Source organism: Rhodococcus sp. NPDC056516, assembly GCF_042794655.1.
Taxonomy (GTDB): Bacteria; Actinomycetota; Actinomycetes; order Mycobacteriales; family Mycobacteriaceae; genus Rhodococcus_F.
On the sequence record NZ_JBHTTG010000006.1, the window covers coordinates 1 to 57,346 of the forward strand.

The 57,346-nt window shown below is 63.9% G+C and carries 50 protein-coding genes, 2 tRNA genes and 1 pseudogene (1 of these 53 cut by a window edge); 16 read left to right on the forward strand and 37 right to left on the reverse strand.

Features of this window, described 5'->3' with window-relative positions; translation table 11 throughout:
• The 3 genes from ACFQ6Y_RS18630 to leuC form a co-directional block, all read right to left on the reverse strand.
• Positions 1-743, reverse strand: a 743-nt coding sequence (locus ACFQ6Y_RS18630) for an HU family DNA-binding protein (RefSeq protein WP_378635739.1), incomplete at its 3' end; no start/stop codon positions are given.
• A 157-nt stretch (positions 744-900) separates the two neighbouring features.
• Positions 901-1,509, reverse strand: a complete 609-nt coding sequence (gene leuD / locus ACFQ6Y_RS18635; RefSeq protein WP_378533839.1) for a 3-isopropylmalate dehydratase small subunit — start codon at positions 1,507-1,509, stop codon at positions 901-903.
• A gap of 28 nt (positions 1,510-1,537) precedes the next feature.
• Positions 1,538-2,959 (reverse strand): 3-isopropylmalate dehydratase large subunit, encoded by a 1,422-nt coding sequence (leuC, locus tag ACFQ6Y_RS18640; protein ID WP_317555338.1) that lies wholly within the window; start codon positions 2,957-2,959, stop codon positions 1,538-1,540.
• A 198-nt stretch (positions 2,960-3,157) separates the two neighbouring features.
• Here leuC and ACFQ6Y_RS18645 point away from each other — a divergent pair, with 198 nt between their 5' ends.
• From ACFQ6Y_RS18645 to ACFQ6Y_RS18655, 3 genes are all read left to right on the forward strand, one after another.
• Positions 3,158-3,859: an IclR family transcriptional regulator gene (locus ACFQ6Y_RS18645; protein WP_007729342.1), complete on the forward strand. Its 702-nt coding sequence runs from the start codon at positions 3,158-3,160 to the stop codon at positions 3,857-3,859.
• Between the two features lie 55 nt (positions 3,860-3,914).
• Positions 3,915-4,427, forward strand: coding sequence for a pyridoxamine 5'-phosphate oxidase family protein (locus ACFQ6Y_RS18650; protein WP_378635742.1), 513 nt, complete (start codon positions 3,915-3,917; stop codon positions 4,425-4,427).
• A 74-nt stretch (positions 4,428-4,501) separates the two neighbouring features.
• Positions 4,502-4,699 carry a DUF5302 domain-containing protein gene (locus ACFQ6Y_RS18655; RefSeq protein WP_378635747.1) on the forward strand — a complete coding sequence of 66 codons (198 nt, stop codon included), beginning with the start codon at positions 4,502-4,504 and terminating at the stop codon, positions 4,697-4,699.
• A 134-nt stretch (positions 4,700-4,833) separates the two neighbouring features.
• Here the strand turns inward: ACFQ6Y_RS18655 and ACFQ6Y_RS18660 are convergent.
• The 10 genes from ACFQ6Y_RS18660 to ACFQ6Y_RS18705 form a co-directional block, all read right to left on the reverse strand.
• Positions 4,834-4,906: transfer RNA gene (locus ACFQ6Y_RS18660), tRNA-Glu, on the reverse strand.
• Between the two features lie 96 nt (positions 4,907-5,002).
• Positions 5,003-5,074: transfer RNA gene (locus tag ACFQ6Y_RS18665), tRNA-Gln, on the reverse strand.
• Positions 5,075-5,230: 156 nt separating this feature from the next.
• Positions 5,231-6,706 (reverse strand): glutamate--tRNA ligase, encoded by a 1,476-nt coding sequence (gene gltX / locus ACFQ6Y_RS18670; RefSeq protein WP_378635751.1) that lies wholly within the window; start codon positions 6,704-6,706, stop codon positions 5,231-5,233.
• A gap of 73 nt (positions 6,707-6,779) precedes the next feature.
• The gene (locus ACFQ6Y_RS18675; RefSeq protein ID WP_378635754.1) at positions 6,780-7,940 is read right to left on the reverse strand and encodes an alkane 1-monooxygenase; all 1,161 of its coding nucleotides are present in this window, start codon (positions 7,938-7,940) and stop codon (positions 6,780-6,782) included.
• Positions 7,941-8,330: 390 nt separating this feature from the next.
• On the reverse strand, positions 8,331-9,104 hold the full coding sequence (locus tag ACFQ6Y_RS18680; RefSeq protein ID WP_230812824.1) for a fumarylacetoacetate hydrolase family protein: 774 nt from the start codon (positions 9,102-9,104) through the stop codon (positions 8,331-8,333).
• Between the two features lie 84 nt (positions 9,105-9,188).
• Positions 9,189-10,202 carry a 3-isopropylmalate dehydrogenase gene (locus tag ACFQ6Y_RS18685; RefSeq protein ID WP_003944691.1) on the reverse strand — a complete coding sequence of 338 codons (1,014 nt, stop codon included), beginning with the start codon at positions 10,200-10,202 and terminating at the stop codon, positions 9,189-9,191.
• Between the two features lie 75 nt (positions 10,203-10,277).
• Positions 10,278-11,870, reverse strand: coding sequence for a phosphoglycerate dehydrogenase (serA, locus tag ACFQ6Y_RS18690; RefSeq protein WP_378450047.1), 1,593 nt, complete (start codon positions 11,868-11,870; stop codon positions 10,278-10,280).
• A gap of 250 nt (positions 11,871-12,120) precedes the next feature.
• Positions 12,121-13,122, reverse strand: a complete 1,002-nt coding sequence (ilvC, locus tag ACFQ6Y_RS18695; RefSeq protein WP_030535412.1) for a ketol-acid reductoisomerase — start codon at positions 13,120-13,122, stop codon at positions 12,121-12,123.
• A gap of 53 nt (positions 13,123-13,175) precedes the next feature.
• The gene (gene ilvN / locus ACFQ6Y_RS18700) at positions 13,176-13,679 is read right to left on the reverse strand and encodes an acetolactate synthase small subunit (protein WP_003944718.1); all 504 of its coding nucleotides are present in this window, start codon (positions 13,677-13,679) and stop codon (positions 13,176-13,178) included.
• Positions 13,676-15,616: an acetolactate synthase large subunit gene (locus ACFQ6Y_RS18705; protein WP_378450048.1), complete on the reverse strand. Its 1,941-nt coding sequence runs from the start codon at positions 15,614-15,616 to the stop codon at positions 13,676-13,678. The genes ilvN and ACFQ6Y_RS18705 overlap by 4 nt, the downstream gene beginning before the upstream one ends.
• Positions 15,617-15,881: 265 nt before the next feature.
• On the opposite strand from ACFQ6Y_RS18705, the gene ACFQ6Y_RS18710 reads away from it, so the two are divergent.
• From ACFQ6Y_RS18710 to ACFQ6Y_RS18720, 3 genes are all read left to right on the forward strand, one after another.
• Positions 15,882-16,415, forward strand: a complete 534-nt coding sequence (locus ACFQ6Y_RS18710; protein WP_378534547.1) for a PH domain-containing protein — start codon at positions 15,882-15,884, stop codon at positions 16,413-16,415.
• A 72-nt stretch (positions 16,416-16,487) separates the two neighbouring features.
• Complete coding sequence (gene ilvD, locus ACFQ6Y_RS18715) at positions 16,488-18,329, forward strand: dihydroxy-acid dehydratase (protein ID WP_378533848.1); 1,842 nt, start codon at positions 16,488-16,490, stop codon at positions 18,327-18,329.
• Between the two features lie 666 nt (positions 18,330-18,995).
• Positions 18,996-20,531, forward strand: a complete 1,536-nt coding sequence (locus tag ACFQ6Y_RS18720; protein ID WP_378533850.1) for an amino acid permease — start codon at positions 18,996-18,998, stop codon at positions 20,529-20,531.
• A gap of 65 nt (positions 20,532-20,596) precedes the next feature.
• Here the strand turns inward: ACFQ6Y_RS18720 and ACFQ6Y_RS18725 are convergent, their stop codons facing one another.
• Positions 20,597-21,424, reverse strand: coding sequence for a DoxX family protein (locus ACFQ6Y_RS18725; RefSeq protein WP_378544650.1), 828 nt, complete (start codon positions 21,422-21,424; stop codon positions 20,597-20,599).
• A 90-nt stretch (positions 21,425-21,514) separates the two neighbouring features.
• Here ACFQ6Y_RS18725 and ACFQ6Y_RS18730 point away from each other — a divergent pair, with 90 nt between their 5' ends.
• Together ACFQ6Y_RS18730 and ACFQ6Y_RS18735 are read left to right on the forward strand one after the other, a co-directional pair.
• Positions 21,515-22,645 (forward strand): PQQ-dependent sugar dehydrogenase, encoded by a 1,131-nt coding sequence (locus ACFQ6Y_RS18730; RefSeq protein ID WP_378450055.1) that lies wholly within the window; start codon positions 21,515-21,517, stop codon positions 22,643-22,645.
• A gap of 60 nt (positions 22,646-22,705) precedes the next feature.
• Positions 22,706-23,752, forward strand: coding sequence for an NAD(P)-dependent alcohol dehydrogenase (locus tag ACFQ6Y_RS18735; RefSeq protein ID WP_378635757.1), 1,047 nt, complete (start codon positions 22,706-22,708; stop codon positions 23,750-23,752).
• A gap of 86 nt (positions 23,753-23,838) precedes the next feature.
• On the opposite strand, the gene gatB is transcribed toward ACFQ6Y_RS18735, so the two are convergent.
• From gatB to ACFQ6Y_RS18755, 4 genes are all read right to left on the reverse strand, one after another.
• Complete coding sequence (gene gatB, locus ACFQ6Y_RS18740; protein ID WP_019747920.1) at positions 23,839-25,350, reverse strand: Asp-tRNA(Asn)/Glu-tRNA(Gln) amidotransferase subunit GatB; 1,512 nt, start codon at positions 25,348-25,350, stop codon at positions 23,839-23,841.
• 25 nt (positions 25,351-25,375) lie between these two features.
• Positions 25,376-26,407 (reverse strand): ATP-dependent 6-phosphofructokinase, encoded by a 1,032-nt coding sequence (locus ACFQ6Y_RS18745; RefSeq protein ID WP_283303701.1) that lies wholly within the window; start codon positions 26,405-26,407, stop codon positions 25,376-25,378.
• A 115-nt stretch (positions 26,408-26,522) separates the two neighbouring features.
• Entirely contained in the window at positions 26,523-27,185 is a 663-nt protein-coding gene (locus tag ACFQ6Y_RS18750) for a response regulator transcription factor (RefSeq protein WP_007729374.1), read from the reverse strand.
• 9 nt (positions 27,186-27,194) lie between these two features.
• Complete coding sequence (locus ACFQ6Y_RS18755) at positions 27,195-28,469, reverse strand: sensor histidine kinase (RefSeq protein WP_378635762.1); 1,275 nt, start codon at positions 28,467-28,469, stop codon at positions 27,195-27,197.
• A gap of 164 nt (positions 28,470-28,633) precedes the next feature.
• Between ACFQ6Y_RS18755 and ACFQ6Y_RS18760 the strand changes: the two genes are divergently transcribed.
• Positions 28,634-29,308, forward strand: a complete 675-nt coding sequence (locus ACFQ6Y_RS18760) for a hypothetical protein (protein ID WP_378635765.1) — start codon at positions 28,634-28,636, stop codon at positions 29,306-29,308.
• Positions 29,305-30,693, forward strand: a complete 1,389-nt coding sequence (locus tag ACFQ6Y_RS18765; RefSeq protein ID WP_378635769.1) for an alpha/beta-hydrolase family protein — start codon at positions 29,305-29,307, stop codon at positions 30,691-30,693. The genes ACFQ6Y_RS18760 and ACFQ6Y_RS18765 overlap by 4 nt, the downstream gene beginning before the upstream one ends.
• Positions 30,694-30,750: 57 nt before the next feature.
• Here the strand turns inward: ACFQ6Y_RS18765 and gatA are convergent, their stop codons facing one another.
• Positions 30,751-32,229, reverse strand: coding sequence for an Asp-tRNA(Asn)/Glu-tRNA(Gln) amidotransferase subunit GatA (gene gatA / locus ACFQ6Y_RS18770; RefSeq protein WP_378449122.1), 1,479 nt, complete (start codon positions 32,227-32,229; stop codon positions 30,751-30,753).
• The gene (gatC, locus tag ACFQ6Y_RS18775; RefSeq protein ID WP_003944747.1) at positions 32,226-32,525 is read right to left on the reverse strand and encodes an Asp-tRNA(Asn)/Glu-tRNA(Gln) amidotransferase subunit GatC; all 300 of its coding nucleotides are present in this window, start codon (positions 32,523-32,525) and stop codon (positions 32,226-32,228) included. Before gatC ends, gatA begins: the two co-directional genes overlap by 4 nt.
• 278 nt (positions 32,526-32,803) lie before the next feature.
• On the opposite strand from gatC, the gene ACFQ6Y_RS18780 reads away from it, so the two are divergent.
• Positions 32,804-33,454, forward strand: coding sequence for an amino acid-binding protein (locus tag ACFQ6Y_RS18780; RefSeq protein WP_378533863.1), 651 nt, complete (start codon positions 32,804-32,806; stop codon positions 33,452-33,454).
• A 13-nt stretch (positions 33,455-33,467) separates the two neighbouring features.
• Here the strand turns inward: ACFQ6Y_RS18780 and ACFQ6Y_RS18785 are convergent, their stop codons facing one another.
• From ACFQ6Y_RS18785 to ACFQ6Y_RS18825, 9 genes are all read right to left on the reverse strand, one after another.
• Positions 33,468-33,956, reverse strand: coding sequence for a GNAT family N-acetyltransferase (locus ACFQ6Y_RS18785; RefSeq protein WP_230812805.1), 489 nt, complete (start codon positions 33,954-33,956; stop codon positions 33,468-33,470).
• A gap of 47 nt (positions 33,957-34,003) precedes the next feature.
• Positions 34,004-36,085 carry an NAD-dependent DNA ligase LigA gene (gene ligA / locus ACFQ6Y_RS18790; RefSeq protein WP_378534551.1) on the reverse strand — a complete coding sequence of 694 codons (2,082 nt, stop codon included), beginning with the start codon at positions 36,083-36,085 and terminating at the stop codon, positions 34,004-34,006.
• Positions 36,086-36,154: 69 nt separating this feature from the next.
• Complete coding sequence (locus tag ACFQ6Y_RS18795) at positions 36,155-37,177, reverse strand: methionine synthase (protein ID WP_378635773.1); 1,023 nt, start codon at positions 37,175-37,177, stop codon at positions 36,155-36,157.
• Positions 37,174-38,286 (reverse strand): tRNA 2-thiouridine(34) synthase MnmA, encoded by a 1,113-nt coding sequence (gene mnmA, locus ACFQ6Y_RS18800; protein WP_378635778.1) that lies wholly within the window; start codon positions 38,284-38,286, stop codon positions 37,174-37,176. Before mnmA ends, ACFQ6Y_RS18795 begins: the two co-directional genes overlap by 4 nt.
• Entirely contained in the window at positions 38,286-39,515 is a 1,230-nt protein-coding gene (locus tag ACFQ6Y_RS18805; protein ID WP_378449126.1) for a cysteine desulfurase family protein, read from the reverse strand. The genes mnmA and ACFQ6Y_RS18805 overlap by 1 nt, the downstream gene beginning before the upstream one ends.
• Before the next feature lie 52 nt (positions 39,516-39,567).
• Positions 39,568-40,467, reverse strand: a complete 900-nt coding sequence (locus ACFQ6Y_RS18810) for a lysophospholipid acyltransferase family protein (RefSeq protein WP_378635781.1) — start codon at positions 40,465-40,467, stop codon at positions 39,568-39,570.
• Positions 40,467-41,303 carry a GNAT family N-acetyltransferase gene (locus ACFQ6Y_RS18815; RefSeq protein WP_378635784.1) on the reverse strand — a complete coding sequence of 279 codons (837 nt, stop codon included), beginning with the start codon at positions 41,301-41,303 and terminating at the stop codon, positions 40,467-40,469. Before ACFQ6Y_RS18815 ends, ACFQ6Y_RS18810 begins: the two co-directional genes overlap by 1 nt.
• Positions 41,304-41,438: 135 nt before the next feature.
• Entirely contained in the window at positions 41,439-42,395 is a 957-nt protein-coding gene (locus ACFQ6Y_RS18820) for an electron transfer flavoprotein subunit alpha/FixB family protein (RefSeq protein WP_003944698.1), read from the reverse strand.
• A 48-nt stretch (positions 42,396-42,443) separates the two neighbouring features.
• Positions 42,444-43,244 (reverse strand): electron transfer flavoprotein subunit beta/FixA family protein, encoded by an 801-nt coding sequence (locus ACFQ6Y_RS18825; protein ID WP_019747906.1) that lies wholly within the window; start codon positions 43,242-43,244, stop codon positions 42,444-42,446.
• A gap of 271 nt (positions 43,245-43,515) precedes the next feature.
• Between ACFQ6Y_RS18825 and ACFQ6Y_RS18830 the strand changes: the two genes are divergently transcribed.
• From ACFQ6Y_RS18830 to ACFQ6Y_RS18840, 3 genes are read left to right on the forward strand one after another with little or no spacing between them, the layout of a single operon-like run.
• Positions 43,516-44,295, forward strand: a complete 780-nt coding sequence (locus ACFQ6Y_RS18830) for a methyltransferase domain-containing protein (protein ID WP_378635787.1) — start codon at positions 43,516-43,518, stop codon at positions 44,293-44,295.
• A 29-nt stretch (positions 44,296-44,324) separates the two neighbouring features.
• Positions 44,325-45,851: a 1,4-alpha-glucan branching protein domain-containing protein gene (locus tag ACFQ6Y_RS18835; protein WP_378636738.1), complete on the forward strand. Its 1,527-nt coding sequence runs from the start codon at positions 44,325-44,327 to the stop codon at positions 45,849-45,851.
• Positions 45,848-47,092: a glycosyltransferase family 4 protein gene (locus tag ACFQ6Y_RS18840; protein WP_283303686.1), complete on the forward strand. Its 1,245-nt coding sequence runs from the start codon at positions 45,848-45,850 to the stop codon at positions 47,090-47,092. Before ACFQ6Y_RS18835 ends, ACFQ6Y_RS18840 begins: the two co-directional genes overlap by 4 nt.
• 2 nt (positions 47,093-47,094) lie before the next feature.
• Here ACFQ6Y_RS18840 and ACFQ6Y_RS18845 read toward each other — a convergent pair whose 3' ends face one another.
• The gene (locus tag ACFQ6Y_RS18845; protein WP_378635790.1) at positions 47,095-47,730 is read right to left on the reverse strand and encodes a maleylpyruvate isomerase family mycothiol-dependent enzyme; all 636 of its coding nucleotides are present in this window, start codon (positions 47,728-47,730) and stop codon (positions 47,095-47,097) included.
• 97 nt (positions 47,731-47,827) lie between these two features.
• Complete coding sequence (locus ACFQ6Y_RS18850; protein WP_283303684.1) at positions 47,828-48,592, reverse strand: acyltransferase; 765 nt, start codon at positions 48,590-48,592, stop codon at positions 47,828-47,830.
• 137 nt (positions 48,593-48,729) lie between these two features.
• On the opposite strand from ACFQ6Y_RS18850, the gene ACFQ6Y_RS18855 reads away from it, so the two are divergent.
• Entirely contained in the window at positions 48,730-50,037 is a 1,308-nt protein-coding gene (locus ACFQ6Y_RS18855) for a PQQ-binding-like beta-propeller repeat protein (RefSeq protein ID WP_378635795.1), read from the forward strand.
• Position 50,038: 1 nt separating this feature from the next.
• Here the strand turns inward: ACFQ6Y_RS18855 and ACFQ6Y_RS18860 are convergent, their stop codons facing one another.
• The 5 genes from ACFQ6Y_RS18860 to ACFQ6Y_RS18880 are packed head-to-tail and all read right to left on the reverse strand — an operon-like array spanning position 50,039 to position 54,754.
• Entirely contained in the window at positions 50,039-51,196 is a 1,158-nt protein-coding gene (locus ACFQ6Y_RS18860; protein WP_378635800.1) for a class I SAM-dependent methyltransferase, read from the reverse strand.
• A 1-nt stretch (position 51,197) separates the two neighbouring features.
• Entirely contained in the window at positions 51,198-52,214 is a 1,017-nt protein-coding gene (locus tag ACFQ6Y_RS18865; RefSeq protein WP_003944733.1) for a class I SAM-dependent methyltransferase, read from the reverse strand.
• Positions 52,215-52,267: 53 nt separating this feature from the next.
• Entirely contained in the window at positions 52,268-53,047 is a 780-nt protein-coding gene (locus ACFQ6Y_RS18870; protein WP_230812784.1) for an enoyl-CoA hydratase/isomerase family protein, read from the reverse strand.
• Positions 53,048-53,057: 10 nt separating this feature from the next.
• Complete coding sequence (locus ACFQ6Y_RS18875; RefSeq protein WP_378635803.1) at positions 53,058-53,876, reverse strand: NUDIX hydrolase; 819 nt, start codon at positions 53,874-53,876, stop codon at positions 53,058-53,060.
• A gap of 56 nt (positions 53,877-53,932) precedes the next feature.
• Complete coding sequence (locus tag ACFQ6Y_RS18880) at positions 53,933-54,754, reverse strand: ABC transporter ATP-binding protein (protein ID WP_003944728.1); 822 nt, start codon at positions 54,752-54,754, stop codon at positions 53,933-53,935.
• Between the two features lie 51 nt (positions 54,755-54,805).
• On the opposite strand from ACFQ6Y_RS18880, the pseudogene glgX reads away from it, so the two are divergent.
• Positions 54,806-56,848: pseudogene (glgX, locus tag ACFQ6Y_RS18885) on the forward strand (glycogen debranching protein GlgX); the annotation flags it as partial.
• On the opposite strand, the gene ACFQ6Y_RS18890 reads toward glgX, so the two are convergent.
• On the reverse strand, positions 56,761-57,346 hold the 3' portion of the coding sequence (locus ACFQ6Y_RS18890) for a YitT family protein (protein WP_378635808.1). 209 nt of this gene lie beyond the right edge of the window; the window shows 586 of its 795 coding nt (coding positions 210-795); its start codon lies beyond the right edge, outside the window; it ends in the stop codon at positions 56,761-56,763. The pseudogene glgX and the gene ACFQ6Y_RS18890 overlap by 88 nt on opposite strands.

Here is a 57,346-nt window from a genome sequence, read left to right on the forward strand (position 1 = left end):
TGCGGTCTTGGCCGGAGCCTTCTTGGCGGGAGCCTTGGCGGCAACCGTCTTCTTGGCTGCGGTCTTGGCCGGAGCCTTCTTGGCCGGAGCGCCTTCTTGGCTGCGGTCTTGGCCGGAGCCTTCTTGGCGGGAGCCTTGGCGGCAACCGTCTTCTTGGCTGCGGTCTTGGCCGGAGCCTTCTTGGCGGGAGCCTTGGTGGCAACCGTCTTCTTGGCTGCGGTCTTGGCCGGAGCCTTCTTGGCGGGAGCCTTGGCGGCAACCGTCTTCTTGGCTGCGGTCTTGGCCGGAGCCTTCTTGGCGGGAGCCTTGGCGGCAACCGTCTTCTTGGCTGCGGTCTTGACCGGAGCCTTCTTTGCCGGAGCCTTCTTGGCTGCGGTCTTCTTGGCAGCAGCCTTCTTGGCTGCAGCCTTGGTGGCCGGTGCTGCTACGCCACGCTTGACTGCCGGGCCGGTGGCCGGAAGCTTCTGTCCACCAGCGATAACAGCCTTGAACTGCGCACCCGGACGGAAAGCCGGAACCGACGTCGGCTTGACCTTGACGGTCTCGCCCGTACGCGGGTTGCGTGCAACACGTGCTGCACGACGACGCTGCTCGAAGACTCCGAAGCCGGTGATGGTCACGCTCTCGCCACGGTGGACGGCGCGGACGATGGTGTCCACGACGTGCTCCACTGCGTCGGTCGCTGTGCGCCTGTCCGAACCCAGCTTTTCAGTCAGAACATCGATGAGCTCTGCCTTGTTCATTGAAATTCCTCCGCTAATTGTGGTCCACCGTCGGACCGACTGAGAACCACGGTAAACCTGATAACGGCAAGAGTCTATGTGCCACGCCAATTCTCATTCAACGTGACTGCGAAATGGTGACCTATTTCTCTTCCCGCGCGGAGTTGCGGATTTCGGTTCAGCCCTGCGAAATTCGAGCCGGAAGGGTAGTCGGTTTCCATGAAGGCCTTGACTTTTCGAACTCGGAAATCGCTTCTACCTGCCGCAATGTCAGTCCGATGTCGTCCAGACCCTCCAGCAGACGCCACCGTGTGTAGTCGTCAATATTGAACGGCACCACCGTAGTTCCGGCACTCACAGTCCGATTCTCGAGATCTACTGTCAATTCGAGTCCGGGCTGCTCTTCGAGCAACTTCCACAGCAATTCGACGTCGCCCTGCTCGACCTGTGCCGCTACGAGACCGGCTTTTCCGGCGTTCCCACGGAAGATGTCGGCGAACCGCGAAGCGATCACAACCCGAAATCCGAAGTCGGAGAGAGCCCACACGGCATGCTCACGCGAAGAGCCTGTGCCGAAATCGGGACCGGCAACGAGAACGCTTCCCTTGTCGTACGGAGCCAGATTGAGAATGAAGTTGGGGTCGGCACGCCAGCCTGCAAACAGCCCGTCCTCGAATCCCGTGCGCGTCACCCGTTTCAGGTACACGGCAGGGATGATCTGATCGGTATCGACATTCGAGCGTCGCAGCGGGACGCCGATACCCTTGTGCGTGGTAAAGGATTCCATCGAATTTCTCCTCGAGAAGGTAAGTGAGTCAGACCAGATCGGCCGGTGCCGAGAGCGTTCCGCGGACCGCCGTGGCCGCCGCGACGAGCGGGGAAACCAGATGGGTCCGACCGCCTTTACCCTGTCGGCCTTCGAAATTCCGGTTGGACGTCGATGCCGAGCGCTCGCCGGGAGCAAGCTGGTCAGGGTTCATTCCCAAGCACATCGAACAACCGGCCTGGCGCCATTCCGCCCCTGCCGCTGTGAAGATTTCACCGAGACCTTCACTTTCGGCTTGAGCACGCACCCGCATCGAGCCGGGAACGATGAGCATCCGAACACCCTCTGCCACATGGCGACCTTCGAGCACCTCGGCCACCGCGCGCAGATCTTCGATCCGTCCGTTGGTGCACGAACCGACGAACACGGTGTCGACAGCAACATCCCGAAGCGGCATCCCGGCGTCGAGACCCATGTAGGTGAGCGCCTTCTCAGCTGCCTGACGCTCGCTCTCGTCGACGATCAGCTCTGGATCGGGCACACGGTCACCGAGTGGCGCACCCTGTCCCGGATTGGTTCCCCAGGTGACGAAAGGCGTCAATGCGCTTGCGTCGATGTGGACCTCGTTGTCGAATTCCGCGCCCTCGTCGGTCTTGAGCAGCTCCCACGCGGCGACCGCTTCGTCCCACTCTGCGCCGGACGGTGCGTGCGGACGACCCTTGATGAACTCGTAAGTGGTCTCGTCCGGTGCGATCATGCCGGCGCGCGCTCCGGCTTCGATCGACATGTTGCAAATGGTCATACGAGCTTCCATCGACAGTTTGCGAATGGCCTCGCCGCGGTACTCCAGTACGTAGCCCTGGCCGCCGCCGGTGCCGATCTTGGCGATGACGGCGAGGATCAAGTCCTTGCTCGTGACACCGGGAGGCAACTCGCCGTCGACCGTGATCGCCATGGTCTTGAAGGGGCGCAACGACAATGTCTGCGTCGCCATCACGTGCTCGACCTCGCTGGTGCCGATTCCCATTGCGAGCGCACCGAATGCGCCGTGCGTCGACGTATGACTGTCGCCGCAAACCACGGTGGTTCCGGGCTGAGTCAGGCCCAGCTGCGGTCCGACCACATGCACGATGCCCTGATCGAGATCGCCCATGCGGTGCAAGCGAACTCCGAACTCCTCACAATTTCGGCGCAAGGTGTCGACCTGAGTCTTGGACACGGGATCGGCAATCGGCTTGTCGATGTCGATCGTCGGGACGTTGTGATCCTCGGTGGCGATCGTCAGGTCAGGACGGCGCAACGGGCGTCCAGCCAAGCGAAGTCCGTCGAATGCCTGCGGGCTCGTCACTTCGTGAACGAGGTGGAGATCGATGTAGATGAGGTCGGGATCCTGCCCCTCCCCTTTCACGACAACGTGGTCGTCCCACACCTTCTCGGCGAGAGTGCGTGCTTTCTGTGCCATGTCTTCCACCTCTGTACGTAGCCTCGCGTCGGCGGACTACGGGCTGGCCCGCCGCGCGTGAAGTAGGTCCCCAGCTTCTACAGGAGATGCAGGCTGCCCCTGGGAACTGCACTAGCCCTTCAAGAACTGCACTAGCCCTTCAAGAAATGCGCTAGCTCACCAGGAAATGCGCTATCATCCCACTATGCGAGAAACTGGTATCGACCTATGAGACAGCATAGCGGCATCGGCGTCCTGGACAAAGCAATGGGCGTGCTTCATGCAGTAGCTGAGGAACCATGCAGCCTCACCGAACTCTGTGCACGAACCGGTTTGCCGCGCGCAACCGCCCATAGGCTCGCCGTCGGCCTCGAAGTCCATCGACTCCTCACCCGCGACTCGGACGGTCAGTGGTGCCCAGGGCCCGGACTCGCCGAACTCGCTGCCACCGCTAATGATCCACTCATTGCGGCGGCCGGACTCATCCTCCCCCGCCTTCGCGAAATCACCGGCGAAAGCGTCCAGCTGTACCGCCGGGAAGGCACACAACGCATCTGCGTCGCATCGATGGAGCCGCCGACAGGTTTGCGCGACACGGTTCTCGTCGGGGCTCGGCTGCCGATGAATGCCGGATCCGGCGCCAAGGTCCTTCTCGCATGGGCAGATCCACAAACCCAACGGACCGTTCTCGCCGATGCGTCGTTCGGCGAACGAGTGCTCCTCGAGGTGCGTCGGCGCGGCTGGGCGCAGAGTGCTGCCGAACGTGAGCCGGGTGTCGCCAGCGTCGCGGCTCCGGTCCGCGACTCCGCAGGTGCTGTCATTGCCGCGATTTCGGTCTCCGGCCCCATCGACCGGATGGGTCGGCGACCGGGAGCGCGCTGGGCGGCCGACCTTCTCGCAGCTGCCGAAGCGCTCCACAAGCGTCTGTAATTCGTGACACAGTAAGGTCTTCAGATCCTCGAGCACGCAGGAGTACGACGCGACCATGGCAGGAAAGCAGCGTAGTCAGATCACGATGACCGAGGCCGAAATTTCGAGCTTCGTCGAAAAGAGCCGCACGGCAACGATGGCGACGTTGAGCGCTGACGGAATGCCTCACCTGATCGCGATGTGGTTCGCGATAGTCGACGGCGAAATCTGGTTCGAGACCAAAGCCAAGTCGCAGAAGGCCGTCAATCTTCGCCGGGACGCCCGTATGTCCGTGCTGATCGAAGACGGCCTGACGTACGACACGCTCCGAGGGGTCTCGATGGAAGGCACCGGAGTGATCGTCGAGGATCCGGAAGCCCTCTTCGCCGTGGGAATCAGCGTCTGGGAGCGATACACCGGCCCGTACACCGACGATCTCCGCCCCGCCGTCGACGCGATGCTCCACAAACGCGTCGCGGTACGGTTCGTTCCCGATCGCACTCGTTCGTGGGACCACGGCAAGCTCGGGATGCCTGCGATGCCTCTTTCCGGCTCTACCGCACCGCCGCCGCAGCCCCGAGATTCGTGAGCCGATAAATCACGAGCATTCGAATTCGGGCCGGCGTAGTTTCACCAACAGGCCCAACAACAAGGAGTGAGCATATGAGCGATCTCGACAGCAACACCCCGCCCGAACCCGAATCCCAATCGGAGGAGACCAAACGAAAGTTCCGTGAGGCCCTCGAACGGAAGAATCATCAGAACGCCAAATCGACCGACCATCGCGACGGACAGTCCAAGGTCCACAACACGCACGGCCCAGCCGATCACAAGCGAGAGTTCCGTCGTAAGAGCGGATAGTCCGGACAACAGAGTGAGATAACGATCACCCCCAGTCGAATTCGATTGGGGGTGATTGCTTTTCGCGACCCGATGAAGGTTTCCCGGACATACGAAAAGACCCTCCGATCAATGATCGGAGGGTCTTTCCTTTGTAGCCCCGACGGGATTCGAACCCGCGCTACCGCCTTGAGAGGGCGGCGTCCTAGGCCGCTAGACGACGGGGCCAGGACACGCTTTTAAACGTGGTATTTCAGTCTTGCTCTTGGATGCTCAGCAAGCTTAGCTTGTCTGAGTCCGGCCACAAAATCGACCGGATTTCCGCTGGGGTACCAGGACTCGAACCTAGAATGGCGGTACCAGAAACCGCTGTGTTGCCAATTACACCATACCCCAAGGTCTTGCTCACCAGCCTTGCCCGATCCGCTTCGCTGTTGTGCTCGGCGGCTCGTCTCCGGCCGAAAAGAAGATTACCAGTACCCCTGCCCCAAATACCAAATCGTATGGTCACGGGAGGTTTTTGCTTCATTTTCGGCCGGAAGACCGCCCGATCTAGGCCGTTACGGCTGCCCTACCTGCACGCAACCGCGCGAGAGAGACGTCGCGACCGAGCAATTCCATCGACTCGTAGAGCGGAGGGCTGATGTGAGAGCCCGTGATCGCCACTCGCACCGGGGCGAAGGCCTTACGCGGCTTGAGCTCCAGATCCTCGATGAGGGCTTTCTTGAGAGCTTCCTCGATGCTTGCCGCCGTCCACTCGGAGACACCGTCGAGCGCAGCAAGCGATGCGTCCAGAACCGGCCCCGCATCTTCCTTCAGGTTCTTGGCCGCTGCAGCCGGATCGAGGGCAAACGACGCCTCGTCGACGAACAGGAACTTCAGCAGATCCCACGCGTCGGACAGAACGACGATGCGCGTCTGCACGAGGTCCGCAGCAACAGTGAACGTCGCTTCGTCGACGTCGGCACTGATGTGGCCGTGCTCCACCAGGAACGACTTCAGTCGGGCCGCGAAGTCGGCCGGCTCGAGCAAGCGAATGTGCTCGGCGTTGATCGCGTCGGCCTTCTTCTGGTCGAAGCGCGCGGGGTTGGAGTTGACCTTGGAGACGTCGAAGGCCGCCACCATCTCGTCGAGCGAGAAGACGTCGTGATCGTCGGCGATGCTCCACCCGAGCAGAGCCAGATAATTCAGCAGTCCCTCGGGGATGAAGCCCCGATCACGGTGAATGAAGAGGTTGGACTCGGGATCGCGCTTGGAAAGCTTCTTGTTGCCCTGACCCATCACGAAAGGCAGGTGCCCGAACGACGGTGTGAAATCGGCAACACCGATGCGGATCATTGCCTCGTACAACGCGAGCTGACGCGGAGTCGAGGACAGCAGGTCCTCGCCGCGCAATACGTGGGTGATCTTCATCAACGCGTCGTCGACCGGGTTGACCAGCGTGTACAGCGGAATACCGTTGCCGCGAGTCAATGCGAAGTCCGGGACGGTGCCTGCTTTGAACGTGGTCTCGCCGCGAACCAGGTCGTTCCACGTCAGGTCGTGATCGGGCATCCGGAGTCGGACGACGGGCTTGCGACCCTCGGCAATGTAGGCGGCGCGCTGCTCTTCGCTGAGGTCGCGATCGAAATTGTCGTATCCGAGCTTCGGATCGCGGCCGGCAGCCTTGTGCCGCGCTTCCACTTCTTCGTTGGTCGAGTACGACTCGTAGGCCTCCCCCGCGGCAAGCAGCTTGGCTACGACGTCGAGATGCAGGTCACGACGCTCGGACTGGCGATACGGCGCGTGCGGCCCGCCGACCTCCGGGCCCTCGTCCCAGTTGAGCCCCAACCAGCGGAGGGCGTCGAGGATGGCCTGGTAGGACTCTTCACTGTCGCGCTGCGCATCGGTGTCTTCGATACGGAACACGAACGTGCCGCCGTGGTGACGTGCGAATGCCCAGTTGAACAAGGCTGTGCGCACCAAACCTACGTGCGGGGTTCCGGTGGGTGACGGGCAGAAACGGACGCGTACTTCGCTGTTGGTCATGGCTCACTTGGCTCGGCGATGGTGGATGGTCGTACTACAGGTTAGTCCGGTAGCCCTTCCTCCATCCCCCCGATCACCTACCCGGCAGGACGTTGATTCTCGTCATGTCACCGTCGTAGTAGGCGAGTAGTCGCTTGTCCATGACCTTTCGCCACAGCGGTGGCACCCACGCGCACACGATCATGACCGCGTAACCCGCAGGAAGTTGCGGCGCTTCGGCCGCACTGCGCAGGCTCTGGTACCGCAGACGCGGATTCGCGTGATGGTCGCTGTGGCGTTGAAGCTGATAGAGAAACAGGTTGCTGACCACGTGGTCACTGTTCCAGCTGTCCTCTGGTGAGCAGCGGACATACGAGCCGTCAGGCCTCTTTGCGCGAAGCAATCCGTAATGCTCGAGATAGTTGGCGGTCTCGAGGAACGTGAATCCCGCAATCGCCTGAACGGCCAGCCACGGTGCGATTTCCCACCCGAACACCGCGATCAGGCTGCCGAACAGAACAACGCTCATCGCCCAGGCGTTCAGGATGTTGTTTCGCCAACTGCAGGTCCGTCTGCCTTGACGCTTCAGTCGAGCGCTTTCGATCCGCCATCCCGACCGCAGACCGCCGATGACACTGCGTGGCAGGAAGAACCAGAAGTTCTCCTTGTAACGCGAACTGGCCGGATCCTCCGGCGTCGCGACGCGGACGTGATGACCATGGTTGTGTTCGACGTAGAAATGGCCGTAGAAGGACTGCGCCAGCGCTACTTTCGCGAGCCACTTCTCGAGCTTCTCACTCTTGTGCCCTAGTTCATGTGCCGCATTGATTCCCACCCCGGCAACAACGCCGGCAGTCATCGCGAGAGCGAACTTCTCCCCCGCAGCCATCGGCGCATTCACCCAGCACCACGCGACGAACACGAGACCGACGTATTGAAGGGGCAGGAACAAGTATGTGCACCAGCGGTAGAAACGATCCTCCTGCAGATGTGGAATCGCTTCGTCCGGCGGACTGTTCCCGTCCTCGCCGGCCAGGAGATCGATCAGAGGAATGACGATGACGATCAGCCACGCCCCGATAGCCCAGAAGAGCCCCAGGCTGAATTTGTCGACCAGGAACCAAGCAGCAAAGGGACTGAGCGGCACCAGCAAACCCAACGGCCACAGGTAGCGCTTCTTGTCTCGCCACACCGGCCGCTGCCCGTTCCGCGCGTCCCCAGCCGCCGTCCGGGAGGCTTCCGCGAAAGTCGTCATCTGTCACCACGTTTCTGCGCAATCCACTCGATTGCCCCATCGGCTTCTATCCAGTTATCGCCCACCCTACTGCTCAGCGTTACATTTCAGGGAATTTGGTCTGATATCGGTTGCGGCAGCAAACCCATGCGGCGAAGGCCTCCAATCCGGAAATTTCGGCCATAATGCCAGGGGAGAGCTCACGAAGCTTTGCTTGACTCATGAAACCTGCAGGTCAGTCCCGGAGTGCGATCGACTGGAGTCGAGCGGCAATCCAGTCCACCCTCCAACCCTTAGTTACCATCTTGCAACTTTTCTCGATGGACAACTCGGGAGCTCACAGCACGACGGAGGCCCCATCCGGTAAGGATGGGGCCTCCGTCTTCGTGTGACTGAACGAATCGGGTCAGATCAACTCTTGGCAGTCACCGGGTTCGTGAGCGTGCCGATCCCCGAGACCGTGACCGACACGGAATCGCCGTCGACGATCGGGCCGACTCCGGCGGGTGTACCGGTGAGGATGACGTCGCCGGGCAGGAGGGTCATCACCGCCGAAATCCACTCGATGATCTTCGGAATGTCGTGGAGGAGGAAAGCCGTGCTGCTGTCCTGCTTGACCTGACCGTTCACCTCGGTCTTGATGTCCACGTCGGACGCGTCCAGGCTGGTTTCGATCCAGGGTCCGAGTGGGCAGAAGGTGTCGTGCCCCTTCGCACGCGTCCACTGCCCGTCGTGACGCTGATGATCTCGCGCCGACACGTCGTTGGCGATCGTGTAGCCGAGGACCACGCTCAACGCCTTCGCCGCGGGAACGTCCTTGCACGGCTGACCGATGACTATCGCGAGTTCACCCTCGAAGTGCACCTCGTTGGAGGTGGGAGGCAAGACGATCGGGGCACCCGGACCGACGATGGACGTATTGGGCTTGAGGAAGATCACGGGATCCGCGGGAGCTTCGCCGCCCATCTCGGCAATGTGGTCGGCGTAGTTCTTACCGATGCAGATCACCTTGCTCGCCAGAATCGGGGCGAGAAGGCGAACATCGGCGAGTGGCCAACTTCGGCCGGTAAATGTGGGATTCCCGAACGGGTGCTCCGCGATCTCCTTGGCGACGAGGGCATCCTCTTCACCTTCGATACTGACGAACGCAACACCATCGGGACTGGCAATTCGACCAAGACGCATGAACGCAAGTCTATCCGGGTGCCGGATACGCCTGACGCGCGCAAGCCGAAAGGCTTACGCGCGTCAGTCTCGTTGGAAGAATCCCTACAGTGCTGCGGTGATCCGGTCACCGATCTCCGTGGTGGAGATGGGGCCTTCGCCTCGCGTTGCCAGGTCCGCGGCAACTACTGCCTCGACCCGAGCGGCGTCGTCTTCGCGACCGAGGTGACGAAGGAGCAGTGCAGCGGACAGGATCGCGGCAGTGGGGTCGGCGATCCCCTTGCCTGCGATATCGGGAGCACTACCGTGCACCGGCTCGAACATCGACGGGTTGGTACCCGACGCGTCGATGTTTCCGCTTGCGGCCAAACCGATTCCACCGGTCACCGCGCCGGCGAGGTCGGTGATGATGTCACCGAAGAGGTTGTCCGTGACGATCACGTCGAAGCGCGAGGGGTCGGTGACCATGTAGATCGTGGCCGCGTCGATGTGGCAATACGCAGTTTCGACGTCCGGGAACTCGGCGCCGACGGTCTCGATTGCACGCGTCCAGATTGCGCCCGCATTGGAGAGCACGTTGGTCTTGTGAATCAAGGTGAGGTGCTTGGACCGGGTCTGCGCCAAGGCAAATGCGTAACGCACCACGCGCTCGGCACCGAACCAGGTGTTGATCGACACCTCGGTCGCGATCTCGTGATCGGTACCGACGCGGATCGCTCCACCGTTTCCGGTGTACGGACCCTCGGTTCCTTCACGAACCACGACGAAATCGATCTCCGGCTGAGCCGCCAACGGCGACAAAGCACCCGGATACAGCTGTGCGGGGCGAAGATTCACGTGATGATCGAGCTGGAAACGCATGTTCAGCAGCAGTCCACGCTCGAGGATGCCGGGTGCGACGATCCGCGGATCCCCGATGGCGCCCAACAGGATTGCGTCGTGCTGACGAATCTGGTCCAGCTCGTCGGCCGGAAGCAACTCGCCGGTGGCGTTGTAGCGACGGGCACCGAGATCGTATTCGGTGGTTTCCAGATCCGGAACCAACTTGCCGAGCACCTTGAGCGCTTCGGCTGTGACCTCGACGCCGATTCCGTCACCCGGAATGACCGCAAGCTTCATGGAGTCCTCATCTCAGTAGAACTGTGCGCCTTTATTAACCGCGGGCGGTTAATAAAGGCGCACAGCAAAAACAAATCAGGAAAGGTCGACCTGGGCGACGCGAGCGTCGAGCTGCGAGACGATTGCCTCGACCTCGGTGTCACCGACGACGCGGTCGACACGCAGGATGACCGTTGCGCCTTCGCCTTCGGCGTCCTGGCTCAACGCTGCGGCGAGAATATCGACGCCCGCGTTACCGAGAACCGTTCCGAGCACACCGAGAACGCCCGGACGATCGCTGTAGTGAACGACGATGTTGTGTCCCTCGGCGCGCAGGTCGAAGCTGCGTCCGTTGATGTTGACGATCTTCTCGACCTGCTGGAGGCCGGTGAGTGCGCCCGTGACCGACGTGACCGTGCCGTCGGCGGCAACCGCACGAACCTCGACCGCGCTGCGGTGTGCAAGAGCCTCGGAGTGCTTCTCGACCGACACGGTCACGCCGCGCTGCTCGGCAAGTGCCGGAGCGTTGACGAACGTGACAGCCTCGTCGCTGCTGGCGGAGAACACGCCGCGCAGTGCAGCCAGGCCGAGGATGTCGACGGTTTCGGCCGACAGTTCGCCGGTGGCGACAACCTGCACGGTCTGAACTGCCTCGGGCGACAGCGTCGCAGCGAGGAGACCGAGCTTGCGGACGAGCTCGAGCCACGGAGCAACTTCTTCGCCGACGGGGCCACCGGAGACGTTGACGGCCTCGGGAACGAATTCGCCTGCCAGAGCGAGGAGAACACTCTTCGCGACGTCGATGCCTGCGCGGTCCTGAGCCTCGGACGTCGATGCACCGAGGTGCGGGGTGACAACGACGTTGTCGAGACCGAAGAGCTTGGAATCGGTGCACGGCTCGGTGCTGAACACGTCGAGACCGGCGCCGCGAACCTTGCCGGAGACCAGTGCGTCGTAGAGCGCATCTTCGTCGATCAGACCACCGCGGGCGGCGTTGACGATGATGACGCCGTCCTTGGCCTTGGCGAGACGCTCGGCGTTGATCAGGCCGGCCGTTTCCTTGGTCTTGGGCAGGTGCACGGAGATGAAGTCGGCGCGCTCGACCAGCTCGTCGATGGTGACCAGTTCGATGCCGAGCTGCGCTGCGCGCGCTGCGGGCAGGTAGGGGTCGTACGCGATGATCGTGGTCTCGAACGCAGCGAGACGCTGCGCGAAGAGCTGGCCGATGCGGCCGAGTCCGACGACACCGACGGTCTTGCCGAGGATCTCGACACCGTTGAACTTGCTTCGCTTCCAGGTGTTCTCACGCAGGGTCTTGTCTGCTGCGGGAATCTGGCGAGCGGTCGACATGAGGAGCGCGACAGCGTGCTCGGCAGCGGAGTGAATGTTGGAGGTCGGTGCGTTGACGACCATCACGCCGCGCTCGGTGGCTGCGGGGATCTCGACGTTGTCCAGGCCGACACCGGCGCGGCCGATGATCTTCAGCTTGGTGCCGGCAGCCAGAACCTCGGCGTCGACGGTGGTGGCGGAACGAACGAGAATCGCGTCGGCCTCGGGTACCGCGGCGAGCAGCGCCGGGCGGTCGGGTCCGTCGACCCAACGCACCTCCACACCGTCACCGAGCGCCTCGACTGTGGACGGCGCGAGCTTGTCGGCGATCAGAACAACGGGACGGCCAGGCTGGCTCACGTGCAAACTCCCTGATTAGGTGGGTGTGAAGGTGGTTTAACCACCGATAGTTTAGTGCGCGCTGACTTCGAATCCACAACGCGGTAGGCAATACCACATAGTGGACACTTTCGCGGGCAAATTCTCGATGGAATATGAATCCGGACTCAGCCGACCCGGAAAACGACTCCGGCCCAATGCCGCGCTGGTTCAACGGAATTGAACCGGCGCGACATCAGGCCAGTGGAGACGTGGAGCGTGAAACTGCGAATTACGCGGTTTCGGTGATCGGACGATCGACCCAGCTCATCAGGTCGCGCAGCTTCTTGCCGGTGACCTCGATGGGGTGCTCGGCGTTGGCCTTGCGCAGGCCCTCGAGCTCGGTGTTGCCGTTCTCGACGTTGGCAACCAGACGACGGGTGAACTCGCCGGACTGGATGTCGGCCAGGATCGCCTTCATGCGCTCCTTGGTGTCGGCGTCGATGACGCGCGGGCCGGAGAGGTATCCACCGAACTCAGCGGTGTCGGACACCGAGTAGTTCATGCGGGCGATGCCACCCTCGTACATGAGGTCGACGATGAGCTTGAGCTCGTGCAGAACCTCGAAGTACGCCATCTCGGGTGCGTAGCCGGCCTCGACCATGACCTCGAAACCGGTCTTGACCAGTTCCTCGGTGCCGCCGCACAGCACGGCCTGCTCGCCGAAGAGGTCCGTCTCGGTCTCTTCCTTGAACGTGGTCTTGATGACGCCTGCGCGCGTTCCACCGATGCCCTTGGCGTAGGACAGAGCGAGAGCCTGGCCTTCACCCTTGGGATCCTGGTCGATGGCGATGAGCGCGGGAACGCCCTTGCCGTCGACGAACTGACGACGCACCAGGTGGCCCGGTCCCTTGGGAGCGACCATACCGACGGTGACGAACTCCGGAGCCTTGATCAGGTCGAAGTGAATGTTCAGGCCGTGACCGAAGAACAGCGCGTCGCCGTCCTTGAGGTTCGGCTCGATGTCGTTGGTGAAGATGCTCGCCTGAGCGGTGTCAGGTGCGAGCACCATGATGACGTCGGCCCACTCGGAAACCTCGGCCGGCGTACCGACCGTCAGCCCCTGCTCTTCAGCCTTTTCACGGGACTTGGAGCCTTCCTTGAGGCCGATGCGCACATCGACGCCCGAGTCACGCAGGCTCAACGAATGGGCGTGGCCCTGGCTTCCGTAGCCGATCACAGCAACCTTGCGGCCCTGAATGATCGACAGATCGGCATCGTCGTCGTAGAACATCTCGACTGCCACAGTTCTCAACCTCTCCTTGGATTTTTACGTGTCTAAAAGTACTAGCGGGTGGCCGTGATCGACTTCGGCCCTCGACCGACTGCCACGACCCCGGACTGAACGATCTCCCGGATACCGTACGGATCAAGCATCCGCAGCAGTGCATCCAGCTTGGACCGAGTACCGGTCGCCTCGATGGTGACGGACTCCGGGGAGACGTCGATCACCTTGGCGCGGAACAGGTTCACCGTTTCGATGACCTGCGTGCGCACGCTTGCATCTGCGCGCACCTTGATGAGCACGAGCTCGCGAGCGACGGATGCTTCACCGTCCTGCTCGACGATCTTGATGACGTTGATCAGCTTGTTGAGCTGCTTCGTCACCTGCTCGAGAGGGAACTCGTCGACCGTGACGACGATGGTCATACGTGAGATCTCGGGGATCTCGGTTCCGCCCACCGCAAGGGATTCGATGTTGAATCCGCGGCGGGAGAAAAGTGCGGAGACGCGAGCCAGCACGCCTGGCTTGTCCTCGACGAGAACACTGAGGGTGTGACTGGTGCTCACTTCTGATCCTCCCCTGTGCCCGCGGCGGGTCCGGCTTGCTCGCGTGACATGGCTTCGTGGATGACGGCGGGCTCGGCAACTGCCTCGTCGTCGTCGAACAGCGGCCGGATGCCCCGGGCCGCCATGATTTCGTCGTTGCTCGTTCCGGCAGCGACCATCGGCCACACCTGTGCGTCGGCGGTGACGATGAAGTCGATCACGACAGGCTTGTCGTTGATGGACTGCGCCTCACGGATCGCAGCTTCGACATCTTCTTCGCGCTCGACACGAATTCCGTGGCAGCCCAATGCTTCTGCGAGCTTGACGAAGTCCGGGATGCGGATGGCGCCGTGCGTTCCGAGGTTGGTGTTGGAGTAGCGCTCTTCGTAGAAGAGTGTCTGCCACTGACGCACCATGCCGAGGTTGCCGTTGTTGATCAGGGCAACCTTGATCGGAATACCTTCGAGTGCGCAGGTTGCGAGTTCCTGATTGGTCATCTGGAAGCAGCCGTCACCGTCGATCGCCCACACCTCGGTGTCGGGCATGCCCATCTTGGCGCCCATGGCCGCGGGAACCGCGTAGCCCATGGTGCCGAGTCCACCCGAGTTGAGCCACGTGCGGGGCTTCTCGTAACCGACGAACTGCGCGGCCCACATCTGGTGCTGTCCGACGCCGGCACAGTAGATGGCATCCGGTCCGGCGAGCTTGCCGACGGTCTGGATGACGTACTCCGGACTCAGCTGACCGTCGGTGGGGCGGTCGTAGCTCAGCGGGTAGGTACGACGGATGTCGTTCAGGTACGCCCACCACACGGTGAGGTCGAACGTGGTACCCGTGGCCATGTCGGCACGGATCGCCTCGATGAGTTCGGTGATGACCTCTTTGCAGTCGCCCACGATCGGGACGTCCGCGTATCGGTTCTTGCCGATCTCGGCCGGATCGATGTCAGCGTGGATGACCTTGGCATCGGGCGCAAAGGAATTCAGCTGACCGGTGACGCGGTCGTCGAAACGCGCGCCGAGGGTGATCAGGAGATCGCTGCGCTGCAGAGCGGCGACCGCGGCAACGGTGCCGTGCATACCGGGCATACCGCAGTTGAGGTCGTGGCTGTCCGGGAACGCGCCGCGGGCCATCAATGTGGTGACGACGGGGATTCCGGTCAGCTCGGCCAATTCGAGCAGCTCCGGCGAGGAGTCGGACTTGATGACGCCGCCACCGACGTACAGCACCGGCGACTTGGCGTCGGCGATCAGACGTGCAGCTTCACGTACCTGCTTGCCGTGCGGCTTGGTGACCGGGCGGTATCCCGGCAGACGCATCTCAGGCGGCCACGAGAACGTGGTCTGCGACTGCAGGATGTCCTTCGGGATATCGACCAGGACGGCGCCGGGGCGACCACTGGCTGCGAGGTAGAACGCCTCGGCCATGATGCGCGGGATGTCGATCGCGTCGGTGATCAGGAAGTTGTGCTTGGTGACCGGCATCGTGATGCCTGAGATGTCGGCTTCCTGGAAGCCGTCGGTACCGATGAGCGAGCGCGCCACCTGTCCGGTGATCGCGACGATCGGAACGGAGTCCATCTGCGCGTCGGCCAGCGGCGTGACCAGGTTGGTCGCACCGGGACCCGAGGTAGCCATGCACACGCCGACCTTGCCGGTCGCCTGGGCGTAACCGGTGGCAGCGTGGCCTGCACCCTGCTCGTGGCGCACGAGCACGTGGCGGACCTTGACCGAATCGAAGAGTGGGTCGTAAACCGGGAGCACGGCACCGCCGGGAATGCCGAATACCGTGTCGACCTCGAGCTCTTCGAGGGCTCGAACCACAGACTGCGCGCCGGTTACCCGCTCAGGCGGGAGCTGGCGACGGTTGGCCGTCTGGGTTGCGGCAGCCGCGGTTGTCGGGCTCGGTGTCCCTGACTTGCGCGGCGTTGGTTGAGGCCGTGCTGTTGGTGCGCTCACTGGGAAATCCTCTGATTTGGCTCCGGGCAACAAAAAACCCCCGTCAGCATCTGCTGAGCGAGGGTGGCGCGTCGTTATCTGGTGAGTTGAAAAATCGACTCAGGCGACGACGCGCCGGCCGATTACGAGCAACTCATTCTGTTTCACGCACTCGACAGTAGAGGCGCTAGTCGCGAACGGCAAACTTGGTGAGTCGACCGTCCCAGAATCTGAGATACATCGGCTGCAATGCGAAGATGTAGAGGTGTCAACTTCGCAGCAGCCCGTGCCACCGGCTCAATCATCCCACACGCCGAAACCCCTTCGGCACGTCATCCGCATTTCGCAGCTCGCTTACATGGCGTGCGCGTTCCTTCTGTTCGCGGTCAGCTTCCCGATCTTCGGGTGGCCCGTCGCCTTCAGCTGGTTGCTGATCCTTCCGATCATCGCCGTCTATCTCGTCGCGCGACTGCGCACCACCGTCAGCCCTGACGGTCTCGAGGTCCGCTCGACGTTCTCCAAGCGCACCCTCGCCTGGGACGACGTCAAGGGTTTCCGCTTCCCGAAGCGCAGCTGGGCGCGCGCAGAACTCACCGACGGAACCGAGGTGACCTTGCCTGCGGTCAGCTTCGTCAGGCTTCCCGAGATCGCGATCGCCAGCGGCGGCCGCATCACTGATCCCTACGCATCGGCCGCAGAAGCCTTCGCGGCCAAGGAAGCCGAAGAGGAAGACGCAGCGGCAGAAGCCGAAGCAGAAGCCGAGGTCGAGTCCGACAACACCGACAACGGTTCGGTCCAGCCCGAAGAGAAGCGCCAATAGCACGCGAGTAGCGTTGAAAGGCCCTCGCTTCTATTTGAGTGGACCAGCAACGATCACATAAGGAACACGCCCATGCCCCCGTTGAGGTCACGCACCACCACCATCGGACGTAATGCTGCCGGAGCCCGATCCCTGTGGCGCGCCACAGGAATGACGGATTCCGACTTCGGCAAGCCGATCGTCGCCGTAGCGAACTCGTACACCCAGTTCGTACCCGGCCACGTGCATCTCAAGAACGTGGGCGAGATCGTTGCCGAGGCCATCAGTGCAGCCGGCGGCGTCGCTCGTGAGTTCCACACCATCGCAGTCGACGACGGCATCGCAATGGGCCACGGCGGAATGCTCTACTCGCTCCCGAGCCGCGAGATCATCGCCGACTCGGTCGAGTACATGGCAAACGCCCACACGGCCGACGCACTGGTGTGTATCTCCAACTGCGACAAGATCACTCCCGGCATGCTCAACGCCGCGATGCGTCTGAACATCCCGACCGTCTTCGTCTCCGGCGGTCCGATGGAGGCCGGTAAGGCAGTGGTCGTCGGCGGCGTGGCCCAAGCCCCCACCGACCTCATCACCGCGATCTCCGCCTCTGCCAACGATGCCGTGTCCGACGAAGGCCTCGACGAGGTCGAGCGCAGCGCGTGTCCGACGTGCGGGTCCTGCTCCGGCATGTTCACCGCCAACTCCATGAACTGCCTGACCGAAGCCCTCGGTCTCGCATTGCCCGGCAACGGCTCCACTCTGGCAACCCACAAAGCGCGTCATGCACTCTTCTCTCGTGCGGGCACCACAGTGGTCGAGGCTGCCCTCAAGTACTACCGCGACGGCGACGAGTCGGTTTTGCCGCGCAACATCGCGACCCCGGCAGCGTTCCGCAACGCAATGGCTCTCGACGTCGCCATGGGCGGTTCCACCAACACAGTCCTGCACACGCTGGCTGCGGCGCAGGAAGGCGAGGTCGATTTCGACCTCGACACCATCGACGCGATCAGCCGCAAGGTGCCGTGCCTGTCCAAGGTCTCCCCCAACTCGGACTATCACATGGAAGACGTCCACCGCGCCGGCGGAATCCCCGCACTGCTCGGTGAGCTTCGCCGCGGCGGACTCCTCGAAACCGACGTCTCAACCGTGCACACCAAGAGCTTCGATCAGTGGCTCGACGACTGGGACATCCGCTCCGGCAAGGCAACCGACGAAGCAATCGAGCTCTTCCACGCGGCTCCCGGCGGCGTGCGCACCATCGAACCGTTCTCCACGGACAACCGTTGGTCTGCCCTCGACACCGATGCGGCCGGCGGCTGCATCCGCGACGTCGCGAACGCCTACACCGTCGAAGGCGGCTTGGTTGTCCTGCGCGGCAACATCGCACTCGACGGCGCAATCCTCAAAACGGCCGGCATCGACGAGGAACTGTTCTCCTTCCAGGGCCCGGCGCTGGTCGTCGAATCCCAAGAAGAAGCCGTCTCGGTCATCCTGCAGAAGAAGATCAAGGCCGGCGACGTTCTCGTCGTGCGCTACGAAGGCCCCAAGGGCGGACCCGGCATGCAGGAAATGCTGCACCCCACCGCCTTCCTCAAGGGCGCGGGCCTCGGTAAGGAATGCGCACTGATCACCGACGGTCGTTTCTCGGGCGGAACTTCCGGGCTGTCCATCGGTCACATCTCCCCCGAGGCTGCCGCAGGCGGAATCATCGGTCTCGTCCAGAACGGCGATCAGGTTCGCATCGACGTCGCCTCTCGCACGCTGGAGATCCTTGTCGACGACGACGTCCTCGCCGAGCGACGCGCCAAGATGGAGACCTCGGAGCGCCCGTGGCAGCCGGTCGATCGTCAGCGCACCGTGACGACAGCGCTGCGCGCCTACGCCGCTCTGGCAACGTCCGCCGACAAGGGCGCGGTTCGCTACGTTCCGTAAGTTCTGCCAAGAATCGAGAATAGATCCCCGGCCGCTTTTCGGCCGGGGATCTTTTCTGTCAGTGTGCGTGCGGCTCGCGACTGAGTCGGGTTCATCTCGCCTCGGAGTTCGCCATGTCACGCCTGACGCTGTCGGAGAAGAACGCGGGATCGACCGCGTCCGAACACGCCATACCCCTTCGGTGTTGTATGAGCCTGAACCACAACCCAATCCGATCATCCCGTCGCCGACACACTCTGCCACGACGCGTGATTGACGCTCGAGTGCATCCAGGTACGCGGTGTTGCTCCGGCGAGGTGAAACCAGTTGGGTTGATGCAACTCATCGAGAGCAAGACCGACCGACAGGTACCGAATAACCGGGCGACACGCGGAGCACCAACGGAACGATATGAGCTATCAGACATTTCAGACCGAATCGCGCGTCCGACTCGTGAGCGAATTCACTTGGACGTAGGGTTCCAGACACCAGCTGATCAATTCAGATACATGAGGGGGGATGGCTTTCAGTCAGGTGATCATTTCGGTCAGTTCGAGCGAGCTGACTTGCACACGGCGCTCACCAGTGGTTCCCTCATCAGGTCGCTGAGACGCACATCACAACGACGACAGTCAGCCACCGCCCGTCACCCACAAGGTCGACGAGGAAACAACCAAGGAGCAATACATGCCCGGAGTCGGCATATGGCGCACCAAATCCGTCGAGCAATCGATCGCGGACACCGACGAGCCTGAGACAAAGCTCAAGAAGGAATTGACCGCGAAGGACCTCACGGTATTCGGAGTCGCCGTCGTCATCGGCGCAGGCATCTTCACGCTCACTGCTCGAACCGCAGGCAATGTCGCAGGACCCTCCATTTCACTGGCATTCGTTCTCGCTGCCATTGCCTGTGGCCTTGCCGCACTGTGTTACGCGGAGTTCGCCTCCACTGTTCCGGTCGCCGGCAGCGCATACACGTTCTCCTACGCGACGTTCGGTGAGTTCGCGGCCTGGATCATCGGCTGGGACCTCATCCTCGAGTTCGCACTCGCCTCCGCTGTCGTCGGCAAGGGTTGGTCGCTCTATCTCGGCAACGTCATCGGTGCCAGCGGCAGTACCACCGCGCACATCGGATCGATCAGCTTCGACTGGGGCGCACTGCTCATCATCGGAGCGATCACGCTGATCCTCGCGATCGGCACCAAGGTTTCCTCGCGAGTCTCCGCAGTCATCACCGCAATCAAGATCGCGGTAGTACTGCTCGTCATCGTCGTCGGCGCGTTCTACATCAAGAAGGAGAACTACTCCCCCTTCATCCCGCCGTCCGAGGGGGCCGAGAGCTCTGCCAGCGGAATCCACCAGACATTGTTCTCCTGGCTGACCGGCGCCGGTGGAAGCAGCTACGGCGCATACGGATTGCTCGCCGCCGCCAGCCTCGTGTTCTTCGCATTCATCGGATTCGACGTCGTTGCGACCACGGCCGAGGAAACCAAGAACCCGCAGAAGTCGTTGCCGCGCGGAATCTTCGGCTCGCTCGCCATCGTCACCGTGCTCTACGTTGCCGTCACACTCGTCCTCACCGGCATGGTCAAGTACACCGAACTCAAGGACGGCAGCCCGCTGGTCGGCGATTCCAGCGCCACCCTTGCCACCGCATTCGAGGCAAACGGAATCGGTTGGGCACAGACGGCCATCAACTTCGGTGGCCTGGCCGGCCTGACAACAGTCGTCATGGTCATGATGCTCGGCCAGACCCGCGTCTTGTTCGCCATGTCCCGTGACGGCCTCATGCCGCGCAGCCTGGCCAAGACCAACGCCAAGGGCATCCCACTGCGCATCACGCTGATCGTCGGCGGCATCGTCGCCGTCCTGGCAGCCTTCTTCCCCATGGGCACGCTCGAAGAAATGGTCAACATCGGCACGCTCTTCGCGTTCGTCCTGGTCTGCGTCGGCGTTATCGTCCTACGCCGCACCCGCCCCGACCTGCCGCGCGGATTCCGCGTCCCGCTGGTTCCGTTCGTTCCGATCGTCGCCGTGCTCGCCTGCGGTTGGCTGATGCTCAACCTCTCGGTCGAGACCTGGATCCGCTTCCTCGTCTGGATGGCCATCGGTGTGCTCGTGTACTTCGCGTACGGACACCGCAAGTCGGTCCTCGGTCGCAAGCTCAAGGACGGGACGGCCATCCCGTCTGCGAATGCCGATCCGGTACTCGTCAAGGACTGACCCTTCACAAACGAACCGCCGCCTTCCGATTCGGAAGGCGGCGGTTCGTATTGGTTGTGCGAATTTCAGATGAGCGGATTGGCACCGTTCAGGAAGATCCAAGTGCAGACGCCGGCAGCGATGCCGAGAATCAAGACCACGAGCGACCCGACAAACGGGCGGGTGGCCCAGCCCCGACGACCATCCAGTGCGATTCGGCCAGGACCCGTCAAGATGATGACGCCGGCGCAGATTCCCAGCAGCATCTCGTATTCGGTACCGGCCGGGGCGAAGTACTCGAGACCCGGGGCGCTCGCCTGACGCAGCGCCCACGCGTTGATCATCACGGCCAGAACCGACGCTGCCGCAACGGGAGTCAGCAACCCGAGGATGAGGAGCGCGCCACCCGCGACCTCACCGACGGCGCCGAGTATCGCCATCCACTTCGCCTGCTGGAACCCGGCATCCGCCAGCATCGTCTCGAACCCGCCCAGACCCGGCCCGTTCCAGATACCGGTCAACTTCTGCAGACCGTGCACCAACGCAGTTCCACCGACGGCCAACCGCAAGGCAAGCAAGCCGAGGTCGAGAGTGCCTCGACTCCGCGGAGCCTCCGTTGTACCTGCCACCGCTTCGGCGGTGGGGACAGCGGCGATCGGAGCGTCGTACGCCGTCTCACGCTCGAGAGCCACCGTCGGTTGATCCGCGCCCGGTGCGCGATACGTCGGTATCTGTTCGGTGAGGGAGTTGGCGTTCGTGGAACCGAAGTCAAGATCGTCGTCGGTACGCGGCAACGGGTTCTTGGCGCTCACCGTCGGAAATTGTTCGGTGGGCGAATCATACGGACTGGACACATTGCCCGTCGGCTTGTCCGCGTCCGACAACTCGCTGGGATCTTTTCGCTCGTCAGTCACGTAGGTGAGCCTATGACCGATTCACGAACTCGACGGGGAACCTTGGTCCGGCGTGGCGGCATCGGCCGTGGGTTACGTAACGTCTTGGGCATGACTACGGGTAGGCATGCAGCGCTGGGCGCACTGGCTCTGGTGCTCGGGACATCGTTGCTCGCAGGTTGCGCCGACTTCGACGAATCGACTGCCTCGCCGTTCACACCCGAACCGACCAACCAGGCCAGCGCGGAAGTGCAGCCGGAGAACCCGCCGCCGTCGACCACGCCGCCGGCGCCGCGGACCGGCCCCCTCGGACCGTGTCAGGATGCCGACACCGCCGTGATCGCAACCTGTCTCGACACCACGGGTGGGCTCGTCACACTCCCGGACGGGAACTCGGGGTTGGTCGCCGAACGTCGAACCGGCCGAATCATGCAGGTGGCGCCCAACACGACGCCCGTCGAGGTTGCCAAGATCGATGTCGACGGCAGCGGCGACGGCGGACTGCTCGACATCGCCCTCTCCCCCACATTTGTCGAAGACAATCTGATTTATGCCTACGTCACCACCGGAACCGACAACCGGGTGGTCCGCATCGCGCCGGGCGACACCGCAAAGGAAGTCCTCGGTGGAATTCCACGCGGCGCGAGTGGCAACGGCGGGTCACTGGAGTTCGCGGCCCCGGACCAGCTCATGGTCCTGACGGGCGATACCGGAAACCCTGCGGTTGCTCAGGATCCCGGCTCGTTGGCGGGGAAACTGTTGCGAGTCCGATCGTTGACGCCCAACGCAGCGCCGCCTCGCCCGGAAGTTGTTCTGTCCGGAATCGGGAACGGCGGCGGCGTGTGCGTGGATCCGGGTATCGCGACGTGGGTGACCGACCGAACCACTCTCGAGGATCGCCTCCAACGTGTCGGCTCCGACGGAACGGTGACGTCCCCCGCTTGGACGTGGCCTGACCGACCCGGCGTCGGAGGGTGCATTGCGGCGCAGGGAGTGGTAGCTGTCGCGCTGGGGGCCGGCAAAGCGATCTCGGCGCTGGCCGCAGATCCAGGAACAGGTGCCGTCACGACCGCGCCGTCGGCAGTGGCGAAGGACACGTACGGCCAACTGGGCGGTTTGGCACTCGGATCCGACGGTTTGATGTGGGCGAGCACGATAAACAAAACCGCAGGCGAGCCGGGTCCGAACGACGACAAGGTGGTCAAGATCCCGATGCCGAGTGGCAGCGGCGGGATCGACTGAGCCTCTGATTTCCATACGCACTTCCAGGACCGGTTGGCCAACCACGACAAAGGAGTCGGAATGAAGGCAATCCAGTACACGAGAATCGGCGCAGAGCCCGAACTCACGGAGATTCCCAAACCCGCGCCCGGTCCCGGTGAAGTGCTCCTGGAAGTAACCGCGGCCGGCGTCTGTCACTCGGACGACTTCATCATGAGCCTGCCCGAAGAGCAGTACACCTACGGCCTTCCGCTTACTCTCGGTCACGAAGGCGCCGGCCGGGTCGCCGCCGTCGGCGAGGGTGTCGAGGGACTCGACATCGGAACCAATGTCGTCGTCTACGGGCCTTGGGGTTGCGGCGACTGTTGGCACTGCTCGCAGGGACTGGAGAACTACTGTTCTCGCGCAAAAGAACTCGGCATCAATCCTCCCGGTCTCGGCGCCCCCGGCGCGTTGGCCGAGTTCATGATCGTCGACTCACCTCGCCATCTCGTCCCGATCGGCGACCTCGACCCGATCAAGACAGTGCCACTGACCGACGCCGGCCTGACGCCCTATCACGCGATAAAGCGTTCTCTGCCGAAACTTCGCGGAGGCTCGTACGCGGTTGTCATCGGCACCAGTGGTCTCGGCCACGTCGCCATTCAGCTCCTCCGCCACCTCTCGGCAGCCACGGTCATCGCACTCGACGTGAGCGCGGACAAGCTCGAACTGGCAACCAAGGTCGGCGCCCACGAAGTGGTGCTCTCCGACAAGGATGCGGCCGAGAACGTCCGCAAGATCACCGGAAGTCAGGGCGCCGCACTGGTTCTCGACTTCGTCGGCTACCAGCCCACCATCGACACCGCGATGGCTGTCGCCGGCGTCGGATCCGACGTCACCATCGTCGGGATCGGCGATGGGCAGGCGCATGCCAAGGTCGGGTTCTTCCAAAGTCCTTACGAGGCTTCGGTGACCGTTCCTTACTGGGGTGCCCGCAACGAATTGATCGAATTGATCGACCTCGCCCACGCCGGCATCTTCGACATAGCGGTGGAAACCTTCAGCCTCGACAACGGAGCCGAAGCGTATCGACGACTGGCCGCCGGAACGCTCAGCGGCCGCGCGGTTGTGGTCCCTGGTCTGTAGATCGACAGTATCCAGATCGACAGCGGTAAAACATTGATGCCCGGCCGAATTCGATTCGGCCGGGCATCAGCGTTCGCTACCGAGGATTAGCTGCACGCCTCGATGACAAGTTCCTTCACACGAGCCGCGTCTGCCTGCCCACGGGTGGCCTTCATGACGTCGCCGACGATCTTTCCGGCGGCCTGCACCTTGCCACTGCGGATCTTGTCCGCGATGTCGGGGTTGGCTGCGAGCGCTTCGTCGACGGCTGCCTTGAGCTTGGTTTCGTCACGTTCGACGACCAACTCCGGGTGCGCCGCGACAACCTGCTCCGGATCACCTTCGCCGTCGAGGACGTGATCGACGACCTGGCGAGCGACCTTGTTGTTGAGCTTGCCGCTGTCGATGAGAGCGACGACCTGGGCAACCTGCGCCGGGGTGATCGGCAGAGCACCGAGTTCGACGCCACGGGTGTTGGCCTGCTGTGACAGGTAGGACAGCCACCACGACCGCGCTGCCTCGGGCGACGCACCGGCCTCGGTGGTCGCGATCACCAGATCGATGGCACCGGCATTGACGAGGTCGCGCATGACCTCGTCGGAAATTCCCCAGTCCTTCTGGATCCGCGCGCGGCGAATCCAGGGAAGCTCCGGCAAGGTGCCGCGCAGTTCTTCCACCCACTCGGCGCTCGGGGCAACAGGCTCGAGATCCGGCTCCGGGAAGTAGCGGTAGTCCTCAGCCGTTTCCTTACGGCGTCCGGCGGCGGTGGTGCCGTCGGCTTCCTGGAAGTGGCGGGTCTCCTGGATGACCTCACCGCCGGCGTCGAGAACTGCTGCCTGACGGCGCATTTCGTAGCGAACCGCGACCTCGACACTTTTGAGGGAGTTGACGTTCTTGGTCTCGGTACGCGTTCCGAGTTCCTTGGCGCCGATCGGCATCAGCGAAATGTTGGCGTCGCAACGCATCGATCCCTGATCCATCCGCACGTCGGAGACGTCGAGGGACTTCAGCAGATCACGAAGCGCCGTCACGTACGCACGGGCAACCTCGGGAGCGCGCTCGCCGGCACCGTGGATGGTCTTGGTGACGATCTCGACCAGCGGCACACCGGCACGGTTGTAGTCGAGAAGCGAGTGGCTTGCGCCGTGGATACGGCCGGTAGCGCCGCCCACGTGCAAGGACTTTCCGGTGTCCTCTTCCATGTGCGCGCGCTCGATGTCGACACGCCACGTCGTGCCGTCGTCGAGGATCACGTCGAGGTAGCCCTCGGTCGCGATCGGCTCGTCGTACTGGGAGATCTGGTAGTTCTTCGGCTGATCCGGGTAGAAGTAGTTCTTACGCGCGAATCGACCCCACGGTGTGATGGAGCAGTTGAGCGCAAGGCCGATCCGGATCGCGGATTCGACAGCAGCTGCGTTCACCACCGGCAACGAACCGGGCATGCCCAGACAGACCGGGCACACCTGGGTATTGGGTTCGGCACCGAACTCGGTGGGGCACGGGCAGAACATCTTGGTCGCGGTGCCGAGTTCTACGTGCACCTCCATACCCATCACAGGCTCGTACTTGGTCAGTACTTCGTCGTAATCGAGGATGTCGGGCGCATCGACAGCAGTCATGGTGATCAGTTTATGCGTCTGCGGCTCAGCCGAAGAATGCGGCTGCCTCCTCGTAGCGCTCCTTGGGCACCGTCTTGAGTTTGCGGGTCGCCTCGGCGAGCGGAACGAGGTCGATGGACGTTCCGTGCAAGGCGACCATCTGACCGAAATCTCCGCGGTGAGCTGCGTCGGTGGCATGTACGCCGAAGCGGGTGGCGAGGATGCGATCGTGCGGCGTCGGGGTGCCGCCGCGTTGAATGTGTCCGAGGACGGTGGTGCGAACTTCCTTGCCGATCCGACGCTCGATCTCGTTACCGAGCTGCTGCGCGACTCCGGTGAAGATCTTGTGACCGAACTCGTCGATGCCACCCTCGCGCAGAGTCATCGACGCGGGATCGGGCATCGCGCCTTCGGCGACGACGCAGATGAAGTGGGAGTCACCGCGCTGGAAGCGCTTCTTGACCATCGCGCACACCTCGTCGACGTCGAACGGTTGTTCCGGAACCAGCGTCAGGTGTGCCCCCGACGCCAGTCCGGCTTGCAGCGCGATCCAGCCCGCGTGCCGGCCCATGACCTCGACGAGCATGACCCGCTGGTGTGATTCGGCCGTGGTGTGGAGTCTGTCGATGGCGTCGGTGGCGACGGCCAAGGCGGTGTCGAAACCGAAAGTCACGTCGGTGCAGTCGATGTCGTTGTCGATCGTCTTGGGCACGCCGATCACGGGCACGCCACTCTCGGAAAGCCAACTGGCCGCGGTGAGTGTGCCTTCGCCGCCGATCGGGATCAGGACGTCGATCCCGTTGTCGTCGAGGGTCTGCTTGATCTGATCGAGGCCCGCGCGCAGTTTGTCGGGGTTCACGCGAGCGGTGCCGAGGATCGTGCCGCCGCGAGTGAGGATGCGGTTGATTCGATCGTCCGCATCGAGAGGGACCTTGCGGTCCTCGAGAAGTCCTCGCCAGCCGTCCCGGAATCCGACCACGGTACTGCCGTAACGACCGGCCGACGTACGTACGACGGCGCGGATGACCGCGTTCAAGCCCGGGCAGTCGCCGCCGCCCGTGAGGATTCCGATTCGCATAGTGCAGCACCTCTCGTGACCGGATTGTGGATCTTGGTGTCCATCTTCCCCCAGTCACCGTATTGCCGCAGGATAGCGGCGTTGCCGAGCCGCAACGCCGCGCCGTACGGGATCGCTAACCTGGCGTGACGAGCCCGCTTTCGTACGCCAACACGACTGCCTGGGCGCGATCTCGTAGATCGAGCTTCGACAGCACCTTCCCGACATGGGTCTTGACGGTCTGCTCGGCGACGAACAGCCGCTCGGCGATCTCGACGTTGGACAATCCGCGGGCGATCAGTTCGAGGACCTCGCGCTCACGCGGGGTCAGGGCGTCGAGCGCTGCGGGCCGTGCGCGCGGGGCCGCCCGCCGGCTGGTCACATCGGCAATCAGCCGACGCGTCACCGTCGGCGCCAGCAAGGCCTGCCCTTCGGCGACTACGCGTACCGCCCGAATCAGTTCCTCGGCCGGTGCATCCTTGAGCATGAACCCACTCGCCCCGACGCTCAGTGCCTCGTAGACGTAGTCGTCGATGTCGAAAGTGGTGAGCATGAGGACTCGCACCGGCGGTTCCCATCCGGCAGACAGAATCTGGCGGGCAGCGTCGAGTCCGTTCATCTCGGGCATGCGAACATCCATCAACACCACATCCGGACGCAATCGCGCGACCTCGGCGACGGCGATCTTGCCGTCCGGCGCATCGCCGATCACGCTGATGTCGGGCTGGGCGGAGAGTAGGGCTCCGAACCCTTGTCGAACCATCGCCTGGTCGTCTGCGATGAATACTGTGATGGGCACTCGGACAGCCTAGGCGGGCATCGACGGCAACTCGGCCCGGACCTCGAACCCTCCGTCCTCGCGCCGGTTTGCCAACAGCATGCCGCCCACGGCCGAAGCCCGCTCACGCATTCCGCGTATTCCATTGCCACCAGTGGTTTCCGACGCCGAGTGCTGATTGCCACCCAATGGCGAAGGTCCGTTGTTCACGAGCGCGCTCACCGATTGCGGGCCGAACGCCACGGCGACTTCGATGGGTCCGCCAGGTGAATGCCTGGCCGCATTGGTGATCGACTCCTGAATGATCCGGTATAGCGCAAGTCCCGTGGATTCCGACACCGACGCTCGATCTCCGTCGACTCGCCACGACACCGGAAGTCCTGCACGTGTACTGCCGAGCAGCAGTTCGTCCAACTGGTCGACGCCCGGTTGCGGGGCCGTCACCACCGAGTCGCCGTCGCTGCGCAGTACTCCGAGGAGACCACGAATCTCGTTGAGTGCTGCTCGCCCTGTCTCACTTATCGATTCGAATTCGGTCCGGATCTCCGGAGTGACCGCATCGAGTCGGTACGGCGCACTCTGCGCTTGCACGACCACCATCGACATGTGGTGGGCCACGATGTCGTGCAAGTCGCGGGCGATCCGCGCCTTCTCCTCGAGGATCGTTCGCCGAGTGCGTTCGAGTTCACTGACTTCCTCCTGCTTGGCCAACTGGCGGCGCGAGAGAACCAACCAGCGGATCAACAGGCAGAAGGCCACCAGGGCACTCAGCCCGACAGCCCAACCCGCTCCGTCGCTTCCCGGGGCGTTGCCGAGGAAGAGCAGCACCGTGGCGATCCAGGCGACACCGACAACCTGAATGGGCGCTCGCAGACTCACCGCGGCGAGCAAACACATCAGCACGATGATGTGGACGACCTGCCACGGATAGTCGTAACCGGGCGTGTTGTCGAACACCAACGGGATGATCAGCGCCGACACCGCCGACACCGCCCACCCCAACGGTGCGTTGATCCGGATCAGGACAAACGGAAAGGCGGCCAACGCGGCGACGAACGGCATGATCGGCGGCGAAACATGATGCGTCAGTTGCAGTGTCGGCCACGCGATCGCGTAGAGGATCAAGGTGACCGCGACTATGACGAAGTTCCAGAACTGACCGTGGGCCACGAAACGGGTTGCGCGGCGCACTTTCTCCGAATGCACTACCGCCCCGTCGAGGCCGGACAGCATCGACCCGGCAGTGGCGAATGTCGGTGCGGGCGCATCCGGTGCGCCCCTGTTCTTCCTTCGGACCTTGATCACCCGTCAAGCCTATGAAGGCGAACCCCGAAAGTCCTCATACTGCAGTGTGAGATCCCCCTACCTCCGAGGTATCACAGGGGAGGGAATTCTCACCCGAATCGGCGTCGGAGAACCCCTCCACAGAGCGATGACCGCCAGGATTGTCCGTTCATAGCGTGAACGGCATGCGGATCACACGAGTGAAAGACCTCTCTCGAAGCGGCGCCACCTGGGCTGCCCTGGCCTTGGCGGCAACGGCGGCGATCATCGTCACTGCCGGATCGAGCGGCGCCGAGCCGCCGCGCACCGAGAACTCGAACGCATCCAGGGCGATCGCCACCGTGACTACCGCGGATGCCTCTGACGCCGTGACCACCATCCCGGCGGACTTTGCGGCATTCGCGGGCTACACCCCCACCGTCGTCGATGGATATCTCGCCAATCCTCACGGCGACTGCTCGTCGCCGGTCCCACTTCCCGACGAATTCGACTCGGCCTGCAAAGCGCACGATCTCGGCTACGACCTGCTCCGCTACGCGCATTCGCACGGAACTGAACTGGGGCCGTGGGCACGTCAGGTCCTCGACGGTCAGCTCGACGAGCGAATGCATGCCGCGTGTGAAGACCGCACGTCCTTTCTCTCACGAGGGTATTGCTTCGCGATGGCCGATGTAGCCGTCACAGCGGTGAACGGAAATTCCTGGCGCCAAAGCTATCTGACACCGGTCGCTGAATCAGGCTTCGGTTACGGCGCGGCCGGAGTCTTCGCTGTCTCCGCTCTCGGTTTCACCGTGATGCGATCGCGGCGCCTCGACCCGTCGAACGAGTTCTCCTACTCCCCGAAAGCGATTGCAGCATGAGCGTTCTGAATGCGTCACGGACCCCCGCCCTCGCCCGAGTCGGGGCCCTCGCACTCCCCCGGGTTTCGACGAGCGTCGCGGTGGCAGCGATGTCCGCCATCTCACTTGCTCCCGGACTGCTGCCGAGATCAGCCGTGCTCCAGGGTGTGTTCAGCGGTCTGCTCGTCGCGGCCGGACTACTGGCGATGTGGGCGTTCTCCGCGGTTGCGCGTCGGCTCGTCTCTGATCGCGTGAAGGCCCGATTCGACGAACATCATTGGCGCATAAGCGCGTTGGGGTTGTCGACGGCCGCCGCCGCGATTGCTGTCTTCGCCGCCTCCAGTTGGCAGAACTCGTTGCGAGCGGCGATGGGCGCACCGTCTGCCGGACTTCTCCACTGGGCGGAGGCGGGTTGCATTGCAGCACTGACCGCACTTGGCCTCTGGGGCATCGGGGTCGGAATTTCGAAGGCGCTGCGGTGGATGGGTTTCGCGCGGAGTGTGGGTGCACTGGTCATGGGAGTCCTCGGAGTGCAGTTGGTAGTCGGTCCCGTCGTGTGGAACGGCCTCGCCGATTCGTTCGACAAGTCCAACGCGTACATCGACACTGCTCTGACGCAGCCACTTTCGGCCTCCGTGTCAGGCAGCCCCGAATCTCTTATCTCCTGGACGTCGATGGGGGCGGAGGGACGCAAATTCGTCGCAGCAGGCGAAGACTCGGTGCGCGTCTACGCCGGTTTGGATTCCGCACCCGATGCCGCATCGCGTGCCGCTCTCGCCGTGAGTGAACTCGATCGCGTCGGTGGATTTGCCCGCAACAGCGTCGTGGTGGCGGTTCCGACCGGCTCGGGGTGGATCGACACGCACGCAGTCGACGGTATCGAGCAACGGTTCGCCGGCGACGTCGCGATAGTCGGCCAGCAATACTCCGACGCACCCAGCTGGGCGACGTTCCTGTTCAGCCGGGACGAGGCCGAAGATTCAGCCACCGCTTTGTTTACTGCGGTCGGTACACACATCGCCTCGATGCCGACCGAAGAGCGGCCGGACCTGTTCCTCTACGGACAGAGCCTGGGCGCCGTCGGGGGCAGTGCTGCGTTGATGGAGAAAAGCCCCACCACCGCGTGCGACGTGTTGTGGGCCGGTCCCCCGGCGGGCGCGACGCGGACGGAGGGCGCAACCGTTCTCGCGAACACGTCCGACCCGGTGGTGTGGTGGTCCCCCGCCCTCGCGACGCAGAAGCCGGACCTGAGCCGCGCCGTCCAGGATGCCCCGATCCCGCAGTGGATTCCAGGCGTCACGTTCTTGCAGACGACCGCAGACATGCTCGGTTCGCTCGGTGTTCCCGCCGGCCACGGTCATCGCTACGGAACCGATCAGGGGACGGCTTTGGGGACCTGCTCCTGAAACTGCTGTGCGCCTTTATTAACCGCGGGGGGTTAATAAAGGCGCACAGCAAACAGGTCAGACTGCAGTCGCGATCGGGCCGCGTGCAGCTTCGTAGGCGGCACCGACACGGTAAAGGCGCTCGTCAGCCATGGCGGGCGCCATGATCTGCAGGCCCACCGGCAGGTTGTCATCCGCGGACAGACCCGAGGGCACCGACATCGCGCAGTGTCCGGCCAGGTTGGTCGGCAGCGTGCACAGGTCGGAGAGGTACATGGCCAGCGGATCGCCGACCTTCTCGCCCAACTTCCAGGGGGTGAACGGGCTGGTCGGCGACACCAATACGTCTACCTTCTCGTAGGCCTTGTCGAAATCGCGCGCGATGAGCGTACGGACCTTGAGCGCCGAGCCGTAGTAGGCGTCGTAGTAGCCCGAGGACAGTGCGTAGGTACCGATCATGATGCGACGCTTGACCTCCGGGCCGAAACCGGCGGCACGAGTTGCGGCCATGACCTGGTCGGCGCTCATGTTGCCTTCGTCGACACGCAGTCCGTAGCGCATGGCGTCGAAGCGAGCCAGGTTGGACGACACCTCACTCGGCAGCACCAGGTAGTACGACGCGAGCGCGTGCTCGAAGCTCGGGCACGAGACCTCGACAACCTCGGCGCCGAGAGCCTTGAGCTGCTCGACTGCGGCGTCGAAGGAGGCGATGACGCCGGGCTGGTAGCTGTCGGAGTGCAGTTCCTTGACAACACCGACCTTCACGCCGCGCAGGTCGCCGTTTGCACCTTCACGTGCTGCGGCAACCACCGGACGCACGGGGGCGTCGATGGACGTGGAGTCACGCGGATCGTGTCCGGCGATGACCTCGTGCAGCAGAGCGGTGTCGAGCACGGTGCGACCGCAGGGGCCGCCCTGATCGAGCGAGGACGCGCACGCGACGAGTCCGAAGCGTGAGACGGTTCCGTACGTCGGCTTGGTTCCGACCGTCGCGGTGACCGCAGCCGGCTGACGGATCGAACCGCCGGTGTCGGTACCGATGGCCAGTGGAGCCTGACGGGATGCGAGTGCTGCCGCGCTACCGCCACCGGATCCTCCGGGGATGCGGGTGACGTCCCACGGGTTGCGAGTCGGACCGAAGGCGGAGTTCTCCGTCGAGGAGCCCATCGCAAATTCGTCGAGGTTCGTCTTGCCGAGAATCGGGATGCCGGCAGCGCGCAGCTTGGACGTCAGGGTCGCGTCGTACGGCGCAACCCAGCCTTCGAGAATCTTCGACGCACAGGTGGTCGGCATGTCCGTCGTGGTGAAGATGTCCTTCAACGCGATCGGAACACCGGCGAGTGCCGAAGCGGGTTCGTTTCCGCCTGCGAGCGAGTTGTCCACTGCTGCGGCAGCTTCGAGAGCCTGCTCGCCGGCGACGTGCAGGAATGCGTGGTACTCGGTGTCGACGGCAGCGATGCGGTCGAGATGCGCCTGCGTGACCTCTACCGAGGACACCTCACGCGAGTGGATCTTGCCGGCCAGCTCAGCGGCGTCCAGCGTGGTCAGATCGGTCATTCGCCCTCTCCAAGGATCTGCGGAACCGCAAAGCGATCCTGTTCGACTGCGGGTGCTCCGGACAATGCCTGCTCCGGGGTCAACCCGGGCACGATCACGTCGGGGCGCGTCACGTTGGTGACGGCATTGGGGTTCGCCATGGGCGGGACGTCGTCGGCCGCAACCTCGGTGACCACCTTGACGTGGTTGAGAATCGAATCCAACTGACCGGCGAACTCGTCGAGTTCGGCATCGGACAGGGCGAGTCTGGACAGCCGCGCGAGGTGCGCGACCTCGTCACGGGAGATGGCAGGCACCGCGGGGCCCCTTTCGGAAGAGGACGTGAACATTGCCGGTCCAGCCTAGTTCCTCACCGACACAGACCTGTAAGCACGCCTGCTGTGTCGACCGGTATGCACGCCCACTGTGTCCACCGCCACGTCGAATCCACCTCGTGTTTCGCTCGTGTGACAAGCACGTGCACCCGGTGTGACCCCGCCGCGGCGCCCACCAACGGGTGCTGAGCAAGTGCAAAGATGGGTGTGGCCCGGGTCGACGTGATCCGGGCGAGAACCGATCAGCGAAAGGCACGCACGTGTCGTACCTGCTTCGCGTCCAACTGCCCGACCGACCCGGCAGCCTCGGCGCTCTCGCCGTGGCACTCGGTTCCGTCGGCGCAGACATCCTCTCTCTCGACGTCGTGGAACGGGGCGACGGATTTGCCATCGACGACCTCGTGGTCGACGTCGAACCCGGCGCACTGCCCGACACTTTGATCACCGCTGCGGAGCATCTGCCCGACGTGCTGGTCGATTCGATCCGCCCCTACGCCGGGATTCTCGACACTCACCGCGAACTCGAGCTGATCGACTCCGTCGCCACCGCCAGAAACGATCGACTACAGGTTCTCGTCGACGGCGCGCCGCGTGTCCTCCGTGTCGGCTGGTGCGTCATCGCGGACATCGGCAAGCACGGGGCTTACCGTGTCGTCGGTAGCGCAGGCGCTCCGGAAACTCATGCGACCGATATTCCGTGGATGCCGCTGGACAAGCCCACCGCCCTCGACGGCGAGGCGGATTGGGTTCCGGACGTATGGCGCGACATGAACACCAGCCTCGCTGCCGCACCTCTCGGTTCCGGCAATCGAGTCCTCATGCTCGGCCGCCCCGGTGGACCCGAATTCCGCCCCTCGGAGATAGCCCGCCTCGGCTACCTTGCAGGAATCGTAGCGACGGTGCTGGGTTAACCAGGCTGGATAGTCAGGCCAGACCACGAACCATGACGGTCAGTTCCATGCCGCGAATGGGCTCCCACGCGCGCTCGGGATCGGGGACAAAACCGTTTCGGTCGTAGATACGACGCGCATCGACCATCTCGGGCTGCGTCGAAATGACCACCGAGTGATCGCCGCGATCGTAAGCGTCGGCGATCACTGCGCGAACCAATGCGGTTCCGGCGCCCGATCCTCGAGCTTGCGGAGAGACCGCGAGCATGCGGAATTCGAGTTCACCCTTCTGCGCAACGTCGGCGAAGGGCGTACCGGGCTCTGCGATCGTCAACGAACCCACGACCTGATCGCCGAGGACGGCAACCAGCACCCGCCCCTGCTCCACCCGAGTTGCGGTGTCGCGCAGGCGCTCCGCGTACGGGGATCCGTCGGCGACAAATCCGCCGCCCACGTACGACTGCACAGTCAGCTCACCGACGGTCTCGAACTCAGCCGGCAGAACTTCACGAATCTCGATCATGGCGTCACTATGGCACCCCACACGTCAATCTCAGAAATCGGACAAAGTCACTCTGCTGCGTCCAATTCGGTGGGAGCGACTGCATCCGGGCCATCTTCGAGCAACCGCCGGAAGCCGTCCTCGTCGAGCACCGGCACACCCAATTCGACGGCCTTGTCGTGCTTGGAACCGGGCGCTTCACCAACGACGACGAAGGCTGTCTTCTTCGACACCGAACCTGCCGCCTTGCCCCCGCGCACCAGAATCGCTTCCTTCGCCTGATCTCGCGAGTACGTCTCGAGCGAACCGGTGACGACGATCGAGAGACCCTCGAGATTGCGCGGAATCGAATCGTCTCGTTCGTCCTCCATGCGTACTCCGGCCGAAGCCCACTTGTCGACGATCTGCTGGTGCCAGTCGACGGAGAACCACTCCACGACCGCCGCCGCGATCGTGGATCCGACGCCGTCCACTGCAGCCAACTCGTCGACCGACGCTTCCCGAATGCGTTGCAACGAACCGAATTCGCCGGCCAACGCCCTGGCGGCAGTAGGGCCGACGTGCCGAATCGACAGTGCCACAAGCACTCTCCAGAGCGGCTTGTCCTTGGCCGAATCGAGATTGGCCAGCAAGCGTTTTCCGTTGGCGGACAGTGCTCCCGCATTGGTACGGAAGATCGGAACGTCGATCAGTTTCTCGGCGTCGAGGGAGAAGAGATCACCCTCGTCGCCGATGACCTTCGCTTCCAGCAGACCGGTCGCGGCCTCGTATCCGAGCACCTCGATGTCGAATGCCCCGCGACCGGCAACGTGGAACACGCGCTCGCGCAACTGCGCCGGGCAGTACTGCTGATTGGGGCATCGCACGTCGACGTCGCCCTCCTTTGCCGGTGCCAACAACGTGCCGCACTCGGGGCAGTGCGTCGGCATGACGAACTCGCGCTCGGTACCGTCGCGCACGTCTGCCACGGGCCCGAGGACCTCGGGGATAACGTCTCCGGCCTTACGCAACACCACGGTGTCGCCGATCAGCACACCCTTGCGCTTGACCTCGGATCCGTTGTGCAGCGTGGCCAAGGACACAGTGGAACCCGCCACCGTGACGGGTTCCATGTGCGCGAACGGCGTCACGCGTCCGGTGCGCCCGACGCTGACCCGGATGTCGAGGAGCTTGGTCGTGACCTCTTCCGGCGGGTACTTGTACGCGATCGCCCACCGCGGTGCGCGAGACGTGGTGCCCAGACGTCGATGCAACGACATCTCGTCAACCTTGACCACCAGGCCGTCGATCTCGTGCTCGACGTCGTGGCGATGTTCTCCCCAGTACTTCATCTTCTCGACCACGGCGTCGGCGCCGACCACCCGCGAGGTGTGCGTGGACACCGGCAGACCCCAGGCGGCGAGGGCCACGTAGGCGTCGTACTGCGAAGCCGGATCGAAACCTTCCATGCGTCCGAACCCGTGGCAAATCATGCCGAGGCGACGACGCGCGGTGACGGCCGGATTCTTCTGACGCAGGGAGCCCGCCGCGGAGTTGCGCGGATTGGCGAACGGCGCTTTGCCCTCCTCCACCAGCGAGGCATTGAGTGCCGCGAAGTCCTCGAGGCGGAAGAACACCTCACCGCGCACCTCGAGCAGGCTCGGAATCGGGTACTCGTCCGTGGCGGTGAGCCGCTCCGGGATGTCGTTGATCGTCAGGGCGTTGAGTGTGACCAGCTCGCCGGTGCGGCCGTCGCCGCGGGTAGCGGCGCGCACGAGTTTGCCGTTCTCGTAGACGAGGTTGAGCGCGACGCCGTCGATCTTCACTTCGCACAGATAGTGCAGTTCGGGCCCGGTTTCCTGCTCCACCTTGGCGATCCATCCACGGAGCTCGGACTCGTCGAAGACGTTGTCGAGGCTGAGCATCCGCTCGAGATGATCGACGGAGGTGAAGTCCGTCGCGAATCCGCCGCCGACCAGTTGCGTCGGAGAGTCGGGAGTCCGCAGATCCGGATACTGCTCTTCGAGAGCATTGAGCTGCCCGAGCAATGTGTCGAATGCACCGTCCGAAATGACGGGCGCATCACGAACGTAGTAGCGGAACTGATGCTGGCGTACCTCTTCGGCCAGCTCCGTCCACTGCTCGCGCGCCTCGTTGGGCGCTGGCTGCATTGCATCCGCGGTTTCAGTCACAGCTAGAAGATTATCGGGTCACACCGACACACCACATGACTCCACGCATCAGAACGCCGACGGATCGTCCACCAATGCCTTGCCGACGTCTGTGCTCAGTCGAAGAGCAGCACGAGCCCACTCCAGGCTCGCTCCCGCAAGACCACAGCGTGGGGTCACCGCGACCTGGGTCTGCAGGAGTTCACGCGAGAATCCGAGACGATCGATCAGCGTGACTGCGGGCATCGCGCACTCTTTCCACGTCACCGGCTTTTCCGGCTCCACGGACGGAACCAGACCGAGCGCCAATTCCTTGCCGGCGTCGAACAACTGGCCGATACCGTCGAGATCGCGTGAGCCGATGAGCGACATGTCGATGCTCACGCCGAACGCCTGACTTCGCCTCAATAGATCCCACGGCATGTCGGCGCCGCAACTGTGGACGATCGTGGGCAACCCGCAACCGCTGATCGTCGAGTCGAGAACGGCGAGCGCCTCGGGTTCGGGCAAAGCCGGAACGCTCTCCATCTTGGTGCGCCCGGGCAGCGAACCGGCCAGTACGGTCGCGATCTGGGGCTCGTCCAACTGGATCACCACTGCGGCGCCGGTCCGACGAGTGACCTCGGCCGCATGACGCGCGAGACCCTCACCGAGTGATTCGGCGATGTCGCGGAGCGCCCCGCGGTCGACGAGAACTCGCGAGCCGTTCGCGACCTCGATCTCGGCGCCGAGCGTCAACGGGCCGGCAGCTTGGAGCTTGATCACGTGATCTCCACCGACCAAGCGGGCCGACTCCCAGGCTTCCTCGAGTGCGTCGAGATCCTGATTCAGGAAGTCCTCGGCCCGCTTCGCGACGTTGCCCCGCCGAGGCACGACGCGATAGGCACGCGTCGAGGCGTCGAGGTTGATGTCGACCAAAATGGCCCCTGCCCGGCCGACCATGTCTGCGCCGAGACCCCGGCTCGGCAACTCCACCAGATGTGGGAAACCGCCAAGCTCGCCGAGGATGGTTGCTGCACTTTCGCGGGCATCCGTGCCCGGCCAGGATCCGATTCCGGTGACGAGGCCACCGATGGAAACCTGCTGCGTCACAGTGTGTTCGGCTCGGATTCGGTGCCCGAGATGGTGCCACTGCCGAGAACCTGGTCGCCCAGTTCGCTGTCGGGGCGATACAACACGACAGCCTGTCCCTTCGCGACGCCGGTCAGTGGTTCGCGCAACGAGACCGAGATACCGCCACTCGAAGTACCGTCATCGACGGCCTCCGCGACGGCCTGCGCCAGTCCGCCGTGCGCACGAACCTGCACCATGCATTCGACGGGGCCTTCCGGCGCCTGGCCCGAAGTCCAGATCGCACGCTGCGCCGAGATGGCCCAGACGTCGAGGTTCTTGGCCGATCCCACTCGGACCGTTCCGGTTTCGGGCTCGATCGCGGTCACGTAACGCGGACGGCCGTCACCCGCCGGACCTTCGACGCCGAGACCCTTGCGCTGTCCGATCGTGAAGCCGTGGACGCCGTCGTGCGCAGCGAGGACTTCACCGGAATCGGCGTCGACAACGCTTCCGGGACGAACGCCGATGCGCGCACCCAGGAATGCTCGTGTGTCGCCGGTCGGGATGAAGCAGATGTCGTGGCTGTCAGGCTTGTTCGCCACAGCGAGCCCGCGCTCGGCCGCTTCCTCGCGGATCTGTTCCTTCGGGGTGTCACCGATCGGGAACATCGCGCGTGAAAGCTGCTCTGCCGTCAGCACACCGAGGACGTACGACTGATCCTTGTCCGCGTCGACCGCCCGGCGCAGGACGCCGTCTTCGAGGCGTGCGTAGTGACCGGTCGCCACGGCGTCGAAGCCGAGAGCGACCGCGCGATCGGCGAGTGCGGTGAACTTGATCTTCTCGTTGCAGCGCAGGCAGGGGTTGGGGGTCTCACCTGCCGCGTACGACGCCACGAAGTCGTCGATCACGTCTTCCTTGAAGCGATCGGCGAAATCCCAGACGTAGAAGGGTATTCCGAGGACGTCGGCGGCGCGCCTGGCGTCGCCGGCATCTTCCTTCGAGCAGCAACCCCGCGAACCCGTACGCAATGCGCCCGGCGCCGTGGACAGCGCAAGATGAACGCCGACGACGTCATGTCCGGCGGCAACAGCGCGGGCGGCGGCGACAGCGGAGTCGACACCTCCGCTCATGGCTGCGAGTACTCGCATCAGCGATCCCCTCCACGCGAACCGGCACCGGCAAGACCGGCGGCCCGAGCGCGCTCTACTACTTGTGGAAGCGCTGCGAGCAGCGCATCCACATCGGTGACACTCGACGTATGTCCGAGCGAAAATCTCAGTGAGCCACGCGCTACGGGCGATTCGACGCCCATCGCGATCAACACGTGGCTGGCCCGGGCCACACCGGCAGTGCAGGCCGAACCGGTGGAACATTCGATACCGGCTGCGTCGAGGAGCATCAGCAACGAATCGCCCTCGCAGCCGGGAAAGGTGAAGTGCGCGTTACCGGGAAGCCTGTCGGAACCGGTCGGGCCGTTGAGCACCGACTCGGGAAGGATCTCCAGGACTCCCTCGATCAAACGGTCACGCAGCTGCGCCAATTCCCTTGTGCTGGAATCGAAGTTCTCGACGTTTGCGCGCAGCGCCGCAGCCATTCCGACAACTCCCGCGGTATCCGGAGTGCCCGAACGCAGATCACGTTCGTGCCCACCGCCGTGAAGGAGCGGCACACAGGGAACCTGGCGACCGAGCAAGAGTGCACCGACGCCGTGGGGACCACCGAATTTATGTGCCGCGATGCTCAGCGCGGACAACTTGCTCGCTGCGAAGTCGACGGGCAATTGAGCAACGGCCTGGACCGCGTCGCTGTGCATCGGAATCTCGAACTCTGCCGAGACCTCCGCCAACTCCACGATCGGCATGATCGAGCCGACCTCGTTGTTGGCCCACATCACCGTCACCAGTGCTACTTCGTCGGCGTGCACGGACAGTTCGTCGCGCAACGTCTGCGGATCGACCACACCGTTCTCGTCGACCGGCAACCACGTCACGCGCGCGCCCTCGTGTTGCTCGAGCCACTCGACGGCGTCGAGCACAGCATGATGCTCGACGGAGCTGGCCAGAATGCGAGTGCGTCGTGGATCGGCGTCACGGCGAGCCCAGTAGATGCCCTTGACCGCGAGGTTGTCGCTCTCGGTTCCCCCGGAGGTGAAGATGACCTCCGACGGCCGCGCGCCCAGGCTGGCGGCGATCGATTCGCGCGATTCCTCGACGCGGCGCCGGGCCGCACGGCCGGAGCCGTGCAGCGAGGACGCGTTGCCCACGGTTTTGAAGGTATCGGTCATCGCCTCGATAGCGGCTGCCGACATCGGAGTCGTGGCGGCATGATCGAGGTACACCGGAAATCCGGCGTGGGCACTGTGTGCAGGCAGAGTCATGGCTTGACAAGGATAGCCCAGCACGAGAGCTCGCCCAGCCTCGCTCAGCAGGCTAAGCGCTCATCGCCGGGGAGGGATCGATTTGTCCCACGGCTTGTGTCACGAGTTCCGGTGCGGGGTCGAAGATGTCGTGAGCTGCCAGATCGATGCTGTCGACGCCGCGTACGGCTCTCTCGCATCGCTGCGCGAGATCGGCTCGGCACTCCCCTGCCTCCTCGAGCGGAGCCAGCCTGACCTTCACCTCGACGTTCTTCTGACGCAGGATCCGACCGATGGACTGACCGATCGTTTCGGTGCCGACAAAGCACGGTCCGGTGCACAGGGAACCGTCGGCGTTCTCGTATCGGATCGCCATCGGTTGAACCGGGCATTCGGCGTCGACGGCAGCTTGGAACATCGCCGGGCGGAAGCCGCCGTACGCTCGGCCGCACCAGGTCGTCCCCTCGGGGAAAACCATCACGCGGACACCGCGCTGCAGGCGTTCGCGCACGACGTCGACGGTTCCGGGGAGGTCCCGCAGTCGTGCTCGATCGATGGGCACGACGCGCATCCGCCGCGCGAGACCGCCGAGCACTGCCCAGTCGAGCAGGTCGGCGCGGGCGACGAAGTTGGCCGGAGCAACGGCGCTCGCGACCAGTACATCGGTCCAGGACACGTGACCGGCGACAACCATCACGCCTGCCGGTTCGGCGCGCCCCAACCGTTGATCGTCGACCGTGAGCTTCATCCCCAGACAACGCAGCAACGCCCGCGAGTATCCGCGTTGCATCTCCGTGCGCCAGGTGCGTGGGAGCAGCCAGCCGGCCGACAGCACCGGCGCTGTCACCAGTGCGGCACCGACCATAACCCCGCGGGCAATCACGGTGATACTCGACACACCGGGTGCGTCCGCGGGTAGACACCCGTCGCCGCAGGGGCTCGTCGGTACCCAGTACGGCACCGCCGCGGTCATCAGCCGATCCCCGACTCGTGTGCGGCGGCCGCCGATCGCAGCCGTTCGAGATAACGCTTGTTTGCGGAGTGAAGGCCTTGCAGCGCAACAAAATCAGCCACGCCGAACTCGGGATCGTGAGCAGGCTCCCCGCAAATTGTCGCGCCCATCCGTAGGTAGCCGCGGAGCAACGGCGGCATCGTGAGGCGTTCCGGTGCGGCAATCTCGTCGAGCGTCCGGCCGCCGAGGACCACCGGGTTTCGAGGTGTCACCCGTCGCGAAACCGGGCTGGCGTGCTTGTTCATCACGAAGTCACGCACGCCACGGACATCTGCGCCGGCGATGGAATCGGGGCGCGGCAGGATGGGCACGGAGACGCAACCCATCACCCACTCGTATCCGGTCAGTTCGAGGTAGTGCAGGATGCCCGACCACATCAGGCTCAGGACGGATCCGGTGCGGTGAGAGGGATCGACGCACGCGCGACCCATCTCGACGATCCTGTTCGCCACCGGGTCGAGCGCGGAGATGTCGAATTCCGTTGCGGTGTAATACCCACCGGCCGCCGCAGCGGAATCCGGCGGCAGCATTCGGTAGCAGCCCACGTACTCCCCGGTGATGTTGTCACGAACGAGAAGATGATCACAGAATTCGTCGAAGGCGTCGGCGTCGAGTTCGAACACCCCAGCCGTTGCCGGGAGGGAGAAGCCAGGCTCGGAGGCGAACACTCGGTATCGAAGACGCTGCGCAGCGACACGATGCTCGCGGTCGGAGGAGACGATCAGGGAATATCTCGGCTGGGCGACCTCACGGCCGAGATTGTCACTCGCGGAGCGAAGGACTGACGTAATTGTCATGCGCAAGGTTTATCGAGCGCGAACGGCATCCCGGTATCGACGAAGTGACATACCGATGCAGGCCGGGTGAATAAAGCACTGTGCGCCTTTATCAACCGCGGGGGGTTGATAAAGGCGCACAGCAGATTGTGCTTTTTAGCCCTTGTGGGACTTCACAGCTTCGGTGAGCTGCGGTGCGACGTTGAACAGGTCGCCCACGATGCCGAAGTCGGCGATCTCGAAGATGGGTGCCTCTTCGTCCTTGTTGACCGCGACGATGGTCTTGGACGTCTGCATGCCGGCGCGGTGCTGGATGGCACCGGAAATGCCGAGCGCGATGTACAGCTGCGGGGAGACCGTCTTACCGGTCTGACCGACCTGGAACTGTCCGGGGTAGTAGCCCGAGTCCACAGCGGCACGCGAAGCACCGACTGCAGCGCCGAGGGAATCGGCCAGCTCTTCGACGACGGAGAACTTGTCCGCGCTGCCGACGCCACGTCCACCGGAGACGACAACCGACGCCTCGGTGAGCTCGGGGCGGTCGCCGCCGACGATGGGCTCACGCGAGGTGACCTTGACGGCACTCTCGTCCTGAGCCGGAACCTCGACGGTGATCTGCTCGCCTGCGCCGGCCTGCGGAGCAGCCTCGACGGCACCCGGACGAACCGAGTAGACGGGAACGTCGCCGTTGGCCTTGGCCTCGACGGTGAACGCGCCACCGAAGATGGAGTGGACGCCGGTGCCGTCAGCCTTGATCTCGATGACGTCGGTCAGCAGTCCGGAGCCCAGACGTGCGGCCAGACGACCGGCAACCTCTTTGCCCTCGGTGCCGGCTGCGGTGATGACTGCTGCCGGGCTGGTGGACTCGACCAGAGCGGCGAGAACGTCGACCTTGGGGGTGACGAGGTAGCCGTCGATGTCGTCGGACTCGGCGACGTAGATCTTCTCGGCGCCGGCTGCTGCCAGCGCGTCGGCGAGCTTTGCTGCGGTGCCTGCGGGGCCGGCGACAACTGCCGACGGCTCACCGAGTGCGCGTGCAGCGGTGATGAGTTCGGTGCTGACCTTCTTCAGCGCACCCTCTGCGTGCTCTACGAGCACAAGTACTTCTGCCATGACTTAACTCTCCCTGAGTTCTTCTGCTGGATGTCTAGAAGGGCGCGATCAGATGACCTTGTTGCTGACGAGGTAAGCGGCAATCTTGGTGCCACCGTCTCCCTCGTCGGCGATGCGCTCACCAGCGGTACGGGGGGGCTTCGGGGTGGAGGACGTCACGGTGGTGCCGGCGTTGGCAACACCGACGGTCTCCGGATCGACTCCGAGGTCGGCCAGCGTGTAGACGAGAACTTCCTTCTTCTTCGCGGCCATGATGCCCTTGAAGGACGGGAAGCGCGGCTCGTTGATCTTCTCGGTGACCGAGACGATCGCGGGCAGCGAAGCCTCGAGGCCGAAGACGCCCTCGTCGGTCTCGCGCTCACCGGTGATCTTGCCGTCGGCGACGACGACCTTGCGCAGCTGCGTGAGCTGCGGGATGCCCAGGTACTCGGCGATGATGGCCGGGACAGCGCCGACGCGGCCGTCGGTGGCCTCGTTGCCGGCGATGATCAGGTCGGCAGGCTCGTCGTTCTCGAAGGTGATCTGTCCGAGAGCAGCAGCGAGGGTCCATGCGGTCTGGATCGCGTCGGAGCCGTGCAGTGCCGGGTCGTTGATGTGGACAGCCTTGTCGGCGCCCATCGACAGAGCCTTGCGGATAGCGTCGGTGGCGCGGTCGGGACCTGCGGACAGCACCGTTACCTCACCGCCCTGAGCTTCCTTGATGAGGAGTGCTTCTTCGACGGAGCGCTCGTTGATCTCGTCGAGGACTGCGTCGGCGGCTTCACGGTCAAGCGTGTAGTCGCCGTCGGTCAGCTTGCGCTCGGACCATGTGTCGGGGACCTGCTTGATCAAAACAACGATATTCGTCATGGGTCTTCGTCGACCTCCTGTGTGTAATTCACCTGATAAATCGTCTGTGGTGCTCGCGCAGTCCGAGCGTCCGAAAAGAGAGTCCGACAGGTCTCCCTACGGGCGGATTTCTCGGTTCACGTCGGCTGTGCGTTAGATTACCCCACGTTAAGTTACCGGTGGGTAACTTAACATGGAACCTCGTCCACCATAACGGCACGAACAGGAATTGACAGCAGTGATCTGGACCACGGCGAACACGTTCTACTCGGATGGCACTAATCTCGCACGGGTGAGTGAAACGAGTGTCAGCAACCACGAGGACGCACCCCTGCCCCTGACGGGCGAGCGAACGGTGCCAGGAATCCCCGAGGAGAACTACTGGTTCCGACGCCACGAAGTGGTGTACCGCGCACTTCTGGAGCGCTGCACGGATCGCCGAGTCCTCGAAGCCGGATCCGGAGAAGGCTACGGCGCCAACATGATTGCCGACGTCGCAACGAAGGTTACCGGCCTCGATTACGACATCTCCGCGGTCGAACACGTCCGTGCCCGCTACCCCCGCGTCGAGATGCTTCACGGCAACCTCGCCGAGCTTCCACTGGCCGACAACTCCGTTGACGTCGTCGTCAATTTCCAGGTGATCGAGCACCTGTGGGATCAGGGTCAGTTCTTGCGCGAGTGCTTCCGAGTTCTCGCTCCCGGCGGTGAACTTCTCATCAGCACCCCCAACCGGATCACCTTCTCCCCCGGCCGCGACACGCCGCTCAACCCTTTCCACACTCGTGAGCTCAACGCCGCCGAAATGACCGAATTGCTCGAAGCCGCCGGATTCCGCGTTCAGTTGATGACCGGTGTGCACCACGGTTCGCGTCTGAAGGAACTCGACGCCAAGCACGGCGGATCGTTCATCAATGCGCAGATCGACCGCGCGCTGGCCGGTGAGCCCTGGCCGGAAGATCTCACCCGCGACGTCGAGGGCATCACCGTCGACGATTTCAGCATCAGCGAACCTGACATCGACGACAGCCTCGACCTCGTCGCTATTGCCGTGAAGGAAACCGGCGAGTGAGTAACGCAACACCCGTCACCGAACCGGGGATGTTCGCCCTGGTTCTGCACTCCCATCTGCCGTGGCTCGCCAACCACGGCAGATGGCCAGTCGGCGAGGAATGGATCTACCAGTCCTGGGCTGCGTCGTACATTCCGCTCGCCGCGGCGCTACGACGCTTGGCCGACGAGGGCCGATCGCACTTGCTGACGCTGGGCATCACGCCGGTACTCGCAGCCCAGTTGGACGATCCCCACTGCCTCGCCGGAATGCATCACTGGCTCGGCAACTGGCAGATCCGCGCCCACGAGGCCGCCGGCATGCCGGACGCAGCGCACCGCGAACTCGGAGCGCGCGAACACCGGGCGTCAGCAGCCGCTCTCGAAGATTTCGAGACTCACTGGCAGCACGGTGCCTCGCCGGTATTTCGCGACCTCATCGATCGTGAGGCATTCGAGCTTCTCGGCGGGCCGCTGGCCCATCCGTTCCAACCACTGCTCGATCCGCGCTTGCGAGCCTTCTCCCTCCGCGAAGGTCTCGCCGACGCGCATGCCCGGTGGAACCACACCCCTACCGGGATCTGGGGACCCGAGTGCGGGTACACCCCGGGCATGGAGCGCGGTTACGCCGAAGCCGGCGTCACTCACTTCATGGTCGACGGCCCCGCCCTGCGCGGCGACACGTCCGTCGGCCGACCGGTTCGAGAATCCGACGTCGTCGCTTTCGGCCGCGACCTGCAGGTCAGCTACCGTGTCTGGTCCCCCAAGTCCGGATACCCGGGCCACGCTGCCTACCGCGACTTCCACACCTACGACCACGCGACGGGCCTCAAGCCGTCGCGGGTCACCGGACGGACCGTCGACTCCGCCGACAAGTTGCCCTACGACCCCGAACTCGCCGCGGCCGCCGTCGACAAGCATGTCGCCGACTTCGTCGAAACCGTTCGGGCGCGTCTGCGCAGTGAATCCGCCCGCATCGGCCGCGACGCCCTCGTGGTCGCCGCTTTCGACACCGAACTGTTCGGGCACTGGTGGCACGAAGGTCCGCAGTGGCTCGAGAAGCTCCTGCGCGCGCTCCCCGAAGCCGGAATCCGCGTCGGCACCCTCGCCGACGCCAAGGCATCGGGATACGTCGGCGAACCCGTTCAGCTCGAGGACTCGTCCTGGGGATCGGGTAAGGACTGGCGCGTGTGGGCCGGCGATCAGGTATCCGACCTGGTGCAACTGAACTCCGAAGTGGTGGAGACCGCGCTCGGCACCGTGGACAAGTCTCGCGGACGCGACAACGCACCCGGACGACCGGAACTGCGAAACCGCGTCAACGATCAGGTACTTCGCGAGACACTGATGACAGTTTCGAGCGATTGGGCATTCATGGTGAGCAAGGATTCGGCCGCGGGGTACGCCCGCGAACGTGCGCACAAGCACGCCCATGCGACCAGGGAAATCTCCGAAGCGCTGGTATCCGGCCGCGATGCCGTCGCCGTGCGACTCGCCGAAGGCTGGAATCGCGCCGACGGGTTGTTCCCGGGACTGGATGCTCGCCGTCTACCTGAAACAGAACTGAGTCCGTCGTGAAAATTCTCATCGTCTCGTGGGAGTACCCACCGGTCGTCGTCGGCGGGCTCGGTCGACACGTCCACCATCTCGCCACCGAATTGGCAGCCGCGGGCCACGAGGTCGTGGTGCTCTCACGCCGCCCGTCCGGCACCGATTCATCGACCCACCCGACAGTCACGCACATTTCCGAGGGCGTTCTCGTCGTCGCGGTGGCCGAGGACCCGGCGCACTTCGTCTTCGGTGAGGACATGCTCGCGTGGACCCTGGCCATGGGCCATGCGATGGTCCGTGCCGGAATGGCGCTGCACAAGCCCGGCGTCGGCGAAGGTTGGCAACCGGATGTGGTGCACGCGCACGACTGGCTGGTTGCACATCCGGCGATCGCCCTGGCCGAATTCTACGACGTACCACTGGTTTCCACGCTTCATGCCACCGAAGCCGGTCGGCACAGCGGTTGGATCTCCGGCCGAATCAACCGTCAGGTCCACTCCGTCGAATGGTGGCTTGCAAACGAATCCGACTCTCTCATAACCTGTTCGGCGTCAATGCAGGAAGAAGTGACCGAGCTCTACGGCCCGACTCTTCCACCGATCACCGTCATCCGCAACGGAATCGACGTGACCACGTGGAACTTTCGCGAACGAGGACCGCGATCCGGACCGCCGAAACTCCTCTTCGTCGGCCGCCTGGAATACGAGAAGGGCGTACAGGACGCCATCGCAGCACTCCCCCGAATCCGTCGTAGCCACCCCGGCACGACCCTCGCGATCGCAGGCGAAGGTACCCAGTTCACCTGGCTCTACCAACAGGCACGCACGCATCGCGTCGCGCGGGCCGTCGACTTTCTCGGCAACCTCGATCACACCGAACTGCTCAGCTGGCTGCACGGCGCAGATGCCATCGTCCTGCCGTCGCGCTACGAGCCGTTCGGGATCATCGCCCTCGAAGCGGCGGCAGCCGGCACTCCGCTGATCACGTCCACCGCAGGCGGACTGGGCGAGGCCGTCGTCGACGGGGTGACAGGCATGTCTTTCCAACCGGGCGACATCGCCGGCCTCACCTCGGCAGTTCGCGAGGTTCTCGACGATCCCGCCGGGGCACAGGAGCGGGCCGTGGCCGCCCGGGCACGCCTGACGTCGGACTTCGACTGGCATCAGGTCGCCGAGGAGACTGCGCACGTCTACGCGGGCGCAAAGCGTCGGGTGCGGCAGCCGCTGGCACGTCCGCAAATACCCGAGCGTCCGCTACCTGGGCGCTGACCTCAAGGGGTCGGGAGCGGCGCGGTGAAGCGAGAACTCGCATCCCCGAGCAGATGGCCTGGCGGCAACATCCGGCCGCACACCACCAGCAGCAGATCCTGCGCCGCTCCGTGGACCTCGGCGCCCGCACCGTATTCCCAGTCTCGGTCGTCGGCGCGCAGCCGCGCGCCGTCGAGGTCCGTCCCGAAATACTTCACCGTTTTGGGTGAGAGGCCGCCGAGGACGCGGCTGAGCCGGTCTTCCGGCACCACGTAATCGTCGCCGAGTGCCACGCGAATGTCCTGACCGTGGATCACGTCGTGCGAGAGCGCGCCCTCGAAGCCGCCGCCCGGCGGCTTCCACGGGTGTGCAACGTTGTCACGAAGCGAGGCGAGCAGTTGTTGCTCACCAACTTCCGACGCGTCGGCGAGCGCTCGCCGATTCGACATCTTGTTGAAATTTCCGCGTGACTTGACCATTTCCACGACGAATCGCGGCGCCGAGTATCGGTACGGCATGGTGATGTGCGCGATCACTTCGCGGACGCGCCACCCGTCGCACAGGGTCGGCGCGTTCCACTGCTCTGCGTTCAGGCCTTCGAGAAATCCCACCAGTTCGCGGCGCTGCGCCACGACCCATTCGGGTGTCTGTTCGCTCATGTCGGCACTCCTTTCACCGGCGCAGACTTTCGGCGCCGATACCGATACAGACCGGTGGCGGCGCCGAAAGTAATCGCGGGATCTGTCGAAAAGTGACTTACGACGTCGACGACGCGTCGGCAGCGTCTGCGGCAGCCTTCTTGCGCGCGATGTCCTCGAGCGCGGCGACGTACTTCGCGCGATCGGCAGCGCCGGCTTCCCAATCGGACTTGCGGTTCTTGACCGCCTTCGCGGGCGAGCCGACAGCGATGCTGTAGTCCGGGATGTCTCCCTTGACGACGGCGTGCGCCCCGAGGACACAACCACGTCCGACGCGGGTGTTCCGCAGCACGGTGACCTTCGCGGCAACCCAGGTGTCCGGGCCGATACGGACGGGCCCCTTGACGATGCCCTGGTCCTTGATCGGTGTATTGATGTCGTCCATGCGGTGGTCGAAGTCGCAGATGTAGCACCAGTCGGCTACGAGCGTCGAAGCACCGATTTCGATGTCAAGATAGGTGTTGACGACGTTGTCCTTGCCGAAGACGACCTTGTCGCCGATGCGCAGCGAGCCTTCGTGGCACCGGATCGCATTGCCGTCACCGATGTGCACCCAGCGCCCGATCTCGAGGCGGGACAGGTCGGGGGTGGAATGGATTTCGACGTTCTTGCCGAGGAACACCATGCCGCGCAGGATCACGTGCGGGTTGGCCATCTTGAACTTGGCGAGACGGTAGTACCGCACCAGGTACCAGGGTGTGTACGCCTTGTTCGCCAGAACCCATTTGAGGGAATCGACCGTCAAGAACTTGGCCTGATCGCTGTCGCCTCGGCGTGATCCCCGCCATCGAGTGCGCAACGGTGCGCCCCACATGCTCGTCATGAGTGTTCAGCCTACGTGGGGCCGACTCACCGACCCTCGGGGTGTGCCCCGTCACGTTGCCCCGGTCGGGATAGTCTCTGGTCCGGGCTTGTGCAGTTGTCGAAGGCTCTTGACGAAGTGAAGGCAGGGAGATTGTGATGCGGCGGGTCCTACGGTCGTCCGTGATGGTGTCGACGGCGATCGCTGCGGTCCTGATCGCCGGTTGCGGCAGCGACGACGGCCGGGTGGACCGGTACGCGTCGGCGGGTTGGCCGGCCATGCATGCCGACGCACGCAACAGCGACACGAGTCCGGTCACCGGATCACGCGATATCGAGTTCGCGTGGTCACGGCCCCTCGGCGGTCCGGTTGCCGCGTACGCCTCGGTGGCCGCGAACGGCCAGAGCTTCGTCACCGCCCGCACCGAGAACGGCTGCAATCTCTTTTCGTTCCAGATGGATTCGGGTCGCAAGAAGTGGTGCGCTCGACTCAACGACGGCGTAGTCGCCTCGACGCCCATCGTCGACACGGCCACCAATGTCTACGTCGGCGAGAGCGGCGCGATGATGTCCTTCACCGAGACGGGTCAATTGCGTTGGCGCACGCTCGTTGTGGGCACTCCGCTCTCGTCGCAGTTCACCGGCGACGGGAACCTGCTGTTCATCACGCAACTGGGCCAGATCAACGTGCTCAACCCGCAGACCGGCGCAAAGGTTCTTCCGTCGTTCGACCTGATCCCACCGCCGTCGATCGACCAGGGCGCGAACGCAGAACTCATTCCCGACAACAAGGGTTTGAACGAGTGCTTCCTCGGCACGTCCGGCTGCCCGGTGGCCAATACTCCGGCAGTCGACCTGGGCACCGGCAAGTTCTACTTCACCTTCTACGGGCCCAGTTCTCAGGCTGCCGATCTGGTCGCCATGAAGTACACGGGCGGCGACAATCCGTCCATCACCCGTGAGTGGTCCACCGATGCGCTTCCCGGTGGGACTGCGTCGAGCCCGGATCTGTCGAAGGACGGCAAGACCGTGTACGCCACCGACAACAACGGATCACTCTGGGCGGTGGACGCCGAAACCGGTGACCCGCGGTGGAGTTACGACATCGGCTTCAACTCGGCCGGCAGTGCCTCGACGTCCGACGACGGCCTGATCATCCCCGCCGGCGGCGACAAGGGGCATCTCCTTGCCGTGCGCGACGAGGGAGATCGCGCCGAACTGGTCTGGGAGCGTAAGGACCTTCTGCAGCTGGGTGTTCCGGCACAGACCGCCGGTAACACCGGATACACCGTCGTGCGCGAGGGCGAGAACGGACTGAGCCTGATCACCTTCGACACCGAAACCGGCGAGACGGTGGATCAGGACACGTTGCCGGGCGCGGTCGGCTTCACCGTCGGCACTTCCATCGGCCCCAAGGGCGAAGTGTTGACGCCCAGCGCAATCGGTGAGCTGTTCGTCTTCAAGTGATCTAGCGGGATGCCTCACAGATGAAGGCCGACGCAGATCGTCCGACCCGAACGATCACGACGCTCAGCGCGAGCGAGCCTTTCAGCTTGAGCCGCGGACGCAGCACTGCCGGATCGACGTCGACTCCCCGCACCAAAATTTCGGCGGCACCGCAGTCCCGCTTGGCCAGCGTCTGCTTGAGCAGTTTCTCCGAGTACTTGATCTGCTCGAGGATCCGGAATCCGCGAACGCCCTCAGGGACACTGTCACCGGTCAGATAAGCGATCCGCGGATCCAGTTGCCACAGGCCGTGTCTGGCCGCGTAGTGGCGCACGAGGCCCGCGCGCACTACCGCCCCGTCCGGGTCGACGATCCACTCCCCCGGTGCCTGCTCCGGGATGACGTCATCCTCGGCGTCGGTGATCGCCCAACCGGTCCCGTCGGAGCGAAGCACCGACGCTCGACACGTAACGCCGGACTCGGCCAGCCCCGAAGACCACAGGCAGGCTTCCTTGACACCGCCGTCGAGCGAGACGACCTCGACTTCGCCCGCCCAACCGAGATTGTCGAAATCGAGTCCGGGAGCGCACTTCACGGCGAGATCTCGCCCGGAGTACGCCTCGATGAGGTCTGGTAACGGCGGCATCAGCGCTGCGGGATCATGAGTGCGGCGACCACCCGATCGCCTTGCGGGATCTGCCAGTACCACGGTTTCGCGGCTCGTCGGGCGGAGAGCGTCGGCGCGCAACAATGCTGCACTCGGCACATTGCGCTGCGCCATCGCCAGCCGAACGGAATCGATGTCGCTGCCGATCACGCGATGTGCAACGCCGGTCAATGCGTGCAGTTCGGCGCCGATGGAGCACGTCACGTCATGGACGTCGCGACCGATCAGACGCTGCGCACGGTGGGCCGCGACAACGCCAGGAGTGGCTTGTTGCATCGCGTCGTCCGTGAACAACCACTGCTCACTGCCCGGCAGTTTCGCGGCCGCCTTGCGCCGAAGTAGGACGGTGTCCACGAGCGCGGGCATGTGATCACCGAAACGCGTACGCGCCCGGCCGATGTCGGCCAGACGCGTACGCGTGGACAGTTCGAGCTGATCCACCTCGGCCAAGGCCGCTACGCCGGAATCACTTCCGAGATAGTCGACGTCGCCGAGGGTGAAGTCATAGCCCAATTCAGTTTCCGGGCTTCACGCCGGTGATCATGACGTTGTAGAAGAATCCGCGAGGAACGACGTGGCGGAGTACCTTCTCGTCGACCCAGCTGAGCGTCTTCCAACCACCGAAAGCGAAACGCCCCCAGCCCCAACCGAGCTTCTCCGGCGGAACAGCCGCCTCGAAGGTACGGACAGGCCAGCCGAGAAGCGCCGCGGCGAACTCCTCGGTGGCAGCGTGGACCTGATCGGCGCCGGCGGACTTCGCCATGTTCTCGAGGTCCGTGGGATCGAACGTGTGGATGTCGACGACAGCTTCGAGAGCTGCTGCGCGGGAGGACTCGTCGAGCTCTTCCTGCGGGCGACGCCAGTCTGCGAGGAACGGCAGCTTGGTCACGCGAGTGGTTGCTTCCCACGTCGCGCGGCCGAGCCAGCGAGCGTAGAAGTTGCCGACAGTGGTGGGCTCACCGGCGAAGACGAAACGTCCGCCGGGCTTGAGGACACGAAGGACCTCACGCAGCGACTTCTCGACGTCCGGAATGTGGTGCAGCACGGCGTGACCGACAACCAGGTCGAAGGTGTTGTCCTCGTACGGAATGGTCTCGGCGTCGGCGACACGGCCGTCGACCGGCAGGCCGAGGCTCTCGGCATTGCGCAGCGCGACCTTCACCATGCCGGGCGAGAGGTCGGTGACCGAGCCGGTTTTGGCGACTCCACCCTGCATCAGGTTGAGGAGGAAGAATCCGGTGCCGCAACCCAGTTCGAGGGCGCGCTCGTACGGGAGCGGCTGGTCGCCCGCGACGGCGTCGAAACGACCACGTGCGTAGTCGATGCAGCGCTCGTCGTACGAGATGGACCACTTGTCGTCGTAGGTTTCGGCTTCCCAGTCGTGGTAGAGCACCTGGGCGAGCTTGGTGTCCTTACGAGCGGCCTCGACCTCTTCGGCCGTGGCGTGCGGCCGCGGCGCAGGGTCGACTACCGAGGTGTCGGTAGCGGCGGGCGGCGTGACGGTTGCGTCGTCATTCGGGCTGGCTGTCATGGCGGCTATCCTACTCGCTGGTAAGAGATGAACAAGTTCTAGTTTAGGGGAGCCTACTCGCCCGTGAACTCGGCCTTGCCCGGACCGTTGGCGATGAACGACTCCATGCCGATCGTCTGATCCTTGGTCGCGAACAATCCGGCGAACAGATGCTGCTCGATCTTGAGGCCGGATTCCAGGTCGGTGTTCAGACCCTCGTCGATGGCCGCCTTGGCAGCAGCCAACGCGCGCGACGCACCTCCGACGAACTGCGAGGCCCACGTGCGGGCTGCGGTGTACACGTCGTCAGGAGCGACAACCTCGTCGACCAACCCGATGGCCAACGCCTCGTCAGCGCCGACGAAGCGGCCGGTGAAGACCAGATCCTTGGCCTTGGCCGGCCCGATCAGGCGAGCCAGGCGCTGCGTTCCGCCGCCACCGGGAATGATTCCGAGCAGAATCTCCGGAACTCCGAGCTTGGCGTTGTCTCCGACAATCCGGCGATCGGCCGAAAGTGCAACTTCGAGTCCGCCACCGAGTGCGTATCCGGTGATCGCGGCAACGGTCGGCTTCGGGATGGACGCCACGGCGCCGAGCCCTGCCTGCATGCCACCGATCGCGTCACGGATCTGGCCGTAGTCCATCTCGGCCATTTCCTTGACGTCGGCGCCGGCAGCGAAGACCTTCTCCCCGCCGTAGACGATGACGGCCTTGACCGCCTTGTCGACGGTCGCAGCGTGTGCGGCAGCTGCCAACTCGTCCTGCACCTGACGGTTCAGTGCGTTCATGGGCGGGCGCGCCAGACGGATGGTGCCGATGCCTTCGGAAACTTCGAGAGTCACAAATTCAGCCATGATCGAGAATCTACTTTGCCGCCTTGATCGACCACGGATGCGGTCCGGCTGTGTAGTAGCCGTCCTGGTTCGGGAATTCCACGCGCAGAGTTTCCTCGTCGGTGATCAGCGTAGGCAGGATGACGGGGATCTCCGGCTCGGCTGCGAGTATCTCCGCCACCGAGCTGAACTTGGCCAATTCGGTCAGCTGACTCCATGTCGGCGGCAACAGGATGCTGCCACCCTCACGCCAATGCGCAAGAGCGTCCTGCGGGCTCTGCCAACGAACCTCGGCGGCCTCGGAGGTGACTCCGTCCGCAATCTGTCCGGTCGGTGACGCCGCGACGAAGAAGCGCGTGTCGTAGCGGCGGGTCTCGCCCACCGGCGTGATCCAGTTCGCCCACGGCCGCAGCAGATCCGTTCGCAGGACCAGGTTCTCCTTTTTCAGGAAATCACTGAACGACAACTCGTGCTTTTCGAGAGCAACCCGGACCTGCGCGTAGCCGGCCGTGTCTGCCACGACGGTGCCTGCGGTCGGTCCGGCGAGCAGGACGCCGCACTCCTCGAACGTTTCCCGAACCGCAGCCAAGACGAGGGCCTTCGCCCGAGCCACATCCGTGCTGAACCGCTCGGCCCACCACTCGACCGACGGGCCGGCCCACTCGACCTCGGCCGTCGCGTCGGACTTGTCGACGCCGCCGCCGGGGAAGACCGTCATGCCCCCGGCAAACGCCATCCCCTGTACTCGTTGAAGCAGGAAGATCTCGATACCGGATTCGGCATCGCGCACCAAGATGACGGTCGACGCGTCCTTGGGCTCGGGGACAGCGTTTGCATTCTCGTTAGCCATGCTTCGCGAACCTACGCGATCTGTGATCTGGGCCGCATTTCAGGTCCCACTGAAGCTCACGCGCGATGAGCTCCGGACGGCCTCGCGCGGCGCGCGAAGTATCGGCCGTCCGCCTTGTCGAGGCTGATGGACTGGCTGAATGCCGCGCTCAGATTTTCGGCAGTGATGACGTCGTCCAGAAGGCCCTGGGAGACGACCTCACCTTCCTTGAGAAGGAGTGCGTGAGTGAATCCCGGCGGGATTTCCTCGACGTGATGGGTGATCAGAACGGTTGCCGGGGCGTCCGGATCGGCGGCCAGTTCGGCGAGCCTGGCCACAAGTTCCTCACGGCCACCGAGATCGAGGCCGGCTGCCGGCTCGTCCAGAAGAAGAAGCTCGGGATCAGTCATCAAGGCTCGCGCGATGAGGACGCGCTTGCGCTCGCCTTCCGAAAGCGTCCCGTACGTCCGATCCGCCAGGTGCTCGGCGCCGAGGCTTTCGAGCATCTCCACAGCACGCGAGGTGTCCATGGATTCGTACTCCTCGCGCCACCGACCGAGAACGGCGTAGCCCGCCGACACGACGAGGTCGCTGACCTTCTCGTCGCCGGGAACCCGGTTTGCCAGCGACGACGAGGACAATCCGATTCGCGGGCGCAACTCGTTGACGTCGACCTTGCCGAGAACTTCACCGAGGAGGTGGGCAGAACCACTGGTCGGGAAAGTTTCACCGGCCGCTATTCGCAGCAGCGACGTCTTGCCGGCGCCGTTGGGTCCGAGCACCACCCATCGCTCGTCGAGCTCCACTTTCCAGGTGACGGGACCCACGAGAGTGGACCCTCCCCGGCGGATGAGTACGTTGTCGAAATCGATGAGCAGATCTGGATCAGGTAGCGGCACCCGAACATCTTCCCGCACATTCTCCGGCCGTTCACGGCAGGATCATCTTGCGTGTCGCCTCTCATCGAAACTCACACCCCGACGCCCGGGTCTCCGTTCCCCCTCGGCGCCCACATCGTGGACTCCGGAACCCAGTTCGCGGTCCACGCCCCGGCCGCGTCGAGCGTCCACATCTGCCTGATCGACCAGGCCGGAAACGAAGATCGCGTCGAACTTCGGCAACACACGTACGGAATCTGGCACGGAATCATCGCCGGGATCGGTGCGGGGCAGCGATACGGAATTCGGGCGAGCGGTCCGTGGAATCCGCGCGCCGGGCTGAGACTGAATCCACACAAGCTGCTCGTCGATCCGTGGGCGCGCCGCATCGAAGGGGAACTCGGTGATCACCGTGCCCTGCTGTCGTACGCCGACGATCCCTTCGGCGACCCGTCGACGCTCGACTCGCTCGGCCACGTGCCACTGTCCGTGGTGACTCCAGGCCTCGTGCCCGCCGCCGCCCGCCTCGAGACGCCCTGGGAGGAAAGCGTGATCTACGAGCTGCATGTGGGCTCGTACACCGCCACGCATCCAGGAGTTCCCGCAGCCCACCGCGGAACGTACCTCGGTCTGACCGCGCCGGCTGTGATCGATCACCTCGTCGCACTCGGCGTCACCGCCGTGGAACTGCTTCCCGTGCAGGCGTTTCTGACCGAACACAGCGTCCGCGAGCGAGGGATGCGCAACCACTGGGGTTACTCGACGGCCTCGTACTTCGCCCCGCATCCCGGATACGCTGCAACGCCGGGCAGCGAAGTCACCGAGTTCCGGATCATGGTCGACGCACTTCACGCGGCAGGTATCGAGGTCATCCTCGACGTCGTCTACAACCACACCTGCGAGCAGAGCGTCGACGGAATCAGTGTCAGCTGGCGAGGTTTGGACGGTCCCGGCTACTACCTTCTCGACGGCGACGGCCGCGACATCGACCTGACCGGGTGCGGCAACACGGTCGACGCCTGCTCCCCCATCGCCGTCCGCATGATCACCGACAGCCTCCGTTACTGGGCCACCGAAATGGGTGTCGACGGCTTCCGATTCGATCTCGCGAGCGCGTTGGGTCGACCGCGCGGCGGCGGCTTCGACCAGCGCGCGTCAATCCTGTCGGCTATCTCCTCCGATCCGGTACTGACTCGGTGCAAGCTCATCGCCGAACCATGGGATGCGACTGCCGACGGTTACCAGGTCGGAAACTTCGGACTCCAGTGGTCCGAATGGAACGACAAGTACCGCAGCACCATTCGCCAGTTCTGGAACGGCGGCTCCAGCGTCCGGAAGGTCGCGTCGCGCCTCGCCGGTTCCGAGGACATCTTTGCCGGCAGCGGCCGTCGCCCCTGGGCATCGATCAACTTCGTCACCGCGCACGACGGGTTCACGGCCGCCGATCTAGTGGCATATGACCACAAGCACAACGAGGCCAACGGTGAAGACAATCGTGACGGCGCCGATCACAACGATTCGTTCAACCACGGAATCGAAGGTCCGAGCACCGATCCCGAAATTCAGGACGCCAGGGCGCGCCACGTACGGGCGCTGCTCGCCACGCTTGTGCTGTCGACAGGTACACCGATGCTCACCGCCGGTGACGAGTTCGGCCACAGCCTGGGCGGGAACAACAACGCGTACTGTGTTCCCGCTCTTGCCTCCCCTGCACAGTCGTGGGCACTGGACTGGACGAGCGCCGATCAGTCGTTGGTGCGATTCGTCTCCCGAGCTCTCGGACTACGCCGAGCGGCACCGGCGTTGCGTCAGCCCGAATTCTTCGAAGGCAGAAGAAGACTGGAACACCCGGACCTCGTCTGGTTCGACGCTGCCGGCATCGAGTTCGACGACGCCGCGTGGTACGACGAGGCTCACCGAACCCTGCAGGCCTGGATCGACGGCGCCGACGTTCGGTCTCACACGCGGACCGGGCGCCCTCTCGGTGACGACAGTTGGCTCCTGATCCTGCATTCCGGCGGACCGACTCAAGTCACCGTCGGAACTCCGGAATGGTTCGACGGCACCTTGACTGCATCGTTCGATTCAGCGTCACCGACCGGAGAGCCTGCCTCGACCGCGGAAGTTTCCGTCGGCACCGAAATTTCGTTGACCGGACCCACGGTCTTGGCCTTACGTTCGGTTTCACGTCCGCCGGTCACCGCTGCTGTCATGGAATCCGGCAGCACCTTGATCAGGAATTGAATGGTCGGTCCGATTCCGAAGGCGTACAACACGGTTCCGACGCCGACGGTTCCACCGAGAAGCCATCCGGTAGCGAGGACCGCGATTTCGATGCTGGTACGCACGAGCCTGACCGACAGGCCGGTGCGAGCAACCAATCCGGTCATCAATCCGTCGCGAGGACCCGGCCCCATGCCGGCGCCGATGTAGAGAACGCTGGCCAGTCCGTTGAGGAGAATTCCCCCGACCATGATGGCAGCGCGAACTGGCATGGAATCGAAGACCGGCAAGAAGGCCAGTGAAGTATCCACCGAGATGGCAATCACCACGACATTGGCGACCGTGCCGAATCCCGGGCGCTGACGGATCGGAATCCAGAGCAGCAGTACC

Bases quoted from the DNA above. Each gene is read 5' to 3' on its own strand.
- leuD (WP_378533839.1), bottom strand. From the start codon at position 1,509: ATGGAATCCTTTACCACGCACAAGGGTATCGGCGTCCCGCTGCGACGC.
- ACFQ6Y_RS18645 (WP_007729342.1), top strand. From the start codon at position 3,158: ATGAGACAGCATAGCGGCATCGGCGTCCTGGACAAAGCAATGGGCGTG.
- ACFQ6Y_RS18650 (WP_378635742.1), top strand. From the start codon at position 3,915: ATGGCAGGAAAGCAGCGTAGTCAGATCACGATGACCGAGGCCGAAATT.
- ACFQ6Y_RS18655 (WP_378635747.1), top strand. From the start codon at position 4,502: ATGAGCGATCTCGACAGCAACACCCCGCCCGAACCCGAATCCCAATCG.
- gltX (WP_378635751.1), bottom strand. From the start codon at position 6,706: ATGACCAACAGCGAAGTACGCGTCCGTTTCTGCCCGTCACCCACCGGA.
- ACFQ6Y_RS18675 (WP_378635754.1), bottom strand. From the start codon at position 7,940: ATGACGACTTTCGCGGAAGCCTCCCGGACGGCGGCTGGGGACGCGCGG.
- ACFQ6Y_RS18680 (WP_230812824.1), bottom strand. From the start codon at position 9,104: ATGCGTCTTGGTCGAATTGCCAGTCCCGATGGTGTTGCGTTCGTCAGT.
- ACFQ6Y_RS18685 (WP_003944691.1), bottom strand. From the start codon at position 10,202: ATGAAGCTTGCGGTCATTCCGGGTGACGGAATCGGCGTCGAGGTCACA.
- ilvC (WP_030535412.1), bottom strand. From the start codon at position 13,122: ATGTTCTACGACGACGATGCCGATCTGTCGATCATTCAGGGCCGCAAG.
- ilvD (WP_378533848.1), top strand. From the start codon at position 16,488: ATGCCCCCGTTGAGGTCACGCACCACCACCATCGGACGTAATGCTGCC.
- ACFQ6Y_RS18720 (WP_378533850.1), top strand. From the start codon at position 18,996: ATGCCCGGAGTCGGCATATGGCGCACCAAATCCGTCGAGCAATCGATC.
- ACFQ6Y_RS18730 (WP_378450055.1), top strand. From the start codon at position 21,515: ATGACTACGGGTAGGCATGCAGCGCTGGGCGCACTGGCTCTGGTGCTC.
- ACFQ6Y_RS18735 (WP_378635757.1), top strand. From the start codon at position 22,706: ATGAAGGCAATCCAGTACACGAGAATCGGCGCAGAGCCCGAACTCACG.
- gatB (WP_019747920.1), bottom strand. From the start codon at position 25,350: ATGACTGCTGTCGATGCGCCCGACATCCTCGATTACGACGAAGTACTG.
- ACFQ6Y_RS18745 (WP_283303701.1), bottom strand. From the start codon at position 26,407: ATGCGAATCGGAATCCTCACGGGCGGCGGCGACTGCCCGGGCTTGAAC.
- ACFQ6Y_RS18760 (WP_378635765.1), top strand. From the start codon at position 28,634: ATGCGGATCACACGAGTGAAAGACCTCTCTCGAAGCGGCGCCACCTGG.
- ACFQ6Y_RS18765 (WP_378635769.1), top strand. From the start codon at position 29,305: ATGAGCGTTCTGAATGCGTCACGGACCCCCGCCCTCGCCCGAGTCGGG.
- gatA (WP_378449122.1), bottom strand. From the start codon at position 32,229: ATGACCGATCTGACCACGCTGGACGCCGCTGAGCTGGCCGGCAAGATC.
- ACFQ6Y_RS18785 (WP_230812805.1), bottom strand. From the start codon at position 33,956: ATGATCGAGATTCGTGAAGTTCTGCCGGCTGAGTTCGAGACCGTCGGT.
- ligA (WP_378534551.1), bottom strand. From the start codon at position 36,085: ATGCAGCCAGCGCCCAACGAGGCGCGCGAGCAGTGGACGGAGCTGGCC.
- mnmA (WP_378635778.1), bottom strand. From the start codon at position 38,286: ATGCGAGTACTCGCAGCCATGAGCGGAGGTGTCGACTCCGCTGTCGCC.
- ACFQ6Y_RS18805 (WP_378449126.1), bottom strand. From the start codon at position 39,515: ATGACTCTGCCTGCACACAGTGCCCACGCCGGATTTCCGGTGTACCTC.
- ACFQ6Y_RS18810 (WP_378635781.1), bottom strand. From the start codon at position 40,467: ATGACCGCGGCGGTGCCGTACTGGGTACCGACGAGCCCCTGCGGCGAC.
- ACFQ6Y_RS18815 (WP_378635784.1), bottom strand. From the start codon at position 41,303: ATGACAATTACGTCAGTCCTTCGCTCCGCGAGTGACAATCTCGGCCGT.
- ACFQ6Y_RS18820 (WP_003944698.1), bottom strand. From the start codon at position 42,395: ATGGCAGAAGTACTTGTGCTCGTAGAGCACGCAGAGGGTGCGCTGAAG.
- ACFQ6Y_RS18825 (WP_019747906.1), bottom strand. From the start codon at position 43,244: ATGACGAATATCGTTGTTTTGATCAAGCAGGTCCCCGACACATGGTCC.
- ACFQ6Y_RS18835 (WP_378636738.1), top strand. From the start codon at position 44,325: ATGTTCGCCCTGGTTCTGCACTCCCATCTGCCGTGGCTCGCCAACCAC.
- ACFQ6Y_RS18845 (WP_378635790.1), bottom strand. From the start codon at position 47,730: ATGAGCGAACAGACACCCGAATGGGTCGTGGCGCAGCGCCGCGAACTG.
- ACFQ6Y_RS18850 (WP_283303684.1), bottom strand. From the start codon at position 48,592: ATGACGAGCATGTGGGGCGCACCGTTGCGCACTCGATGGCGGGGATCA.
- ACFQ6Y_RS18855 (WP_378635795.1), top strand. From the start codon at position 48,730: ATGCGGCGGGTCCTACGGTCGTCCGTGATGGTGTCGACGGCGATCGCT.
- ACFQ6Y_RS18865 (WP_003944733.1), bottom strand. From the start codon at position 52,214: ATGACAGCCAGCCCGAATGACGACGCAACCGTCACGCCGCCCGCCGCT.
- ACFQ6Y_RS18870 (WP_230812784.1), bottom strand. From the start codon at position 53,047: ATGGCTGAATTTGTGACTCTCGAAGTTTCCGAAGGCATCGGCACCATC.
- ACFQ6Y_RS18875 (WP_378635803.1), bottom strand. From the start codon at position 53,876: ATGGCTAACGAGAATGCAAACGCTGTCCCCGAGCCCAAGGACGCGTCG.